The sequence below is a fragment of the Nakamurella sp. GG22 genome (assembly GCF_052976845.2).
In genome coordinates this window covers 57,672-114,080 of record NZ_JBRIIO020000016.1, presented here as the reverse complement: position 1 = coordinate 114,080, position 56,409 = coordinate 57,672, and the positions used below count along the sequence as shown (strand labels likewise).

51 protein-coding genes and 2 tRNA genes (1 of these 53 cut by a window edge) are annotated in these 56,409 nt (G+C 69.9%); 37 read left to right on the top strand and 16 right to left on the bottom strand.

The annotated features are described in order from the left end of the window. On the bottom strand, positions 1-280 hold the 5' portion of the coding sequence (locus ACVBEQ_RS16890) for a VOC family protein (protein ID WP_447154464.1). It extends 92 nt beyond the left edge of the window; the window shows 280 of its 372 coding nt (coding positions 1-280); it begins with the start codon at positions 278-280; its stop codon lies beyond the left edge, outside the window. Positions 281-305: 25 nt separating this feature from the next. Continuing rightward, entirely contained in the window at positions 306-713 is a 408-nt protein-coding gene (locus ACVBEQ_RS16885; RefSeq protein WP_447154463.1) for a VOC family protein, read from the bottom strand. Between the two features lie 221 nt (positions 714-934). Here ACVBEQ_RS16885 and cobA point away from each other — a divergent pair, with 221 nt between their 5' ends. Beyond that, complete coding sequence (gene cobA, locus ACVBEQ_RS16880; RefSeq protein WP_447154462.1) at positions 935-2,062, top strand: uroporphyrinogen-III C-methyltransferase; 1,128 nt, start codon at positions 935-937, stop codon at positions 2,060-2,062. A 22-nt stretch (positions 2,063-2,084) separates the two neighbouring features. Here the strand turns inward: cobA and ACVBEQ_RS16875 are convergent, their stop codons facing one another. Continuing rightward, positions 2,085-2,774, bottom strand: a complete 690-nt coding sequence (locus ACVBEQ_RS16875; RefSeq protein ID WP_447154498.1) for an ACT domain-containing protein — start codon at positions 2,772-2,774, stop codon at positions 2,085-2,087. A gap of 432 nt (positions 2,775-3,206) precedes the next feature. Between ACVBEQ_RS16875 and gatC the strand changes: the two genes are divergently transcribed. From gatC to ACVBEQ_RS16855, 4 genes are read left to right on the top strand one after another with little or no spacing between them, the layout of a single operon-like run. Then, a complete protein-coding gene (gene gatC, locus ACVBEQ_RS16870; protein ID WP_447154497.1) occupies positions 3,207-3,554 on the top strand; it encodes an Asp-tRNA(Asn)/Glu-tRNA(Gln) amidotransferase subunit GatC in 348 nt (115 codons plus the stop codon). Beyond that, positions 3,551-5,080 carry an Asp-tRNA(Asn)/Glu-tRNA(Gln) amidotransferase subunit GatA gene (gene gatA, locus ACVBEQ_RS16865; RefSeq protein ID WP_447154461.1) on the top strand — a complete coding sequence of 510 codons (1,530 nt, stop codon included), beginning with the start codon at positions 3,551-3,553 and terminating at the stop codon, positions 5,078-5,080. Before gatC ends, gatA begins: the two co-directional genes overlap by 4 nt. After that, positions 5,077-6,624 carry an Asp-tRNA(Asn)/Glu-tRNA(Gln) amidotransferase subunit GatB gene (gatB, locus tag ACVBEQ_RS16860; protein WP_447154460.1) on the top strand — a complete coding sequence of 516 codons (1,548 nt, stop codon included), beginning with the start codon at positions 5,077-5,079 and terminating at the stop codon, positions 6,622-6,624. The genes gatA and gatB overlap by 4 nt, the downstream gene beginning before the upstream one ends. Positions 6,625-6,673: 49 nt before the next feature. Next, positions 6,674-7,465, top strand: coding sequence for a carbon-nitrogen hydrolase family protein (locus tag ACVBEQ_RS16855; protein ID WP_447154459.1), 792 nt, complete (start codon positions 6,674-6,676; stop codon positions 7,463-7,465). 83 nt (positions 7,466-7,548) lie between these two features. Here ACVBEQ_RS16855 and ACVBEQ_RS16850 read toward each other — a convergent pair whose 3' ends face one another. The 4 genes from ACVBEQ_RS16850 to ACVBEQ_RS16835 form a co-directional block, all read right to left on the bottom strand. Further along, positions 7,549-8,760 (bottom strand): PQQ-dependent sugar dehydrogenase, encoded by a 1,212-nt coding sequence (locus ACVBEQ_RS16850; RefSeq protein WP_447154458.1) that lies wholly within the window; start codon positions 8,758-8,760, stop codon positions 7,549-7,551. A 5-nt stretch (positions 8,761-8,765) separates the two neighbouring features. Then, positions 8,766-10,352 (bottom strand): PH domain-containing protein, encoded by a 1,587-nt coding sequence (locus tag ACVBEQ_RS16845; RefSeq protein ID WP_447154457.1) that lies wholly within the window; start codon positions 10,350-10,352, stop codon positions 8,766-8,768. A 104-nt stretch (positions 10,353-10,456) separates the two neighbouring features. Next, positions 10,457-11,167, bottom strand: coding sequence for a PH domain-containing protein (locus ACVBEQ_RS16840; protein ID WP_447154456.1), 711 nt, complete (start codon positions 11,165-11,167; stop codon positions 10,457-10,459). Between the two features lie 85 nt (positions 11,168-11,252). Then, positions 11,253-11,966, bottom strand: coding sequence for a PH domain-containing protein (locus tag ACVBEQ_RS16835; protein ID WP_447154455.1), 714 nt, complete (start codon positions 11,964-11,966; stop codon positions 11,253-11,255). Positions 11,967-12,404: 438 nt separating this feature from the next. Between ACVBEQ_RS16835 and ACVBEQ_RS16830 the strand changes: the two genes are divergently transcribed. The 3 genes from ACVBEQ_RS16830 (at position 12,405) to ilvC (ending at position 16,122) form a co-directional block, all read left to right on the top strand. Then, complete coding sequence (locus ACVBEQ_RS16830) at positions 12,405-14,237, top strand: acetolactate synthase large subunit (protein WP_447154454.1); 1,833 nt, start codon at positions 12,405-12,407, stop codon at positions 14,235-14,237. Between the two features lie 202 nt (positions 14,238-14,439). Further along, complete coding sequence (ilvN, locus tag ACVBEQ_RS16825) at positions 14,440-14,952, top strand: acetolactate synthase small subunit (RefSeq protein WP_447154496.1); 513 nt, start codon at positions 14,440-14,442, stop codon at positions 14,950-14,952. A 141-nt stretch (positions 14,953-15,093) separates the two neighbouring features. Then, entirely contained in the window at positions 15,094-16,122 is a 1,029-nt protein-coding gene (ilvC, locus tag ACVBEQ_RS16820) for a ketol-acid reductoisomerase (RefSeq protein WP_447154453.1), read from the top strand. 90 nt (positions 16,123-16,212) lie between these two features. On the opposite strand, the gene ACVBEQ_RS16815 is transcribed toward ilvC, so the two are convergent. After that, a complete protein-coding gene (locus ACVBEQ_RS16815; RefSeq protein ID WP_447154452.1) occupies positions 16,213-16,914 on the bottom strand; it encodes a hypothetical protein in 702 nt (233 codons plus the stop codon). 289 nt (positions 16,915-17,203) lie between these two features. Between ACVBEQ_RS16815 and serA the strand changes: the two genes are divergently transcribed. The 8 genes from serA (at position 17,204) to ACVBEQ_RS16775 (ending at position 25,294) form a co-directional block, all read left to right on the top strand. Further along, positions 17,204-18,805: a phosphoglycerate dehydrogenase gene (serA, locus tag ACVBEQ_RS16810; RefSeq protein WP_447154451.1), complete on the top strand. Its 1,602-nt coding sequence runs from the start codon at positions 17,204-17,206 to the stop codon at positions 18,803-18,805. A 160-nt stretch (positions 18,806-18,965) separates the two neighbouring features. Beyond that, complete coding sequence (locus ACVBEQ_RS16805) at positions 18,966-19,988, top strand: 3-isopropylmalate dehydrogenase (RefSeq protein ID WP_447154450.1); 1,023 nt, start codon at positions 18,966-18,968, stop codon at positions 19,986-19,988. 41 nt (positions 19,989-20,029) lie between these two features. After that, positions 20,030-21,763, top strand: coding sequence for a citramalate synthase (cimA, locus tag ACVBEQ_RS16800; protein WP_447154449.1), 1,734 nt, complete (start codon positions 20,030-20,032; stop codon positions 21,761-21,763). A gap of 73 nt (positions 21,764-21,836) precedes the next feature. Then, on the top strand, positions 21,837-22,610 hold the full coding sequence (locus tag ACVBEQ_RS16795) for a fumarylacetoacetate hydrolase family protein (RefSeq protein ID WP_447154448.1): 774 nt from the start codon (positions 21,837-21,839) through the stop codon (positions 22,608-22,610). Positions 22,611-22,622: 12 nt separating this feature from the next. Beyond that, complete coding sequence (gene gltX, locus ACVBEQ_RS16790; protein ID WP_447154447.1) at positions 22,623-24,152, top strand: glutamate--tRNA ligase; 1,530 nt, start codon at positions 22,623-22,625, stop codon at positions 24,150-24,152. A 118-nt stretch (positions 24,153-24,270) separates the two neighbouring features. Then, positions 24,271-24,342 (top strand) — tRNA-Gln (locus tag ACVBEQ_RS16785). Positions 24,343-24,473: 131 nt separating this feature from the next. Next, positions 24,474-24,549, top strand: a tRNA-Glu gene (locus ACVBEQ_RS16780). Between the two features lie 187 nt (positions 24,550-24,736). After that, on the top strand, positions 24,737-25,294 hold the full coding sequence (locus ACVBEQ_RS16775; RefSeq protein WP_447154446.1) for a hypothetical protein: 558 nt from the start codon (positions 24,737-24,739) through the stop codon (positions 25,292-25,294). A 50-nt stretch (positions 25,295-25,344) separates the two neighbouring features. Here ACVBEQ_RS16775 and ACVBEQ_RS16770 read toward each other — a convergent pair whose 3' ends face one another. Further along, positions 25,345-26,049, bottom strand: coding sequence for an IclR family transcriptional regulator (locus tag ACVBEQ_RS16770; protein ID WP_447154445.1), 705 nt, complete (start codon positions 26,047-26,049; stop codon positions 25,345-25,347). A gap of 71 nt (positions 26,050-26,120) precedes the next feature. Here ACVBEQ_RS16770 and leuC point away from each other — a divergent pair, with 71 nt between their 5' ends. The 3 genes from leuC (at position 26,121) to ACVBEQ_RS16755 (ending at position 29,185) form a co-directional block, all read left to right on the top strand. Then, positions 26,121-27,581, top strand: coding sequence for a 3-isopropylmalate dehydratase large subunit (gene leuC, locus ACVBEQ_RS16765; protein ID WP_447154444.1), 1,461 nt, complete (start codon positions 26,121-26,123; stop codon positions 27,579-27,581). 66 nt (positions 27,582-27,647) lie between these two features. Continuing rightward, positions 27,648-28,235: a 3-isopropylmalate dehydratase small subunit gene (gene leuD, locus ACVBEQ_RS16760; protein ID WP_447154443.1), complete on the top strand. Its 588-nt coding sequence runs from the start codon at positions 27,648-27,650 to the stop codon at positions 28,233-28,235. A gap of 269 nt (positions 28,236-28,504) precedes the next feature. Further along, a complete protein-coding gene (locus ACVBEQ_RS16755) occupies positions 28,505-29,185 on the top strand; it encodes an HU family DNA-binding protein (protein WP_447154442.1) in 681 nt (226 codons plus the stop codon). Between the two features lie 98 nt (positions 29,186-29,283). On the opposite strand, the gene ACVBEQ_RS16750 is transcribed toward ACVBEQ_RS16755, so the two are convergent. Further along, entirely contained in the window at positions 29,284-30,192 is a 909-nt protein-coding gene (locus ACVBEQ_RS16750; RefSeq protein ID WP_447154441.1) for an NUDIX hydrolase, read from the bottom strand. After that, positions 30,182-32,359, bottom strand: coding sequence for an RNA degradosome polyphosphate kinase (locus tag ACVBEQ_RS16745; protein WP_447154495.1), 2,178 nt, complete (start codon positions 32,357-32,359; stop codon positions 30,182-30,184). Before ACVBEQ_RS16745 ends, ACVBEQ_RS16750 begins: the two co-directional genes overlap by 11 nt. A 486-nt stretch (positions 32,360-32,845) precedes the next feature. Here ACVBEQ_RS16745 and ACVBEQ_RS16740 point away from each other — a divergent pair, with 486 nt between their 5' ends. The 3 genes from ACVBEQ_RS16740 (at position 32,846) to ACVBEQ_RS16730 (ending at position 36,095) form a co-directional block, all read left to right on the top strand. Next, a complete protein-coding gene (locus ACVBEQ_RS16740; RefSeq protein WP_447154440.1) occupies positions 32,846-33,850 on the top strand; it encodes a lysophospholipid acyltransferase family protein in 1,005 nt (334 codons plus the stop codon). Continuing rightward, positions 33,847-34,866: an NAD(P)H-dependent glycerol-3-phosphate dehydrogenase gene (locus tag ACVBEQ_RS16735; protein ID WP_447154439.1), complete on the top strand. Its 1,020-nt coding sequence runs from the start codon at positions 33,847-33,849 to the stop codon at positions 34,864-34,866. The genes ACVBEQ_RS16740 and ACVBEQ_RS16735 overlap by 4 nt, the downstream gene beginning before the upstream one ends. A 143-nt stretch (positions 34,867-35,009) precedes the next feature. After that, positions 35,010-36,095: a D-alanine--D-alanine ligase family protein gene (locus ACVBEQ_RS16730; RefSeq protein WP_447154438.1), complete on the top strand. Its 1,086-nt coding sequence runs from the start codon at positions 35,010-35,012 to the stop codon at positions 36,093-36,095. Positions 36,096-36,119: 24 nt separating this feature from the next. Here the strand turns inward: ACVBEQ_RS16730 and ACVBEQ_RS16725 are convergent, their stop codons facing one another. Together ACVBEQ_RS16725 and ACVBEQ_RS16720 are read right to left on the bottom strand one after the other, a co-directional pair. Then, the gene (locus ACVBEQ_RS16725; RefSeq protein ID WP_447154437.1) at positions 36,120-36,692 is read right to left on the bottom strand and encodes a DUF3515 domain-containing protein; all 573 of its coding nucleotides are present in this window, start codon (positions 36,690-36,692) and stop codon (positions 36,120-36,122) included. Positions 36,693-36,729: 37 nt separating this feature from the next. After that, positions 36,730-36,963, bottom strand: a complete 234-nt coding sequence (locus tag ACVBEQ_RS16720) for an Lrp/AsnC ligand binding domain-containing protein (RefSeq protein ID WP_447154436.1) — start codon at positions 36,961-36,963, stop codon at positions 36,730-36,732. 425 nt (positions 36,964-37,388) lie between these two features. Between ACVBEQ_RS16720 and ACVBEQ_RS16715 the strand changes: the two genes are divergently transcribed. From ACVBEQ_RS16715 to ACVBEQ_RS16700, 4 genes are all read left to right on the top strand, one after another. Beyond that, positions 37,389-38,321, top strand: coding sequence for a thiamine-phosphate kinase (locus tag ACVBEQ_RS16715; RefSeq protein WP_447154494.1), 933 nt, complete (start codon positions 37,389-37,391; stop codon positions 38,319-38,321). An 882-nt stretch (positions 38,322-39,203) separates the two neighbouring features. Then, positions 39,204-39,875, top strand: a complete 672-nt coding sequence (locus ACVBEQ_RS16710; protein ID WP_447154435.1) for a uracil-DNA glycosylase — start codon at positions 39,204-39,206, stop codon at positions 39,873-39,875. A 12-nt stretch (positions 39,876-39,887) separates the two neighbouring features. After that, positions 39,888-41,087: an MFS transporter gene (locus tag ACVBEQ_RS16705; RefSeq protein WP_447154434.1), complete on the top strand. Its 1,200-nt coding sequence runs from the start codon at positions 39,888-39,890 to the stop codon at positions 41,085-41,087. Between the two features lie 19 nt (positions 41,088-41,106). Then, a complete protein-coding gene (locus ACVBEQ_RS16700) occupies positions 41,107-41,823 on the top strand; it encodes a potassium channel family protein (RefSeq protein ID WP_473163184.1) in 717 nt (238 codons plus the stop codon). Between the two features lie 11 nt (positions 41,824-41,834). Here ACVBEQ_RS16700 and ACVBEQ_RS16695 read toward each other — a convergent pair whose 3' ends face one another. Both ACVBEQ_RS16695 and ACVBEQ_RS16690 read right to left on the bottom strand, forming a co-directional pair. Beyond that, complete coding sequence (locus ACVBEQ_RS16695) at positions 41,835-43,280, bottom strand: chloride channel protein (protein ID WP_447154432.1); 1,446 nt, start codon at positions 43,278-43,280, stop codon at positions 41,835-41,837. Positions 43,281-43,558: 278 nt separating this feature from the next. Continuing rightward, entirely contained in the window at positions 43,559-44,629 is a 1,071-nt protein-coding gene (locus ACVBEQ_RS16690) for a nicotinate-nucleotide--dimethylbenzimidazole phosphoribosyltransferase (RefSeq protein WP_447154431.1), read from the bottom strand. Between the two features lie 222 nt (positions 44,630-44,851). Between ACVBEQ_RS16690 and ACVBEQ_RS16685 the strand changes: the two genes are divergently transcribed. The 8 genes from ACVBEQ_RS16685 to ACVBEQ_RS16650 all read left to right on the top strand — a co-directional run bounded on the left by ACVBEQ_RS16685 (position 44,852) and on the right by ACVBEQ_RS16650 (position 52,892). Next, a complete protein-coding gene (locus ACVBEQ_RS16685) occupies positions 44,852-45,046 on the top strand; it encodes a hypothetical protein (protein WP_447154430.1) in 195 nt (64 codons plus the stop codon). A gap of 101 nt (positions 45,047-45,147) precedes the next feature. Continuing rightward, complete coding sequence (locus ACVBEQ_RS16680) at positions 45,148-46,305, top strand: acyl-CoA dehydrogenase family protein (RefSeq protein WP_447154429.1); 1,158 nt, start codon at positions 45,148-45,150, stop codon at positions 46,303-46,305. 71 nt (positions 46,306-46,376) lie between these two features. Continuing rightward, positions 46,377-49,070 carry a valine--tRNA ligase gene (locus tag ACVBEQ_RS16675; RefSeq protein WP_447154428.1) on the top strand — a complete coding sequence of 898 codons (2,694 nt, stop codon included), beginning with the start codon at positions 46,377-46,379 and terminating at the stop codon, positions 49,068-49,070. Then, complete coding sequence (locus tag ACVBEQ_RS16670; protein WP_447154427.1) at positions 49,067-50,629, top strand: bifunctional folylpolyglutamate synthase/dihydrofolate synthase; 1,563 nt, start codon at positions 49,067-49,069, stop codon at positions 50,627-50,629. The genes ACVBEQ_RS16675 and ACVBEQ_RS16670 overlap by 4 nt, the downstream gene beginning before the upstream one ends. Further along, positions 50,626-51,072, top strand: a complete 447-nt coding sequence (locus ACVBEQ_RS16665; RefSeq protein ID WP_447154426.1) for a DUF4233 domain-containing protein — start codon at positions 50,626-50,628, stop codon at positions 51,070-51,072. Before ACVBEQ_RS16670 ends, ACVBEQ_RS16665 begins: the two co-directional genes overlap by 4 nt. A gap of 91 nt (positions 51,073-51,163) precedes the next feature. Further along, positions 51,164-51,589: a nucleoside-diphosphate kinase gene (ndk, locus tag ACVBEQ_RS16660; protein WP_447154425.1), complete on the top strand. Its 426-nt coding sequence runs from the start codon at positions 51,164-51,166 to the stop codon at positions 51,587-51,589. A gap of 44 nt (positions 51,590-51,633) precedes the next feature. Beyond that, a complete protein-coding gene (locus tag ACVBEQ_RS16655) occupies positions 51,634-52,188 on the top strand; it encodes a GNAT family N-acetyltransferase (protein ID WP_447154424.1) in 555 nt (184 codons plus the stop codon). Beyond that, positions 52,188-52,892 carry a cyclase family protein gene (locus ACVBEQ_RS16650; protein ID WP_447154423.1) on the top strand — a complete coding sequence of 235 codons (705 nt, stop codon included), beginning with the start codon at positions 52,188-52,190 and terminating at the stop codon, positions 52,890-52,892. Before ACVBEQ_RS16655 ends, ACVBEQ_RS16650 begins: the two co-directional genes overlap by 1 nt. Before the next feature lie 3 nt (positions 52,893-52,895). Here ACVBEQ_RS16650 and ACVBEQ_RS16645 read toward each other — a convergent pair whose 3' ends face one another. Further along, the gene (locus ACVBEQ_RS16645; RefSeq protein WP_447154422.1) at positions 52,896-53,192 is read right to left on the bottom strand and encodes a hypothetical protein; all 297 of its coding nucleotides are present in this window, start codon (positions 53,190-53,192) and stop codon (positions 52,896-52,898) included. Positions 53,193-53,468: 276 nt separating this feature from the next. On the opposite strand from ACVBEQ_RS16645, the gene ACVBEQ_RS16640 reads away from it, so the two are divergent. The 3 genes from ACVBEQ_RS16640 to ACVBEQ_RS16630 are packed head-to-tail and all read left to right on the top strand — an operon-like array spanning position 53,469 to position 56,106. Next, positions 53,469-54,398 carry an ABC transporter ATP-binding protein gene (locus ACVBEQ_RS16640; RefSeq protein ID WP_447154493.1) on the top strand — a complete coding sequence of 310 codons (930 nt, stop codon included), beginning with the start codon at positions 53,469-53,471 and terminating at the stop codon, positions 54,396-54,398. Continuing rightward, a complete protein-coding gene (locus ACVBEQ_RS16635) occupies positions 54,395-55,267 on the top strand; it encodes an ABC transporter permease (RefSeq protein WP_447154421.1) in 873 nt (290 codons plus the stop codon). The genes ACVBEQ_RS16640 and ACVBEQ_RS16635 overlap by 4 nt, the downstream gene beginning before the upstream one ends. After that, a complete protein-coding gene (locus ACVBEQ_RS16630) occupies positions 55,264-56,106 on the top strand; it encodes an ABC transporter permease (protein WP_447154420.1) in 843 nt (280 codons plus the stop codon). The genes ACVBEQ_RS16635 and ACVBEQ_RS16630 overlap by 4 nt, the downstream gene beginning before the upstream one ends. The last annotated feature ends 303 nt before the right edge of the window (positions 56,107-56,409 follow it).

The following is a 56,409-nucleotide window of genomic DNA, read 5'->3' as shown; positions in this document are numbered from 1 at the left end:
CCTCGATCGGCCAGCCGGCGAGCCGTATCCGGTCCCGTTCGGCGTGCAGGTAGTCGACCTCCAGCACGATCTCGACGCCGGTCGGCGGCCGCCGGTGGCCGGGGTTTCCACCGGGCACCACGGCAGCGCCGATCCGGACATCATCCCGCTGCAGAGCCAGATAGGGCAGTGCGTCGGCCCGCCTGTCCGTCGCCAGCGAGAAACCCAGCAGATCGACGTAGAAACGCACTGTCGCGTTCAGGTCGGCGGGGAAAATCTCGAGGCGGAGACTGGTCGGCACCCTCCGACCCTCTCACGAGCGGGGCTCAGGTATTCGCCGAAGTGCCTCCGCCGGCAGATCCGATGTGCACTTCGGTGCCGTCGGGATCGCTCACCCGGGCCACCCGCTCGCCCCACGGCTGATCCTCGGGCTGGGCCAGCACGCGGACGCCGGCGTCGGCCAGCCGGCGCACCGCCTCGTCGCAATCGTCGGCGTACACCCAGATCGAGAACGGTCGGCCGAGGTCCGGTCGGGCCGCCGCCGGCTCCGTCACACCGTCCGCGGAGGACGGGGGTGCCGCCTGGCCGATGCCGATCGCGCTTTCGCCGATGCGCAGGGCGACGTAGACCGGCGGGCCGCTGTCCGGGAACCGGTAGGTCTCTGTTGCCCCCAGCAGATCGCGGTAGAAGTGCAGCGATCGGTCCAGGTCGGTCGTCGTCAGGATGGGGAACATCGACGTGAACATGGCCGCCTCTCGTCATCGGGCCGAACGGTGTCGTCCGTCACCATGCTGACGGACGAGTGCGGCGGAGATCGACCCGCCGGCTGGATGTTTCCCGGTCCTCATGGTCCTGGTGGTTCCGCGCCAGGGTGGGTACGGGATCATCGACCGATCACGCCGTCGGCACGGAACACCGGACCGCGGCACCGTCACGGCGTTTCGGGGGACAACAGATGCAGCGCCAACCGGGACTGCCGGTCGACCTGCCGATCGATGGTCGGGCGGTGCTGGTGGCCGGCGGCGGCCCGCGTGCGCTCGGCAAGGTTGCGCTGCTCCGCGACCACGGCGCGGTCGTGACGGTCGTGGCGCCGGCGGTCGACGCGTCGATCGCCGACCTGGCCGATCGGGCGCTGATCACCTGGCACCCGCGTGAGCCGGCCGCGGCCGACCTCGACGGGGTATGGCTGGTGGTCGCGGCGACCGGGGACCCGGCGGACGACGCGCGGATCTCCGAGCTGGCGGCGACGCGGCAGCTGTTCTGCCTGCCGGGATCGGCGGGCGAGTCCGTGGGCGCGCCTTCGGCGGACCCGGGTGTGCCGGGCACCGGGGCAGCGGCCCCTCCGGATCCGGGCACGGTGATCCTCGTCGGCGGCGGCCCCGGGGATCCCGGCCTGCTGACGGTGGCCGGACTGGCCGCGGTACGCGCGGCCGACGTCATCGTGCACGACCGCCTCGCGCCGCTCGCGGTCCTGGACCAGGTGCGGCCGGGGGCAACGATCATCGACGTCGCCAAGGTCCCCGGCGGCCGGACGACCCCGCAGCACGAGATCAACCGGCTGCTCGTCGAGCACGCCACCGCCGGGCACACAGTCGTCCGGCTCAAGGGCGGCGACAACTTCGTCTTCGGGCGCGGCGGGGAGGAGTGGCAGGCGTGCGCGGAGGCAGGCATCGAGGTCCGGGTGATCCCCGGGGTCAGTTCCGCACTGGCCGTGCCGGCCCTGGCCGGGATCCCGCTGACCCACCGCACCGCCAACCAGGGATTCACCGTGATCACCGGGCATGTCCCGCCCGGTGATCCCAGGTCCACCCTCGACTACGCCGCGCTGGCCAGGTCACGAACGGCGCTGGTGATCATGATGGGCGTCGCGAATCTCGGCGCGATCGCAGCGGCGCTGATCGCGGCGGGCATGGATCCGCGGACACCCGCCGCCACCGTGGCCGACGGCAGCCTTCCGGGGCAGCGGCTGGTGAAGGCGCCGTTGGACCGGATCGCCGCCGCCACCGCCGACGCCGGGATCCGCGCCCCGGCGATCAGCGTCATCGGCTCGGTCGCCGCCTTCGACCCCTCGATCGCGAGCTGAGCACCCGCCGGAACTGTCGGGATCAGTCGGCGACGATGGCCAGCGGCGTCCGGCCGGCCACCACGGAGGTCAGGCCGGCGAGATGCGCGAGCCGGGCCACCTCCGAGTCCCGCATCGCCGGCCCACCGGGGCGGCCGACGATCACCGCGGTGTCCGGGTCCCACAGCGGCGCGGCCGCCATCTCGGTGCCGATCGCCTTCCAGTCCTCGGGCACCCAGGCCGCGTCCGGATCGAGCACCTTCGCCTTGTCCACCGGTGCCCACCCCGGGATGACGCCGGTCAGGTTCGGGATGCCGCCACCGCCGGCGAGCAACCGGATGGTGCGGCCGTCACCGTTGGTCTGGACGCGGACGACGATGGCCCAGCCGGCGCGCAGCACCTGCGGGAGCATCCGGGCCAGGATGGCGACGGCGTCTTTCGGGTCTGCGGCGATCGCCTCGACCAGCTCCCACTCCCGGTGCCGCGCCGCAACACCCGGGTCCGGTCGGACCGATTCCACCCGCACTCCCGGCACCGTCTCGGCGGCCGTGATCAGCACGTCCGGCTGACGTCCGGCCGGCAACGCGACGACGATGTCGTCCACCGCCTGGTCGGGGGAGCGCTCGACGATGTCCATGGCGAGGATGTCCGCGTCGACCAGCCCCAGCGCGGTGGCCACCGCACCGAGGGTGCCTGGCCGATCCGGTAGCAACAGGCGGAGTACGTATGACATGGCGGTTCGCTCGCCTCCCAGAATGGCGGCCCGGTACTGCTCGCTGTACCCCCTCATGCCTGCTCACGCAAGGCCACGACCGGGTACCTGTCGGACGTCATTGTCGCCGAAACGCGTTTCCGTGAGATCACCACGGTGGTCACGCCCGATTACCACCGGAGTGACGGATCAGCCCCGACGGATCGACGCTGACCGATCGACGCTGACGGATCGACGCTGACCGATCGACGCTGATCGATCGACGCGGCGACGGCCCGATTCTGCCGCACGTCGTGTTGTGCCGGACGGCAGCGCGCGCGGCGGGATCGGCCGGGTGCGGCACGCCCTAGGATCGAATCGGTCCGGCGTCATCCGACCACCGGACAGCGGAGCCCGTCGACGTGACGGAGATTCCGATCAGCCTCGCCGAGATCCAGGAGACCCGTGTCCAGCGTGCCGCCCACCACCGACGAACCCACCGGGGACGGTGCCGCGCCGCCCGTGCTGACCCGCGATGACGTGGCCCACCTGGCCCACCTCGCGAGGTTGGAACTGACCGACGCGGAGCTGGACCTGTATGTCGGGCAGCTGTCGGTGATCCTCGACTCCGTCGCGACGGTGAGTGCGGTCGCCGCCGCCGATTCCGACATCGAGCCGACGACGCACGCGGTGCCGCTGACGAACGTGTACCGCGATGACGTCGTCCGGCCCGTGCTGAGCCACCAGGCGGCGCTCTCCGGGGCACCGGCCGCCGAGCAGGGCCGGTTCCGGGTCCCGCAGATCCTGGGAGAAGAACAGTGAGCGCGCCGAGCGACCTGACCCACGCGACAGCCGAGTGGCTGGCCGGCGCCATCGCCGGCGGTGAGGTGAGCGCCGAGGAGGTGACCAGGGCACACCTGGACCGGATCGCGGACGTCGACGAGGCCGTGCACGCCTTCCTGCATGTCTCGACCGAGTCCGCGCTGGACCAGGCGAAGGCGGTCGACCGCGCCCGCGCCGACGGCGCCGCGCCGTCCTCGCCGCTGGCCGGTGTCCCGCTCGCGCTCAAGGACATCGTCGTGCAGGCAGGCATCCCGGCGACCGCCGGATCGAAGATCCTGGAGGGCTGGATCCCGCCGTATGACGCCACGGTGACCCGCAAGCTGCTCGAGGCTGGCGTCGTCATCCTCGGCAAGACGAACCTGGACGAGTTCGCGATGGGGTCATCCACCGAGAACTCCGCCTACGGGCCGAGCCGGAACCCGTGGGATCTGTCGAAGATCCCCGGCGGCTCCGGCGGCGGCTCGGCGGCCGCACTGGCCGCGTTCGAGGCCCCACTGGCCATCGGCACCGATACCGGCGGTTCCATCCGGCAGCCGGCCGCCGTCACCGGCACCGTCGGCGCCAAGCCGACCTACGGCGGCGTCTCGCGGTACGGCGTCATCGCGCTCGCGTCCTCGCTCGACCAGGTCGGGCCCTGCGCCCGGACCGTCACCGACACGGCGCTGCTGCACGAGATCATCGCCGGTCACGACCCTCTCGACTCCACCTCCATCGACCAACCCGTTCCGCGGGTGGTGGACGCGGTGCGCCGCGGACAGCTCGAGGGTGTCGCCGGCATGCGGATCGGCGTGGTCAAGCAACTCGGCGGCAAGGGTTATCAGGCGGGCGTCATCGCCTCCTTCGAGGAAGCGGTGGCCACCTTGAGCGCTGCCGGCGCCGACATCGTCGAGGTGGACTGCCCGCACTTCCAGTACGCGCTCGCCGCGTACTACCTGATCCTGCCGAGCGAATGCTCCTCGAACCTGGCCAGGTTCGACGCCATGCGGTACGGCCTGCGGGTGGGTGACGACGGTGTCGCGTCCGCCGAGGAGGTCATGTCACTGACCCGCGGCAAGGGCTTCGGGCCCGAGGTGAAGCGACGGATCATCCTGGGCACCTACGCTCTGTCCGCCGGGTACTACGACGCCTATTACGGCTCGGCGCAGAAGGTCCGCACGTTGATCAAGCAGGACTTCGACCGTGCCTTCGAGACCGCCGACGTGCTGATCTCGCCGGCGTCGCCCGTGACGGCCTTCGGAATCGGCGAGAAGGTGGACGACCCGATGGCGATGTACCTCAACGACCTCGCGACGATTCCCGGATCGCTCGCCGGGATCCCCGCGCTGAGTGTCCCGAGCGGCATCGCCTCGGATACCGGACTGCCCGTCGGACTGCAGATCATGGGCCGGGCGCTCGGCGAGGAAGACATCTACCGGACGGCCGCGGCATTCGAGAGTGCCTACCTGGCCGCCCATTCGCGGCTCGTGCCGGACCAGGCACCGGAGCTGGAAGGAAGCGTGCGATGACCGCCACACCGACGACGGCGACAACGACGGCGACACTGCGTGCCCCGGACGGGCTGATGGACTACGACGAGGCGATCGCCCGCTTCGATCCCGTGCTGGGTCTGGAGGTGCACGTCGAACTGGGCACCGTCACCAAGATGTTCTGCGGCTGTCCGACGGACTTCGGCGCGCCGCCGAACACCCAGGTCTGCCCGACCTGCCTGGCGCTTCCGGGGGCGATGCCGACGATCAACCGGACGGCGGTGGAGTACGCGATCCTGATCGGCCTGGCGTTGAACTGCACGATCGCGCCATGGTGCCGGTTCGCCCGGAAGAATTATTTCTACCCGGACATGCCGAAGAACTTTCAAACCTCGCAGTACGACGAACCGATCGCCTACGACGGCTACCTCGACGTCGAGGTCGAGGGCGAGACGGTGCGCATCGAGATCGAGCGGGCACACATGGAGGAGGACACCGGCAAGTCCACCCATGTCGGTGGTTCGACCGGCCGGATCTCCGGCGCGGAATACTCGCTGCTCGACTACAACCGGGCCGGCGTGCCGCTGGTCGAAATCGTCACCAAACCGGTCACCGGCACCAAGGCGCTGGCGCCGGTGGTGGCCAAGGCCTACGTCGCCGCGCTCCGCGACCTGCTCAAGACCCTCGGGGTCTCCGACGTCCGGATGGATCAGGGGTCGCTGCGCTGTGACGCCAACCTGTCGCTGACGCCCGCCGGGAACCCGGTGTTCGGGACCAGGACCGAGACCAAGAACGTGAACTCGCTGCGCTCGGTCGAGCGGGCCGTCCGTTACGAGATCACCCGCCAGGCCGCGATTCTCGCCGCCGGCGGCCGGATCAAGCAGGAGACCAGGCACTTCGACGAGTCCACCGGGACCACCGCCCCTGGCCGCTCGAAGGAGACCGCCGAGGACTACCGCTACTTCCCCGAGCCGGACCTGGTGCCGCTCGCACCGGAGCCGGAGTGGGTGGAGCAGCTGCGGGCGAGCCTGCCGGAGTTCCCCTGGCTGCGCCGGAACCGGCTGCAACAGGCCTGGGGACTGACCGATCCGGAGATGCGTGACCTGGTCGCAGCCGACGCCGTCGAACTCGTCGCGGCAACGGTGGATGCCGGCGCGTCACCGTCCGAGGCACGTTCCTGGTGGGCGTCCTACCTGGGTCAGCAGGCGAACAGCCGCGGCGTGGCATTGGCCGACCTGCCGATCAGCCCCGCTCAGCTTGCCGACGTCATCGGCAAGGTCTCGTCCGGCGCGCTGACCACGAAGATGGCCCGGCAGGTCGTCGACGCTGTGCTGGCCGGCGAGGGCAGCCCGGACGAGGTGATCGCCGCCCGCGGCCTGTCCGTCGTCTCGGACGACTCCGCCCTGCAGAAGGCGGTCGACGAGGCGTTGGCGGCGCAGCCGGCGGTGGCGGACAAGATCCGGTCGGGCAAGGTGCAGGCTGTCGGCGCGATCGTCGGCGCAGTGATGAAGGCCACCCGCGGGCAGGCCGATGCCGGTCGGGTCAGGGAACTCGTGCTGTCCACGCTGGGCGTACAGGGCTGACCTCCACGCGCGACCAGCTGATCAGCCGGACACGGGAAGAAGGCTGCACATGAGGATCGCACTGGCCCAGATCGTCAGCACCACCGATCCCGGGCGCAATCTCGAGCTGGTGGATGACGCCGCCGCCCGGGCCTCCGAGGCGGCCGCCCGGATCGTCGTTCTCCCGGAGGCCACGATGTGCGCCTTCGGCGTGTCGCTCGCGCCGGTCGCAGAGCCGCTGCTCGGGCCGTGGGCGACCGCCGTACGGGCGATCGCGGCCGACCGCGACATCACCATCGTGGCCGGGATGTTCACCCCCGGCACCGGCGGCCGGGTACGCAACACGCTGCTCGCCACCGGCCGCGGCGTGGAGGCGTCGTACGACAAGATCCACCTGTTCGACGCCTACGGGTTCCGGGAATCGACCACGGTCGCGCCCGGCACCGACCCGGTGACGATCGACGTCGACGATGTCACGATCGGCCTCACCACCTGCTACGACGTCCGCTTCCCGGGTCTCTACCAGGCACTGGCCGACCGGGGCGCGGACATCATCCTGCTCGCGGCGTCCTGGGGGAGTGGGCCCGGAAAACGTGAACAGTGGGACCTGCTGACCAGGGCGCGGGCGCTGGACAGCACGTCGTTCGTGCTGGCCGCCGCGCAGGCCGACCCGGAGTCCGTGGGCCTGCCGGTGCGGGGGGCGGCACCGACCGGGATCGGCGGGAGTGTGGCGGTGTCACCGACCGGTTCCGTGCTGGCGCAGCTCGAGGACAAGCCGGACCTGCTGGTGGTCGACGTCGACCCGCAGGAGGCCGCCGACGTCCGCAGTGCGCTCCCGGTGCTGGCCAACCGGCGGTTCTGACGCCCGGCGTTTTCGGGATCACTGCGGGACAAGCACCGATCGCACCAGCATCGACCGCACCAGCATCGACCGCACCAGTCGACTCAGTCCGGGCCGCCCTCGCCGCCGGCACTGCCCGAGGGAACGACCACCACCCGGTCATCGCTGGGCACCGGCTTGCCCTTGCCGTCCTTATTCGACGTGGTCAGCCAGAGCAGGCCCTGCTGGTCCGCGGCCACCGTCAACAGCCGCCCGTACCGGTCGTCCAGCAGCACCGTCGGCGTGCCGGTGAAGGTGCCGTTCGGGCCGAGCTGAACGGCCGTCAACTGTTGCTTGTCCAGCGAGGTGTTGGCCAGCAGTCCGTTGCTGATGGAGCAGTCCTCCGCGCCTCCGTCAGCCGCCGTCCAGGTCCACAGGGCGCTGCCGTCCTTGACTTTCGCGTAGTTGCGACCCGCGGCGAGCGGCAGCAGCACATCCTCGCCGGGCCGTTGGTCCAGGGCCGCCATCGCCCCGTCCTGGGTGGGGCACATGCCGGTGACCTGGGTGAACCCCGACGCGTAGATGGGCGAGCCCTTTCGCGGGTTGGACTTCGCCGGCTTGCCGAACTCGTCCAGACGCAGCACCTTGCCGGCGAGCGATGTCGGATCGGCGGCGGCCTTCGGGTTCCCCGTGTCGCCGGTGCCGACATACAGCGACCGGTCGGCCGCGAAGGCGATGCGGCCCCCGTTGTGCTTGCTGCCCTTCGGTATTCCGGTGAAGATCGGCTTCGCGACGTCCCCGCTGGCGATCCGGACGATGCGGTTGTCGGTCTTGGTGGTCACGTAGGCGTAGATGAGGCCGTCCTCGTCGTACGAGGGTGACAGCGCGATCCCGAGCAGGCCGCCGTCCCCAGAACCGTCAACGCCCTCGAAGCGTGCGACCTCCACCGGTTCGGTGCCCTTGGCCACCTGCAGCAGGCGCCCGCTGGTGCGTTCGCCGACCAGCGCGGAACTGCCGTCGGCCATCGGCACCAGCCCCCACGGTGCGTCCAGGCAGGTGGCGATCACCGCCTCGTCGGTCGGCGCGCACGGATCGGGCGGTGCTGCGGAACCGCTCGGCGGAGGCGACGCGGGCGTTCCCGAAGGGCTGCTCGGCGCCGACGACGATTCGCGTGGCGACGTCGGGTCGGGGAGCGCGGCGCGTGCCGTGAGCGACGGCTGGACGGTGAAAGTCGATGCCTCGCTGGAGAAGTCGGCGCAGCCGGCGACCAGGCTGAGCAGCACCGCGCCCAACAACGCAGGTGCCGCCCGCCGGGAGAAGGCGCTGGATACAGACATCGCTGTCAACGGTACTGGCCGACCGGATCGGGCTCGGCGGGCGCGATCGGCTGCCGACCGACGACGTGCAACAGCAGGAGCGCGTCCTCGTCGATCATGTAACGGATCCTGGCCCGGCGCCCGGAGGAGAAGTGCATCTCGAAACCCGCCACACCCGCCCTGGCCTTCCACGGCGAACTCGACCACTCCGTGCGCTGTGCACCCGTGCGGTGGGCGATCACGGTGTTGCGACTGAGCACCCGCCGCCAGCGCAGCAGCACCGCCCGCTCATCGAGTTGCCATCGTGCCTCGCGGGCCCTCAGGACACCCAGCAGGTAGGCGGCCGGCAAGGGGACCGCGGCCAGTAGACGCCACCATCCCGGGAGCAGCAGCAACAGCAGGGTGAAGCCGGCGCCGTATTCGAGTGGGACGGTCAGGTAGCGGCGGTGCACCCGGACGGGCAGCGGGCGTGGCTCGCCGACCGGCCATCCGAGCTCGGGGAGCGCCCGGCGGATCATCGCCTCGGCCCGGTGCGTTCGCAGTAGCGGGAACAGCATGCGCTGGCTGGTGTTCGCCCTGCCGATGCCGGCGACCTCTACCTGAAGGCTGCACAGGCCGAACGGTGCGCGCCAGAATCCCTCGACGATGCGAACCGCCTGGATGCGGCGCACCGGGATGGTCGCGGACTGCTTGCTGAGCAATCCACGGGAGTTGCGCAGGACGTCGCCGTCGCGGACCAGCGTGAACCGGTTGAGCCGGAGGGCGCCGAACACCACGCCACCCACGATGGCGATGACGGTCAAGGCGATCAGCACGGCGATGGGCCCGCGCGGCTCGACGGTTTCGTGCATGAACTCCGCTGCCCGGCTCGGGACGTATTCCGAGAAGCGGTACCAGATCACCAGGGCCGCTGCGAGGATCAGCAGGATCGAATTGTTGGTGATCGCCGCCATCAGCATCCCCGGCGTGCCGAGCACCGCGATGACGTCCGGCCCCTTCCTGGGGGTGGCGGCCGAGGTGCTGCGGCGCCACGCGAGATAACGCTGCAGCGGCGACGGCGGATCCGGTGCCGCCGAGTGTGCCGGCTGGTCCTGATCGGGTCGGTCCACCGGCCGCGATCGGTGCCCCGCCTCCAGCGCAAGGCGCAACTGGTCCAGCCGCCGGCCGGACAGGCTGCCCAGAACGACGGCCGACCCGTTCCGATCGCCGGGTGATTGGACCTTGAGTCCCCAGACACCGATCAGCCGCTGGGTGAACGACCGGTAGGCGTCGAGCGCCGTGATCCGGGTGATCGGTACGACCCGCACCGTCCGGTTCCAGATGCCGGCGCGCAGCCTGAGCACCCCGCTGATCACCGAGTACTTCTTGACGTGCCACTGCGCGACGGCGACCACCATGACAATGCCGAACAGGATGGCGTTCACCCACCATGCCGCTCCGCCCAGAATCGTCACGACGAGGAAGGGGATGGCCTGTCGGAGGGTCTTGGCCGTCTCGATGACCAGGTAGATCGGGTGCAGACGGGTGTCCGGCACCGTGACACCCAGCCGGACGCCGGCGTCGACGGAGTGCGCGACACCGTCCGTTCGGAGCGCGGCGGCCTGTTCAGCCATCGCCCCGCCTGCCCACAAAAGGCCTGCCCACGGACCGCGTGCCCAGGAAGCGCCTGCGCACGAATCGCCTGCTCGCGAGTCGGCCGCTCACCCGTCGTCGCCCGTCAGACATCGTCGGCGACGTCGGCCAGCCGGCTGATCCGGTCGCACAGTTCGTCGGCCTCGGCCCGGTCGAGGCCGCTGAGGTTGACCGACCCGGCCGCGGTCTTGATCTTCAGGTTGGTCATCCAGTAGTGATCGGCCAGTGGGCCGCGTTCGGTGCGCAGGTTCTGCACGCGGTGGACGGGCACGACGGTCCGCTTGACGAACACGATGCCGTGCTGGATGTCGATCTCGGTGGAGGAGATCGCGTACCAGAACACCCGGTAGCGGATCGGCGGGAGCACCACCATCGCGATCACCACCGCGACGACATAGCCGACCACGATCGCCCACCGGATCCACCACGGACCCCAGGCGAGGACGATCGCCATGCTGATCAACAGCAGCAGGAACGGGACGGCCGAGAAAACTGCCCGCCAGCGCCAGTAACTGACGACCCGCGCGGAGAGCCGGTGACGCTCGACCGGGTCGTCGCCCGCAAGCGGCGGTGCGGTCGGCGTGTTCGCCGGCGCCGGCGCGGCGGCCCCCGGCTGGGGCTGTGCCTGCTGGGCCTCCGCCTGCTGGGCGTCCGCCGGCCGGGATTGCGCCAGCTGGGCGTCCGCCTGCTGGGCATCCGCCTGCTGGGGTTCCGCTCGCTCGGAGTCCTCCGGCTGGGGTCCGGCCGGCACAGGTGGCCCGCCCGGCGGCGCGCCGGTGGCAGGTCGGCTCGTCACGGGGGTCAGCCTACGGCGCGAATTGTCCGGTGAGGTGCTCCCAAAGGTCCCGGAACCGTTCCGGGAGGACGGTGACGAAGGAGGATCAGGACGCGGTCCGGGCGGCGGGGTCTCCGCTCTCCGCCGGATGCGGCTGGAGCGGCTCATCAGGAACCGCAGGCAGGTCGGATGCGACCGTGCCAGGTGTTCCGTTCAGGGGTTCCTGCTGGCTCGCACGTTTCCGATGATCAGCAGCCTCTGATTGGACGGCACCTTCCTGCTGGACCGCATTTTCCTGCTGGACCGCATCTTGCTGCTGGACCACACCCTCCTGCTGGACAACACCTTCCTGCTCGACCGCACCGGCGTCCTGGTTGTGTGCACCGCCCTCGACCGATGCGCCGTCCTCGACCGATGCAAGGTCCTCGACCGGCCCGCCCAGGCTCAGGCTGCCGCCGGACACGGCGGCAAGCCGCGGCAGGTCCCGGGGGCGCACCATCGGCAACCGGACCCGCTGGCCGTCGAGACCGACCGCGGTCGCCCAGCGGGCGTCCTTGAGTTCGAGCCCGGCCATGTCCGTCCACGCCATTCGCTTTGCGCCCAACAGGCCGTAGGCGGTGACCTCGGTCGGTGTCGCCCTCGTTCGCGTCACGATCACCCATGCCAGCGCGGCGACCGGAACCACGAAGAGCACGCCCCAGGCTCCGCCGACGGTGGCCAGCGGCATGACGCAGAACAGCAGCAGCACGGGGAACAGCAGCGCCGGGAAGGGCAGCCTGAAGGTGACCCGCTCGGGTCGGGTCGTGGCGGGTCGGGGCATGGGTCCATGGTGACACTGACTCTGGTGACACTGACCTTGGTGACACTGCGGCCCCTGGTGACACTGCGGCGCTGCGCTCCGCGGGACCGCGGCCGGCGCTCGACAGATCTGTCGCCGGCAAGTCCGGGGAGTGACCGCCCTGTCCACATGGTGAGACGGATGTCCCGTCCTGTTGACACCGTGACGGCACCGGTCCTAGTCTGCGGGCATGGCTTTCCTCCTCGTAATCAGCTAGCGCGTCCTCGCCGAAAGGCGGAGGCGCGCAACCCCTTGGTCACCCCGGTGACAAGGGGTTTTTTCTTGCCCCGACCCGGTCTGCACCGCCAGAACGGGGCCGGGACGCCGTACCAGCCGGGTCCGCCCGGTGCCGACACAGCAGTCCCAACAGCAGTCTCCAGGCAGCACGTTCGCAGCAGCACTCTCGAAGAAGAGGATCCGATGACGCAGGGTCGCATCGCCGAAGTCCGCCCGCCGGCCGTCCATCCGCCGGCCCCGGTTGTCCCCAGTAGCGCGGCCGTGTCCCGACCGGTGGAGCGACTCAGCGGCGCGGCATCGGTCGTCCGCTCGCTCGAGGAGGCCGGGGCCGAGATCGTCTTCGGCATCCCCGGCGGCGCCGTCCTGCCCGTTTACGACCCACTGCTGGACTCCACCAAGGTGCGGCACGTGCTGGTCCGGCACGAGCAGGGCGCCGGTCACGCGGCGACCGGCTACGCGCAGGCCACCGGAAAGGTCGGCGTCTGCATCGCCACCTCCGGCCCGGGCGCCACCAACCTGGTCACCCCGCTCGCCGACGCCCAGATGGACTCCGTTCCGCTGGTCGCGATCACCGGCCAGGTCGGCCGGTCGATGATCGGCACCGACGGCTTCCAGGAAGCCGACATCTGTGGCATCACGATGCCGATCACCAAGCACAACTTCCTCGTCACCGATCCGGCCGAGATCCCACAAACGATCGCGGCCGCTTTCCACCTGGCATCAACGGGCCGACCCGGCGCCGTGCTGGTGGACATCCCCAAGGACGTGCTGCAGTCGGAGACCACCTTCGTCTGGCCGCAGGACGTCCACCTCCCCGGGTACCGGCCGACCATGCGGCCGCACTCGGGGCAGATCACCGCCGCCGCCAAGCTGATCGCTGCCGCGCGACGTCCGGTGCTCTATGTGGGCGGCGGTGTGCTGAAGGCCCGGGCAACCGAGGTCCTTCGACAGCTGGCCGAGCTGACCGGGATCCCGGTCGTCACCACTCTCATGGCTCGCGGCGCCTTCCCGGACTCCCATGTCCAGCACCTGGGCATGCCCGGGATGCACGGCACCGTGACGGCAGTGGCGGGGATGCAGCGCGCGGATCTGATCATCGCGCTGGGTGCCCGGTTCGACGACAGGGTCACCGGCCAGCTCTCGACCTTCGCGCCGGGCGCGACCGTGATCCATGCGGACATCGACCCGGCCGAGATCGGCAAGAACAGGGTCGCCGACGTGCCGATCGTCGGTGACGCCCGCGAGGTGATCACCGAGCTGATCGCCGCCGTGACCGCCGAGCAGCGGTCCGGCGTGGTCGCGGACCTGACCGCATGGTGGGCCGAACTGGACGGGCTGCGCAGCACGTTCCCGCTCGGCTACGACTGGCCGGCCGACGGGTCGCTCGCGCCCCAGTACGTCATCGAAAGGCTCGGCGCCATCGCCGGTCCGGACGCGATCTACGTGGCAGGCGTTGGGCAGCACCAGATGTGGGCGGCGCAGTTCGTGTCCTACGAGAAGCCCGGAACCTGGCTCAACTCAGGCGGTCTCGGAACGATGGGATACGCGGTGCCGGCCGCGATGGGCGCCAAGATGGGCCGCCCGGACACCACCGTGTGGGCCATAGACGGTGACGGCTGCTTCCAGATGACCAACCAGGAGCTGGCCACCTGTGCGATCGAGGGCATTCCGATCAAGGTCGCGGTGATCAACAACGGCAACCTGGGCATGGTCCGGCAGTGGCAGACGCTCTTCTACGGCGAGCGGTACTCGCAGACCGATCTCGGTACACACAAGCACCGCATCCCCGACTTCAAACTGCTCGCCGAGGCCTACGGCTGCGTCGGGCTGCGGTGTGAGTCTCGGGAGGACGTGGACCGCACGATCGAGGCCGCGATGGCTATCAACGACCGCCCGGTGGTCGTCGACTTCGTGGTCGGCGCCGACGCGCAGGTCTGGCCGATGGTGGCCGCCGGCACCGGCAACGACCAGATCATGGCCGCCCGCGGCATCCGGCCCCTCTTCGACGAGGAGTGAGTCGATGACGCAATTCGGCTACGCGCCATGGCCGCGGGCATTTACCTCGCTCGCCGCGCCCGACGTCCACACCAAGCCGGTGCCCGCGCTTTCCCCGGGTGCCGTTCCGACCACCGCGCCCGGCGCCGGCGCCCGCCCGTCCGCCCACCAACCCGCCGGTCGCGATCAGCGGCCCGGCCCCGTTCAAGGAGCCCATGCCGCTGTGACCCGCCATACGTTGTCCGTGCTGGTGGAGAACAAACCCGGTGTGCTGGCGAGGGTCTCGTCGCTGTTCTCGCGGCGGGGATTCAACATCCACTCGCTCGCTGTGGGGCCGACGGAGAACCCGGACGTGTCCAGGATGACGATCGTCGTGGCGGTCGAGGGACTGCCGCTCGAGCAGGTCACCAAGCAGCTGAACAAGCTCATCAACGTCCTCAAGATCGTCGAGCTCGCACCGGCCCAGGCCGTGCAGCGCGAGCTGCTGCTGATCAAGCTGCGGTCGGACGCCAGCACCCGGCCGCAGATCGTGTCCATCGTCGAGATGTTCCGGGCGCGGGTCATCGACATCACCCCGGACGCGGTGACCGTCGAGGCGACCGGTACCAGCGACAAGCTCGAGGCGCTGATCAAGATGCTCGAACCCTTCGGCGTGCGCGAGCTGGTCCAGTCCGGGATGGTCGCCCTCGGGCGCGGACCGCGCTCGATCACCTCGGGCAGCAGCAGGGCAGACTGAGCCCGCGTCAGCGCCATACCGTCACAGCGCCATACCGTCACAGGGCCACACCGTCACGGGACCGGCACCGAACCGAACGACCCGATTCACCAGCCCCCGATCACCAGCGACTCGACCCACAAGGAAGCAGGCACACCAGCAATGGCAGCGGAGATTTTCTACGACGACGACGCCGATCTGTCGATCATCCAGGGGCGCAAGGTCGCCGTCATCGGGTACGGCTCCCAGGGCCATGCCCACGCGCTGAGCCTGCGTGATTCCGGCGTCGACGTACGGGTCGGCCTTCCCGAGGGGTCGAAGTCCCGGGTCAAGGCCACCGATCAGGGGCTTCGCGTGGTCACTCCGGCGGAGGCCGCGGCCGAGGCCGACGTGATCATGATCCTGACGCCGGACCACGTGCAGCGGCACGTGTACGCGGAGGCCATCGAGCCCAACCTGAAGCCGGGCAACGCCCTTGCCTTCGGACACGGCTTCAACATCCGGTTCGGCTACATCAAGCCGCCGAAGGACGTCGACGTCATCATGATCGCGCCCAAGGGGCCCGGTCACCTGGTGCGCCGCGAGTTCGTCGACGGCAAGGGCGTGCCCTGCCTGATCGCCGTGGAGCAGGACTTCACCGGTGGCGCGCAGGCGCTGGCGCTGTCCTACGCGCGGGGCATCGGCGGTGCCCGCGCCGGCGTCATCAAGACGACCTTCCCGGAGGAGACCGAGACCGACCTGTTCGGCGAGCAGGCCGTGCTCTGCGGCGGCATGTCCCGACTCGTGCAGCTCGGCTTCGAGACCCTGGTCAACGCCGGCTACCAGCCGGAGATCGCCTACTTCGAGTGCCTGCACGAGCTGAAGCTGATCGTCGACCTGATGTACGAGGGTGGCATCGCCAAGCAGCGCTGGTCGGTCTCGGACACCGCCGAGTACGGCGACTACGTCTCGGGCCCGCGGGTGATCGACGACCACGTCGCCGAGAACATGCAGGGCGTGCTGGCCGACATCAAGGACGGCACGTTCGCGGCCCGCTTCATCGCCGATCAGGACGCGGGTGCGCCGGAGTTCAAGAAGTTCCGCGCCGAGCAGGAGAAGCACCCGATCGAGGAGACCGGCCGGCACCTGCGCGGGCTGATGAGCTGGGTGGCCAAGGAAGACGACTACACCGGCACCGCAGACCGCGGCTGATCGCCCGCACCGACGTCATGCCGAAGGCCCCGGGGAGAAGATCCCCGGGGCCTTCGGGCGTTCAGGTGCACGCGACCGCGCGCCGGGCGCTCAGAACGTCTTGCCGCCCTTGGCCTTGAACCACGCCCTGGACTGACCGTTCAGCATGAACACCACGATCAACACCGGGATGACGAAGCCCAGCAGCGAGGTGAAGCCGAAGCTGGATGCGATGGCCGAGATGATCGCCAGCAGCGCGTACACGCCGCACGCGATGACCAGGATCTGGCCGTTCTTGCCGTTCAGGGCCACCACCCCACCCCAGATCATCAAGCCGGCGACGACGATCGTGCCCAGCGTCACAATGATCAGGAAGGTGCCGATCCCACTGACCGAGTCGCAGGCGGCGGCGGTGTCGAAGTCGAGCGACGTGTCGTTGCAGACGGCGCTGCTGGCGGTGCTCAGCACACTGCCGGCGAACAGCAGGATCAGGCCGAACAGGATCCCCAGGCCGCCCCAGATGAAGGCGAGCACCGCGGCCGCGGTGACCATCCCGGGCCGCGCGCTGCCGGCCGGGGCACCGTAGGCGCCGGAGGGATAGCCACCCTGGCCGTAGGCGGGCTGAGCGTATTGGGGCTGCTGATACTGCGGCTGGCCGTACTGGGGCTGGTATTGAGACTGCTCATACGGCTGTTGGTACTGGGGCTGCTGATATTGCGGCTGGGAGTACGGCTGCTGGTACTGGCCGGGAGGCTGCTGACCCGCGGACCCGTAGGGATCGTTGCTGGCCGGGTAGCCGGTGGGTGTGGTCATGGCGGGTCCGTTTCTTTGCCGCTCTGGTCGGCACCATGCCGACCCAGCCACCAAACCGGCCTGTGCCGGCCTGGATTGTCGACAGGGAGGTCGACGTGAGTCAGGAGGACGATAACGCCCGAATCGCCTTCAGGAGCAGGTTCAGGACAGCGTGATACCACCGTGCATGCGAATCACCCGAAGAGGCACGGATAGCATGGGCCGCCGGGCCGCCTGAGCCGGCCGACGCACTGCCTTCGCCGGGACCCCCGGCCCGCGGCCAGACCGCCGCCCCGCCCACGTAACGGAGATGACTGCTGTGCCCAAGCCCGTCGTGCTGATCGCCGAGCAGCTTGCCCAGTCCGCGATGGACGTCCTCGGGACCGAATTCGAGATCCGGCATGTCGACGGCGCCGACCGGTCGGCGCTGCTGCCGGCCCTGGCCGACGCCGATGCGGTGCTGATCCGGTCCGCCACCACCATGGACGCCGAGGCACTCGCCGCCGCACCGGTGCTGAAGGTGGTCGCCCGGGCGGGCATCGGTCTGGACAACGTGGACGTCCCCGCGGCCACCGCCCGCGGTGTGCTGGTCGTCAACGCCCCGCAATCGAACATCATCACCGCCGCCGAGCACGCCATCGCGCTGCTGCTCGCGATCGCCAGGAGGATCCCGGCGGCGGACGCCTCGTTGCGGGCCGGCGAGTGGAAGCGCAGTGCGTTCACCGGTGTCGAACTCGCCGACAAGACCGTCGGTGTGGTCGGTCTCGGCCGCATCGGGCAACTGTTCGCGGCCCGGGTCGCCGGCTTCGGAACCACCGTCATCGCCTACGACCCGTACCTGCAGCCGGCGCGGGCCGCCGCGCTCGGCGTCCGGTTGGTCGACCTGCCGACGCTGGTGTCGACAGCGGACGTCATCTCCATCCACCTGCCGCGGACCCCGGAGACGCTGGGTCTGATCGGCGCCGCCGAGCTCTCCACCGTCAAGCCGGGGGTGCTGATCGTCAACGCCGCCCGCGGTGGCCTGATCGACGAGCAGGCGCTCGCCGACGCGCTGGTCTCCGGCCGGGTCGGCGCGGCCGGTATCGACGTGTATGTCAAGGAGCCGCTGCCGGCGGACAGCCCGCTGCGGACCGCGCCGAACACCGTGCTCACCCCGCACCTCGGGGCGAGCACCGCTGAAGCGCAGGACAAGGCGGGAACCGCCGTGGCCCGGTCGGTCAGGCTTGCGCTGCGTGGCGACTTCGTCCCCGATGCGGTGAACGTGCAGGCCGCCGGTCCGGTCCCGGACGAGCTGCAGCCGTGGATTCCGCTGGTGTCCAGGCTGGGCACCATCCTGACGTCGGTCGCCGGCGGCGTGCCGAGTCAGGTGGTCGTCGAGGTGCGCGGCGACCTCGCCTCCCAGGACACGTCGATCCTGCAGTTGGCCGCGGTGCGCGGCATCTTCGGCGGCGTGATCACCGAGGCGGTCACCTTCGTCAACGCGCCGGCGCTGGCCGCAGAGCACGGGCTGACGCTGACCGGCACCGTCACCGAGGAGATCGGTGACTACCGCTCGTCGGTGACGCTCCGTGGCGCGATGGCCGACGGCGAGTTCCGCACCGTCTCCGGGACGCTGTCCGGCGAGACCCAGGTCGCCAAGCTGATCGAGATCAACAACCGGCACTTCGATCTGCGCGCGGCGGGCAACCTGCTGGTGGTTGCCTACGCGGACCGGCCCGGTGTGATGGGCACGGTCGGCGCGCTGCTCGGCCGCGACGACATCAACATCGAGGCGGCGCAGATCTCCCAGGAACTGGACGGCCGGGCATCGATCATGGTGCTCCGGGTCGACCGGGTGCCCAGTCAGGAGCTCCTCGAGACCATCGGGGACGCGGTCGAGGCAAGCGCCATCCGGGGGATAGCTGCAGGCTAGGGGCCTACCCTGCGTCCGGATCGTCCCTCGTACGGATACCCTGACGCGTGCTCGGGTCGGTTTCGGCCGTCCCGGGTGGCCAACAGCGACGACCCGTGAACAGACAGAAAGGCCGCCCCGTGCGGGAGCGGTCCCGCGACAGCGCGGCAGAGAGGCAGCCATGAAGCTCGCGGTCATCCCAGGTGACGGCATCGGTCCAGAGGTGGTGGCCGAGGGCCTCAAGGTCCTGCGGGGTGTTGTGCCCGGGGTCGAGACCACCGAGTACGACCTCGGTGCGGCCCGGTGGCACCGGACGGGGGAGTTGCTGCCCGACTCGGTGCTCCGGGAGATCCGGGAGCAGGACGCGATCCTGCTCGGCGCCGTCGGTGACCCCACGGTCCCGTCCGGCATCCTCGAGCGGGGGCTGCTGCTGCGGATCCGGTTCGAGCTCGACCATCACGTCAATCTCCGCCCCGCCCGGCTGTACCCGGGGGTGCCGGGGCCGCTGGCCGGGGACAAGGCGATCGATCTTGTCGTCCTGCGGGAGGGGACCGAAGGGCCGTATGTCGGCAACGGCGGCCTGCTGCGCAAGGACACCCCGCACGAGATCGCCACCGAGGTTTCGCTGAACACCTACTTCGGCGTGGAGCGGGTGGTGCGGAACGCCTTCGAGCGCGCGGCCCGCCGACCGCGCAAGCACCTGACGCTGATCCACAAGACGAACGTCCTGGTGCATTCCGGTCAGTTGTGGAGCCGGGTCGTCGAAGAGGTCTCGATGGAGTACCCGGATGTCTCGGTGGCGTACTCGCACATCGATGCGGCGATGATCTATCTGGTCACCGATCCGGGCCGGTTCGACGTGGTGGTCACCGACAACCTGTTCGGCGACATCTTCACCGACCTGGCGGCCGCGGTCTCCGGCGGCATCGGACTGGCGGCATCCGGCAACCTCGACGTCTCCCGGACCAACCCCAGCATGTTCGAACCCGTGCACGGGTCCGCGCCGGATATCGCCGGCACCGGCACCGCCGATCCCACCGCAACCGTGCTGTCGATCGCCCTGCTGCTGGACCACCTCGGTCTGCCCGAGGCGGCCCGCAGGGTGGAGGCTGCCGTCGCCTTCGACCTGGCGACCCGGCAGAGCGGATCCGTCGGCCGGACCACCGCCATCGGCGACCGGCTGGCCGCGCTGGCATCCAGCTGACCTCCACACCGAGCCGACCCGAAACCGAGTTGAATCGAGCAATGACCGCTCCTGTGAGCCGCCCGTCCACGCTGGGTGACGCGTTCCACGTCTTCGACACGACCCTGCGGGACGGCGCGCAGCGCGAGGGCATCAGTTATTCGGTGGCCGACAAGATCGCCGTCGCCACCCTGCTCGACGAACTCGGCGTCGGCTTCATCGAGGGCGGCTGGCCAGGGGCAATGCCCAAGGACACCGAGTTCTTCGCCCGTGCCACCTCCGGCGAGCTGCCGCTGCGCACCGCACAGCTGGTCGCGTTCGGCGCCACCCGGAAGGCGGGCATCAAGGCCGCGGACGACCCGCAGGTCCGGGCGCTGCTGGCGTCCAACGCGCCGGTGATCACCCTGGTGGCCAAGTCCGACGTCCGGCACGTCGAACGGGCCCTTCGCACCACCCAGGAGGAGAACCTGGCGATGGTCGCGGACACCGTCGCGCTGCTGGTCGGCGAGGGCCGACGGGTGTTCCTGGACTGCGAGCACTTCTTCGACGGGTACGCGGCAGACCGGGACTACGGACTGCGGGTCGGCGAGGCCGCGATGTCGGCCGGCGCCGACGTCATGGTGCTGTGCGACACCAACGGCGGGATGTTGCCGATGTCGATCGAACGTGTCGTGCGAGAAGTGTTGGACCGCACCGGGTTCCGCCTCGGGATCCACTGCCAGGACGACACCGGTTGCGCCGTCGCGAATTCCGTCGCCGCTGTGCACGCCGGCGCCACCCACGTGCAGTGCACCGCCAACGGCTACGGCGAGCGGGCAGGCAACGCCGATCTGTTCGCGGTCGTCGGCAACCTGATGACGAAGATGAACCTGCCGGTGCTGCCCGAAGGTGGGCTCGCGGACATGATGCGGGTCTCGCATGCCCTGGCGGAGCTGGCCAACATCGCCCCGAACACCCACCAGGCCTACGTCGGATCGTCGGCGTTCTCGCACAAGGCGGGTCTGCACGCCTCCGCGATCAAGGTCGATCCCGACCTCTACAACCATCTCGATCCGACGTTGGTCGGCAACGACATGCACATTCTGATCACCGAGATGGCCGGCCGCGCGTCCGTCGAGCTGAAGGCCCGTGAGCTCGGCGTCGATCTGACCGGCAGGCACGACGCGGTCGGCCGGATCGTCGACGCCGTCAAGTCACGGGAGGCGGGTGGCTGGTCGTACGAAGCGGCCGACGCCTCGTTCGAACTGCTGATGCGCGAGGAACTCGCCAAGGATTCCGATCCCGGTGGGGCGGAAGTGGTGTCGCCACGGGCGTTCCGGCTCGAGTCGTACCGGGTGATCGTCGAGAAGACCGAATTCCCGGTGCCTGTCGTCAGTTCCGAGGCAACCGTGAAGGTGCATGTCGGGGGGCGGCGGATCATCGCCACCGCCGAGGGGAACGGCCCGGTGAACGCGCTGGACTCTGCGCTGCGCTCGGCGGTCGCCGAGGAGTTCCCCGAGTTCAGTGATGTGGAACTCGTCGATTACAAGGTCCGGATCCTCGCGGGATCGGCCGGGACCGACTCCATCACCAGGGTGCTGGTGTCCTCAGCGCGCGGCACCGAGGAATGGACCACCGTCGGTGTGCACGCCAACGTGGTCGAGGCGTCGTGGCAGGCGCTGGTGGACGCGCTGGTCTACGCATTGCAGCCGGACGGCACGAACTCGGGGCACCAGGAAACCGCCCAGGTAACTGCCGGGGAGAATGCCAAGGAAACCGCTCGGGAGACCGCCGCCGGGGTCCCGCTGTCCGTCTGAGCGCCGCCTCCCGATGGCGGCAACCCGGGCCGGTGTTCCGGGTCGGGACCGACGTGGTTGAAAGGATCAGCGAATGCGTCTGGCCAGGATCGCTCACCCGGACGGGGTGGCGTTTGTCACCGTCGACGGCCGGGAGGGCGCGGAACGGGCTCGCGAGATCGCTGACCACCCCTTCGGCACGCCGACGTACACGGGGCGCTCGTGGCCGCTGGCCGATACCCGGCTGCTGGCGCCGATCCTGCCGTCCAAGGTGGTCGCGATCGGCCGCAATTACGCCGACCACGCCGCCGAGCTCGGCAACGAGGTGCCGGCGTCGCCGATCATCTTCATGAAGCCGTCGACGTCGGTGATCGGTCCCAGGGTCGCCATCCAGTTGCCGCCGTCATCCCAGCGGGTGGACTTCGAGGGCGAGCTGGCCGTCGTCATCGGCCGGCCGTGCCGGGACGTCAAGGCGGAGAACGCCTCGTCGGTCATCCTCGGGTACACCGTCGCCAATGACGTCACCGCCCGCGACCAGCAGCGCGCGGACGTCCAGTTCACCCGCGGCAAGGGCTATGACACGTTCTGCCCGCTGGGGCCGTGGATCGAGACAGAACTCGACCCGTCGGACCTGTCCGTGCGGACCGAGCTCGATGACGAGGTGCCCCAGGACGGCCGGACCAGCGACATGGTCTTCACCGTCGGTGAGATCGTCGAGTTCGTCTCGGCGATCATGACGCTGCTGCCCGGTGACGTGCTGCTGACCGGCACGCCCGCCGGGGTTGGCCCGATGGTCGCAGGGCAGACCGTGTCGGTCACCGTGGAGGGCATCGGCACGCTGACCAACCCGGTCGAGCCGCGCCGCTAGGGTTGGTCTGCCATGACACAGACCCCCTCATCCCCGTCGCCTGCTGTTCCGCCGGTCCCTGGAAAGCGCCCGGTGCGCGCCCGCTTCTGTCCATCGCCCACCGGAACCCCGCACGTCGGGCTCGCCCGGACGGCGCTGTTCAACTGGGCCTTCGCCCGTCACCACGGCGGCACCCTGGTGTTCCGGATCGAGGACACCGACGCCGCCCGGGACTCCGAGGAGTCCTACGCGGCGCTGCTGGACGCGATGACATGGCTCGGGCTGGACTGGGACGAGGGACCGGGGGTCGGCGGGCCGCACGCCCCGTACCGGCAGAGCCAACGCGGCGGCATCTACCGCGAGGTGGCCGCCGAACTGCTGGCCGCCGGCCATCTCTACGAGTCTTACTCCACCAATGACGACGTCACCGCGCGGTCTCTGGCCTCCGGCCGCAACCCGCAGCTGGGCTACGACAACTACGACCGGACACCCGATCCGGTGCTGATCGAGTCCGCCATCGCCGCCGGTCGCAAGCCAGTGCTGCGGCTGCGGGTGCCGGACCGGGACATCACCTTCGATGACCTGGTCCGCGGGCCGATCACCTTCCCAACGGGCTCGGTGCCGGACCCGGTGCTGGTCCGGGGGACCGGCGAGCCGCTGTACACACTGGTCAACCCGGTCGACGACGCGCTGATGGGGATCACCCACGTGCTGCGCGGAGAGGACCTGCTGCCCTCGACCCCGCGGCAGATCGCGCTGTACGAGGCGCTGATCGCCATCGGCCGGGCCGAGGTGGTGCCGGAGTTCGGGCACCTGCCGTTCGTCACCGGAGAGGGCAACCGGAAGCTCTCCAAGCGCGACCCGCAGTCCAACCTGTTCCAGTACCGCGACGACGGCTTCATCACCGAGGGGATGGTCAACTACCTCGCGCTGCTGGGCTGGTCGATCGCCGAGGACCGGGACATCTTCACCCCCGCCGAACTCGTCGCCGCATTCGACGGCCGGCGGATCTCCGGCAACCCGGCCCGCTTCGACCGGAAGAAGGCCGAGTCGATCAACGGCGTCCACCTGCGGATGCTGACGCCGGAGGACTTCGCGCAGCGGCTGGAGTCGTATCTCGTCGCGCGGAGCCTGCTGCCGCCGGAGCCTGATGCGGAGCAGCGGGGGCTCGTCCGGGCGGCAGCGCCGCTGGTGCAGGAACGGTCCGCGCTGCTGTCCGAGGCGGCCGCGATGGTCCGGTTCCTGTTCACCGCGGAGGACGACTTCGTGGTGGATCCGGCCGCCGCCGGCAAGGTGTTGACCCCCGCGTCGAGGCCGGTGCTGGAGGCCGCCATCGCCGCCGTCGAGGGCCTTGCCGCGTTCGATGCGGCGTCCCTGGAGGCCGCGCTCAAGGGCGCGCTGATCGAGGACCTCGGGCTGAAGCCCAAGGTCGCCTTCGGACCGGTGCGGGTGGCCGTCACCGGCCGGACCATCTCGCCGCCGTTGTACGAGTCGCTGGAGCTGCTGGGGCGTGAGGTGACGGTACGCAGGCTCAGGTCGGCGCTGAGTTCGCTCGCCGGCTGACCGTGGGATCGGCCTGTGTGGCGGGCGGTCCGGTCGCTGCGGATTTTTGGGTTGGGCTGCGCGGCAGGTAGTATCGTTCCTCGGCGCCCGCCCTGGTCAAGTCAGTGGGGGCGGCCTTTGGGGTATGGTGTAATTGGCAACACTAGGGATTCTGATTCCCTCATTCTAGGTTCGAGTCCTAGTACCCCAGCGGTTCGGCAGTGAGTCGCCGACAACGACCGTTGTCCTGCGAGGCGGGGCGAGTCGTGTAGCATTTCCCATCGGATCGGGCACGTCAGAGCTGCTGCGCGGTCCGATGAACAGCAGTCAAGAAGTTTCTAGGGCCCCGTCGTCTAGCGGCCTAGGACGCCGCCCTCTCACGGCGGTAGCGAGGGTTCGAATCCCTTCGGGGCTACCAGCACCGGATCCCGGAGCGCATCACGCGCTCCGGGATTTTCCGTTTCCGTCCGCGGTAGGCGTAGCGGTGCACGATTCGAGCCGCCAAGGTCGGACGTCAGCCCGCCGCGAAGGGTCCGACATCGGCGAATCAGCAACGACGCGGCTCCAGCGGAGACCGCTCGACTCCCGTCGCCTATGGTCCGGTCATGAAGTTCAGGCGATATGTCGTGATCTGCCTCATGACCGCGGTCCCGCTGCTTGCCGCGTGCGGTGGAAGTGATCCGGCAGCCGAGCCCAGCAGTGCGCCAGCACCGGACGGAACCGCCGCGGTGGACGGCCCGGCAACGCCCGCAGGGACGGCCAATTCGGTCTCCGCGGTGGACGTCTGCGCCCTGCTCACCTCGCAGGATGCCGCTGCTGTGGCGCAGGAGCGGGGGTTGAGCGGGGGCTCCGGAAATCCCACGTACACCTTGACCTCGACGAAGCAGGACTACCCCAACTTGGCCGTCCCGACCTCAGGCTGCAAGTTCACGATCGCAGGCGGCGGCGCGTCCGGCACCGTGGTCATCGAGGTTGTGTCCGCAGAGAACTTCGCGCTGTACTCCGGTGGAGAGGTAGTCCCCGGTCTTGGTGATGAGGCAGTCAGCCAGGGCGGCACGACCGTTGTCCGGGTAGGCGATCTCATGCTGCAGACGTCGGAGAACTCCTTCACCGAAGCATTCGTCGTCGCTCTCTACCGGAAGATGATCCCGAACCTGTCATGACCTCCGCGGGCACCCGCCGCCGTCAGAGCCGCGCCGTCAGAGCCGCGCCGTCAGAGCCGCGCCGTCAGCGCGTCCGCCGCTTCCACCAGGTCCCCGGCCCACCGCGCCCCCGGCCGCCGGCCGATCCGCTCCACCGGCCCGGACACCGACACCGCGGCGATGACGGCGCCTTTCGGGTCGCGCACCGGCGCCGAGACCGACGCCACACCCGTCTCCCGTTCGGCCACCGACTGCGCCCAGCCGCGTCGTCGGACCTCGGCCAGGGTGCGCTCGGTGAACGTGGCGTCGGATGCCAGCACCGCACGTTGGACGGACGAGTCGGCCCAGGCAGTCAGCACCTTGGCGCCCGACCCAGCGCTCATCGGCAGCCGGGATCCCAGCGGGACGGTGTCCCGCAGTCCGGAGGTCGGTTCCGCCACCGCGATGCAGATCCGGGACAGCCCGTCGGGGCGGTAGACCTGCACGCTCTCGCCGGTGCGGTCGCGCAGTCGCGGCAGCACATCGGCCGACGCGGTCACCAGCGGATCGGGAGCGCCGGCCGCGAGGACCGCCAACAGCGGCCCCGGGCACCAGCGGCCGTTCGCGTCGCGGGTGAGCAGTCCGTGCACCTCGAGCCCGACCGCCAGTCGGTGTGCCGTTGCCCTGGGAAGCCCGGTGGCCGCGCAGAGGTCCGCGAGACCGGTCGGCCCGTCCGCACTGACCTGCAGCACCTGCACCGCTTTGTCGAGCACCCCGATGCCGCTAGACTTTCCCATGCAGCGATACTAGATTCCCGCATGTTGAGATGTCCAACAGCTCGTGGGACCAGCAGTCAGAAGGAGTCGCAATGGGGCGCACACTCGCCGAGAAGGTCTGGGACGCACACATCGTGCACGCCGCTCCGGGTGAGCCCGACCTGTTGTTCGTCGACCTGCACCTGGTCCACGAGGTGACCAGCCCGCAGGCGTTCGACGGCCTGCGGCTCACCGGCCGCCCGGTCCGCCGGCCCGATCTGACGCTCGCCACCGAGGACCACAACGTCCCGACCGAGTTCGGCGGCGGGTCAATGCCCCGCGGCCCCTTCGTCGGCAGCAATCTGTTGATCAAGGACGCGGTTTCCCGGCTGCAGGTCGACACGTTGCGCGCCAACTGCGAAGAGTTCGGCGTCCGGCTCTACCCGATGGGCGACGCCGAGCAGGGCATCGTGCACGTTGTCGGCCCGCAGCTCGGGCTCACCCAGCCGGGGATGACGATCGTCTGCGGCGACTCGCACACGTCCACCCACGGCGCGTTCGGCGCGTTGGCCTTCGGTATCGGCACCAGCGAGGTCGAACACGTCCTGGCGACCCAGACGCTGCCGCTCAAGCCGTTCAAGACGATGGCGATCACCGTCGACGGCGCGCTCGCCCCGGGCGTCACTGCCAAGGACATCGTTCTGGCCGTCATCGCGAAGATCGGTACCGGCGGCGGCCAGGGCTATGTGCTCGAGTACCGCGGCGAGGCGATCCGGGCGCTGTCGATGGAGGGCCGGATGACGGTCTGCAACATGTCCATCGAAGCCGGTGCACGAGCCGGGATGATCGCGCCTGACGAGACGACCTTCGCCTACGTGAAGGGCCGCGACCACGCGCCGAGCGGCGAGCTGTGGAACGAGGCGGTCGCCTACTGGTCCACTCTGGTCACCGACGACGATGCCGTCTTCGACGCCGAGGTCGTCCTGCACGCCGACGAACTGGCGCCGTTCGTCACCTGGGGCACGAATCCCGGTCAGGGACTGCCGTTGTCGGCCAGCGTCCCCGACCCGGAACTCATCGTGGACGACAACGAGCGGGGCGCGGCCGAGCGGGCGCTGGAGTACATGGGCCTGACCGCCGGCACGCCGCTGCGTGAGATCCATGTCGACACGGTGTTTCTCGGCTCGTGCACCAACGGCAGGATCGAGGACCTGCGTGCCGCGGCCGATGTGCTGCGCGGCAGGCACATCGATCCGACGCTGCGGATGCTGGTGGTACCGGGATCCATGCGGGTCAAGGCGCAGGCCGAGGCGGAGGGTCTGGACGCCGTTTTCAGTGCCGCCGGTGCCGAGTGGCGCAGCGCCGGATGCTCGATGTGCCTGGGGATGAACCCCGATCAGCTGTCCCCGGGCGAGCGCAGTGCGTCGACGTCGAACCGGAACTTCGAGGGCCGGCAGGGCAAAGGTGGCCGCACACATCTCGTGTCGCCGCTCGTCGCCGCAGCGACCGCCGTGCGCGGAACGCTCTCCTCGCCGGCCGATCTGGAGCCGGTCGACGCACTTGCGGCCCGCTGACCTTCGCCCCCGGCATCGCCCCACCCGGCCCCACATCCCGCCCAGCAGAAGAACCAGGACACCGCAATGGACGCCTTCACCACGCACACCGGCATCGGGATCCCGCTGCGGCGCAGCAACGTCGACACCGATCAGATCATCCCGGCCGTCTATCTCAAGCGGATCAGCCGGACCGGTTTCGAGGACGGGCTGTTCGCCGCGTGGCGTGCCGACCCCACCTTCGTGCTGAACCATGCCGCCTACGCCGGCGGGTCGGTGCTGGTCGCCGGTTCCGACTTCGGCACGGGATCCTCACGCGAGCACGCGGTCTGGGCCCTGATGGATTACGGGATCAGGGTGGTCATCTCGCCGCGGTTCGCCGACATCTTCCGAGGCAACGCGGGCAAGGGCGGACTGCTGGCGGCCGAGGTGTCGCAGGACGACGTCGAATTGCTGTGGAAGCTGCTGGAGAATCAGCCGGGAACCGCGGTGACGGTGAACCTAGAGCAGCAAACGATCTCGGCCGGCTCCTTGGTGATCCCCTTCTCCGTCGATTCCTACACCCGCTGGCGGCTGATCGAAGGCTGGGACGACATCTCTCTGACACTGCGGCACGCCGATGAAATCAGTGAGTTCGAGACCCATCGTCCGAAATTTCTTCCGACCACCGGGTGACCGTCGGCGGGCGTCCCGATCCCGGCTGGTCAGCCCGGTGGCGCCCGTGAAATCTGTTGTTGCACAGTCTGTTTCACTTCCAGATCCGGTTACTCAGTGCGACATTCCGCAGCCCGATCCAGCCTTGTCGAGGGCTCCGAATAGTGTGAGAACCGTTAGAACACACTGACTCCTGGGCGTGGTGCACTAGCGCTTCGGCGATTTTGCGCCTACCGTGAGCGACCAATCGGCCCCCATTTGTCGTGGGCCGGAGAGTCCTGGGAGGGACAGTGAACAAGACCGATCTGATTAACCAGCTCGCCGAGCGGTTGGACGGGGACAAGAAGGCCGCGCAGGTCGCCGTCGAAGGCTTCATTGATCTGGTCCAGCGCGAAGTGCAAAAGGGCCGCAACGTCTCGATCTCCGGCTTCGGCGTCTTCGAGAAGCGCCTGCGCGCAGCGCGTACCGCGCGGAATCCGCGGACCGGCGAGGCCGTCAAGGTGAAGAAGACGACGGTGCCTGCCTTCCGGCCCGGCAAGTACTTCAAGGACGTCATCGCCGGGACGGTGAAGTTGCCCAAGCCGACCGGTAAGCCCACCAGCGCGCGGGCAGCCGCCGCCGCCGCGAAGGCAGGCACCGCTCCGGCGGCTGCCGCCAAGACGACAGCCACCAGGGCACCTCGGGCGACTGCCGCGTCGAAGACGGCTGCCACCACCACGACTCGGACGCGAGCGGCCGCCAAGCCGGCCGCGGCCAAGCCCGCTGCGGCTGCACCCGCGACCCGGACCCGCGCTGCCGCCGCCAAGACCACGTCAGCGGCCGCCGCACCGAAGACCACCGCCGCCAAGACCACCACCACCCGCACCCCGAGGGCGACCGCCGCCAAGACGGCGCCCGCCACCAAGGCCGCGGCCGCCCCGAAGGCTGCCGCCAAGCCGGCAGCGCGCCGGACGACGGCGAAGGCGAAGTAGCAGCAGCGTCAACAGATTCGGCGGGCGACGGCACCAGCCGTCGCCCGCCGAACGCTGCGTCTCACGAGTCTGTACGGCCCGGCGCGGGGCGGAGTAACTCAGACAACCGGCGACGGGTACGAATCCGCCTGCACCATCCGGCGGTCGTCGAACGACAGGAACCAGTACGCCGCCTTCGGTGTGCTGACCTCACCGATCGGCACGTCGGACCGGCCGGCCAATGACTTCACCACCCCGGGGATGACGCCGCCCTGGCTGCACACCAGCACTGTCCCGCCGTCCTGCTGTTCCGCCGCCAGTTCGACGAGCCGGCGCCGGGCGCCCGCCGGATCGTCCCGGTAGGCGTCCTCGGCGAGTACCGGCTCGAAGAACACCTCCTTGCCGAGGGTCTCGGCCAGCGGCGCGACGGTGGCCCGGCACCGTTCGAGCGGTGCGCTGTGCACCGCGTCCGGCGCGAAGGCGGCCAGTTCCCCGATCAGAGCCTGAGCCTGCTTGCGTCCCTTGGCGTCCAGCGGGCGCAGTGCGTCGTCGCCGTTGTACTCCTCGCGGTGACCCGCCCTGGCATGACGCAACAGGACCACGCCGGTCAGCGCCGGCGGCTCGAGCGAGAAGGTACTCAGCACGGACTGGTCGAACTCGTAGGTCATCATCTCCGCAGCCTTTGCGGGGGGTAGCCACTCGAGCTGATCGACTTCCTTGTTCGGCGTGAACGTGCCGCCGATGCGTTTCGCCGCGAAGTAGTGCACCGTCTTCGGGCCGCCGTTGGCCTTGTACGAAACGGTTGTCAGCGACCGGCCGATCGCGGCGCGGCAGCCGGTCTCCTCCTGCACCTCCCGGGCAGCGGTGACGATCGGCACCTCGCCGGGCTCAGCCTTCCCCTTCGGCAGTGACCAGTCGTCGTACCGCGGCCGGTGCACGAGGGCAACCCGGACTCCGTACCGTCGCGAGGGGCGCCACAGTACGGCGCCCGCTGCGTGGATGACGGCGCTCGAGGCGTCATTCGCCACGGGCGACGCCCCGGCGGAGCAGCTCTTCCTGCATGTCCCTGCCCGGGCCGTCGGCCGGCGACTTGAACCATCCGTCTGGACCCAGCACCCAGCAACGTGTCTCGGGAGCGGCGGCCATCTTGAACAGTCCCGCCATCACGTTGGTCGCATCCGGATCCTTGACCTGCACGAGCGCCTCGACCCTGCGGTCGAGGTTGCGGTGCATCATGTCCGCGCTGCCGATCCAGTACTCCTCGTTCTCGCCCCCATCGTTCGAAGCACCGTTGCGGAAGTAGAAGATCCGCGAGTGCTCGAGGAACCGGCCGACGATCGAGCGGACGGTGATGTTCTCGCTGAGTCCGGGAACGCCGGCCCGCAGCGCGCAGATACCCCGGACCGTCACGTCGACCTGGACACCCGCCCGGGAGGCCCGGTAGAGCGCGTCGATCACCTTCTCGTCCACGATCGAGTTCATCTTGAGCCGCACCAGACCGCCCCGACCGTTGCGCTGGTGGTCGATCTCGCGTTCGATGCGGGCGACGATGCCGCTGCGGATCGAGTGCGGGGCGACCAGCAGGTTGCGGTACTCGGTCTGCCGCGAGTACCCGGTCAGCACGTTGAACAGGTCGGTCAGGTCGGCGCCGATGTCGGGATCGGCGGTGAGCAGGCCGAGATCCTCGTAGATGCGGGCGGTCTTGGGGTTGTAGTTGCCGGTCGCGATGTGGCAGTACCGGCGCAGGGTCTTGCCCTCCTGCCGGATCACCAGCGCGGTCTTGCAGTGCGTCTTGAGGCCGACGAGCCCGTAGACCACGTGCACGCCGGCCCGTTCCAGTGCCTTCGCCCAGGAGATGTTGGCCTGCTCGTCGAAGCGCGCCTTGATCTCGACCAGCGCGACGACCTGCTTGCCGGCGGCGGCGGCGGAGATCAGCGCATCGACGATGGGGGAGTCACCGGAGGTGCGGTAGAGGGTCTGCTTGATCGCCAGCACCTGCGGGTCGGCTGCCGCCTGCTCGATGAACCGCTGCACCGTGGTGGCGAACGACTCATAGGGATGGTGCAGCAACACATCTCCGTCCCGCAGGGTGGCGAACACGCTCTTCGGCGTCTCACCCTCGGCGAACGCGGGGTTCGTCCGCGGCACGAACGGCGCGTCCTTCAGTGCCGGCTTGTCCAGCCCGTACAGCTGCCACAGGCTCGAGAGATCCAGCAGGCCGGGGACTTCCACGGCGTCCGACGGGTCGACGTCGAGTTCTCCGAGTAGCAGCGCCAGTACTCGTTCGCTGGTGGTGTCGGTGATCTCGAGCCGCACCGGCGGGCCGAAACGGCGGCGGGCGAGCTCCCGTTCCAGCGCCTGCAGCAGGTCCTCGTCGCGGTCCTCCTCGACCTCGAGATCCGCGTTGCGGGTGACCCGGAAGACCTGGTGCTCGACCACATCCATGCCGGGGAACAGCTCGGCCAGATGAGCGGCGATCAGGTCTTCCAACGGCAGGAAGTCGTTGACGCCGCGGCGAACCCGCACGAACCGGTCGACGTTGTTGGGCACCTTCACCCTGGCGAACCGCTCGGCGCGGGTCTCGGGGTCGCGGACGATGATCGCCATGTTCAGGCTCAGCCCGGAGATGTACGGGAACGGGTGCGCGGGGTCGACCGCGAGCGGGGTGAGGACGGGGAAGATCTGCGACGTGAAGTAGTCGGCCAGCCGTTCCCGGTCCTCGGGATCGATCGACTGCCAGTGCACGATCCGGATGCCCGCCTCGGCCATCGCGGGCAGGACGTTGTCGGTGAAGCAGCGGCCCTGCCTGTCGACCAGTTCCTGGGTGCGCGCGGAGATCAGTGCGAGCTGTTCGGACGCCGTCAACCCGTCGGCGCTGGTGACCGACAGACCCATGTCCCGACGGCGTTTCAGGCCGGCCACCCGGACCATGTAGAACTCGTCGAGGTTCGAGGCGAAGATCGCGAGGAACTTCGCCCGCTCGAGCAGTCGTTGTTCCGGATCCTCGGCGAGAGCCAGAACCCGGGCGTTGAAGTCGAGCCAGCTCAGTTCCCGGTTGGAGAACCGGTCCTCCGGCAGGGGTTCGTCATCGACGACGGTCTTGCCGACGGCTTCCGACGCCCCGCCGTGGAACGGCTCGACGGCCGTTTCCTCGACGATCAATCTGCCGGTGAATGTGCCGATGCCGTCGTTCAGGACGGGGAAACGCGCGGCCGCCGGGGGCTGCCCGTTCGAATCCTGTGCCTTCGGATCCTGCCTGTTCGGTTCCTGCCCGGTCGAAGTCGGTGCGGCCGAACCCTGCTCGGGAACGCTGCGCTCCTCGACCGCCGGCTCGCCCGCGGGGTTCGCGCCGCCCGCCGAGTTCTGCGCCGGCCTCGGAGCCCGCTGAGCCGTCCCCTGGGACCGGCCCGACCGGGGCGCGGGGCGCGGAGCCGGGGTCGAGCTGGAGTTGTTCCGGGAACCTCTGCTGGCAGTCACCGGGACATTCTCCCGTGTCGATCGCTTTCCATGCCACACCACCGGTGATTCGGCCCGCCGACGGCCGGGATCGGCGCGAGTGCGCGCCCCCGGGCGGGAGGCGCCCGCGTCGACCCGCAAGGCCTTAGGGTGATCGGCACACATGCCGGCGCGGCGCTGACCTCTGCAGACGCCGGCGTTCGGAGTGGGAGAAGGAGCCAAACGGTGGCGCGGAGTCCGGTGCACGAGAAGGGCAATGCCTGGCTGACGTTCTGCCAGATCGTGATGTATCCGCTGTCATTCCTGCTCGGGCGCAAGCGGATCGCCGGGACGAAGAACATCCAGATCGAGGGCGGCTACCTGCTGGTGGCCAACCACGTCTCGCACCTGGACCCGCTCTACGACTCGGTGGCCGTCCGGAAGTCCGGCCGGATTCCGCGTTTCCTCGCCAAGGCCTCGCTCTGGAAGGTTCCGGTGCTCGGCCAGGCGCTGGCGAATTCGGAGCAGATCCCGGTGGAGCGCGGCGGTGCGGGCGCCGGCCAGGCGAGCCTCGAGCTGGCCACCGAGTCACTGCGCAAGGGCAAGGTGGTGCTGATCTACCCGGAGGGCACCGTCACCCGCGATCCCGGGCACTGGCCGATGAAGCCGCGGCCGGGAGCCGGCGCGCTGGCCCTGGCGGGCGATTTCCCCGTCATCCCCGTCGCGCACTGGGGGACGAACCTGGTCTACGACTCCTACGTCGAGGGCCGCAAGTTCCACCCGTTCCCGCGCAAGGACATCCACATCGTGTTCGGCGAGCCGATCGACCTCACCGAACTGCGGGCACGGCCCGTCGACGCCAGATCTATCCGGGACGCGTCACTGCTGATCATGACCAAGGTCCGCGACATGGTGGCGGAGATCCGTGGCGAGACACCGCCTGTCGAGTTCTTCGACCTGAAGAAGGCCGAGCGCATCGCGAAGCGCGAGGCCGAAGCGGCGAAGGCCGATCCGGCCGTCGGCCAGGAAGAGACGGAGAAGGCGGTGGCCGCCGCCGAGTCGGCGGCGGCCGCGGTGGCGGACGCCGGGTCGGCCGTCCCAGCACCGGCTGTCAAGGCACCGCCGGCCGGGGCACCGCCGGCCGGGGCACCGCCGGCCGGGGCACCGCCGGCCGGGGCACCGCCGGTCGAGGCGAGCGGGGACCCCGCGCGGTCCGGTGGGCGGACGCCCACAGACGGGTCGATCAGTTGACCGCAGCAGGGCGACCGATCGAGCGGGTCGCTGTCCTCGGCGCCGGATCGTGGGGAACCACCTACGCCAAGGTGCTGGCCGATGCCGGGCGCTCGGTGACTCTGTGGGCCAGGCGGGACTCCGTCGCCGTCGCGGTTCGTGAGACCCATCACAACGTGGACTACCTCCCCGGGATTCGGCTCCCGGACTCCGTCGGCGCGACCTCCGACTTCGATGAGGCGCTCGACGGTGTGGACGCCGTCGTGCTCGGCGTACCCAGTCAGGCGCTGCGCGAGAACCTCCGGGTGTTCCGCGATTCGATGCCGCCGGCCGTGCCGATCGTGTCGCTCGCCAAGGGCGTCGAGATCGGCACCGGCCTGCGGATGAGCGAGGTCATCGAGCGGGTGGGGCAGGTCGATCCCGAGCGGATCGTCGTGCTGACCGGGCCCAACCTGGCCGTCGAGATCGCCCTCGGCCGGCCCACCGCGACGGTGCTGGCGTGCACCGACCACGAGCGGGCGATGGCGGTTCAGGTGGCGAGCGCCAATCCCTACTTCCGGCCGTACACGATCACGGACGTCATCGGTGCGGAGATCGCCGGCACCGGCAAGAACATCGTCGCGCTGGCCTGTGGCATCGCGGACGGGCTCGGGCTGGGGCTCAACACCTCGGCGTCGCTGATCACCAGAGGCCTGAACGAGGTCACCCGCCTCGGCGTCGAGCTCGGTGCGTCACCGGCCACCTTCGCCGGCCTGGCCGGGCTCGGCGACCTGGTGGCGACGTGCTCGTCACCGCTGTCCCGCAATCGCACGCTCGGCAGCCGACTGGCGGCCGGTGTCGGCCTGGACGCGGCGCTGGAAGCCACCGGCGGGCAGGTGGCCGAGGGTGTGGTCAGTTGCCGTTCCGTGCGTGACCTCGCGCTCCGGCACAAGATCGACATGCCGATCACCGAATCCGTGTACCAGGTCTGCTACCGCCACCTGCCGCCCGGCCAGATGATCCGCTACCTGATGGACCGGCCGCACAGCCCCGAGTAGCCGCTGCCCCGAGTAGCCGCACAGCCCCTGGTAGCCGCTGCCCTGAGCAGCAGGCCCACGGACCAGCCCCGAGCAACCGGGCACGGGACGCATTCTGCGCGTCGGGTCGGCGACCGACCGGGCCGGCCCTAGGGTATGTGCTCATGAGTTCCGAGCGCATTCGGGTGGCCGTCGTCTTCGGGGGACGCAGCGGTGAGCATCCCGTTTCGTGCATCTCGGCGGCCGGCGTGTTGGCCAACATCGACACCGACCTGTTCGACGTGACGGCGGTGGGCATTACCCCCGAAGGCAGCTGGCTGCTGATGGACGCCGGCGAGATCCCGGCGGCGGTCGGGCGCGAACTGCCGACCGTCACCACCGGGACAGCGGTGGCCCTCACCGCCGACCCGACCGCATCGGCAATGGTGTCGCTCGACCCCGGGGCGGCGCGCGCCGTCACCGACGTCGACGTGGTGTTCCCGGTGCTGCACGGGCCGTACGGCGAGGACGGCACCATCCAGGGACTGCTGGAGCTGGCCGGGGTGCCCTACGTCGGCGCAGGTGTGCTGGCCTCCGCCGCGGCGATGGACAAGGAGTTCACCAAGAAGCTGCTGGCCGCCGAGGGCCTGCCGGTCGGTAGCTGGGCTGTGCTGCGGCCGGGGGTGAAGGCCCTCGACGAGGCGGATCGAAACCGGCTGGGGCTACCGGTGTTCGTCAAACCGGCGCGGGCCGGCTCCTCGCTCGGGGTGAGCAGGGTCGACTCCTGGGCCGATCTCGAGGCCGCGATCGATCACGCCCGGAGAACCGACCCGAAGGTCCTGGTGGAGGCCGCCGTTCTCGGCCGGGAGGTCGAGTGCGGGGTGCTCGAATACCCGGACGGCCGGATCGAGGCGTCACCGACGGCCCAGATCCACGTCGGCGGCGATCACGACTTCTACGACTTCGACGCCAAGTACCTCGACGACGTCGCCACCTTCGACATCCCGGCAGACCTCCCCGAGGATGTCACCGCGCGGATCCACGACCTTTCCCGCCGGGCGTTCGCGGCGCTGGACGCCCAGGGCCTCGCGCGGGTGGACTTCTTCGTCCGGCCGGACGGCGACGTGGTGATCAACGAGGTGAACACGCTGCCCGGCTTCACGCCGATCTCCATGTATCCGCGGATGTGGGCGGCCGGCGGCGTGACCTACCGGAACCTCATCACGGTGCTGATCCGCACCGCACTGGCCAGGGGAACCGGCCTGCGCTGACCTCGGCGCGGCACGCCGCAGCGGTCAGTCGCCGGTGACCGGCACCGGGACACCACCCGAACAGATCGGCCGTTCGGGCAGTGTCGCGCCGACGATCTTCGACATGTCCTGCCACGGGCCGGTGTTCGTTACGGCGTCCGGGATGGTCAACGCCACTCGCACCGACCGGTCGACCGCGAGGTAGGTCGTCACGCCGTTGCCGACCAGCGGCAGCCAGGCGACACCGTCCACCTCCTGGATGACGGCGGTGCAGGTCAGCTCCTGCGGTGTCGGGACCCCGCAGCGCAGGATCACCGCCGGCTCGCCCCACGCGGCCACCCCGGCGAGCTGCGGTTCATCGCCCTGCTGCAGCTGCCGTCGGGGCAGGTCGGCGAGCGGGTCGGGCAGGGCAGCCATCAGCTGGGCGCAGGCCGGACTCGACGCGCCCGGCGCATCGACGGCGGACACGGGCAGCGGATCGCTCACCGACGTCAGGGGCCGGGAGTTGACCACCTGCGCGAGCACGATCACGACCACGATCGTCAGGACGGGCAGCACGATGGCAGCGACGAGGCGCCAGGTCGGCAGCCGATCGCCAGCGGGGGAGCGCTCGGTCACGCCTCGTTGCGCCGCCCGGCCGTTCGGGTCGCGATCGTCAGAGATGGACGACGGGGCAGGTCAACGTGCGGGTGATCCCGGAAACGCCCTGCACGCGGGCCACCACCAGCTTGCCGAGCTCGTCGACGCTGTTCGCCTCCGCGCGGACGATCACGTCATAGGGACCCGTCACGTCCTCGGCGCTGGTGACCCCCGGCAGCTCGGCGATCGCCTGGGCCACCGCAGCGGCCTGGCCGACCTCGGTCTGGATGAGGATGAACGCCTGCACCACGGTGTGCCCCTTTCAGAGGACTCGCGTCAGAGGACTCGCGACGACTTCGCCGCCCGAGCCTAGCCGTCCCACGCGCGGCGCCGCGATCAGAGGTGCCCGGCGGCCCGCCGACCCGCGAACCGCCGGTCGGATGCCCGCACGGGTGGTCGTGCGGACCCCGCGGGTCGGGCACGATAGCCACGTCGACACACCACCGCCCGACACCACCACCCGACAAACACCACTGGGCAGACAACCGCCCGGCAACAGCCGCCGGGCAAGCAACCGCCAGGCAAACGACCACCCTGCGCCGATCGACCACGTCGTCGAACCGCCGCCGCCCGTCCGCTCCTTCTGTGAGGTGCCCCATCATCACGCCGCAACCACCGACCGAACGCACGGCGCGAACCGTCCCGCCCGCCGCCGGGCAGGCAGCAACGGGCACGTTGGGATCCGCGGGGGAGTTCTCCGTCATCGACACGGTCACCGCGGGAATGGGCCAGCCTGCCGGCACGCTGCTGGGCCCGGGGGACGATGCCGCGATCGTTGCGGCGCCGGACGGCCGGGTGGTGGCAAGCATCGACGTGCTGGTCGACGGCGTGCACTTCCGGACCGACTGGGCGACCGGTGAGCAGATCGGCCGGCGCGCGGCGCTGGCCGCGATGGCCGACATCGCGGCGATGGGGGCGGTGCCCACCGCCCTGCTGGTCGGGATCAGCGCTCCGCCGCACACGCCGACCGAGTTGCTCGCCGCGATCGGCCGCGGGCTGGACGAGGAGGCCGTCAAGGCGGGCGCCGGCGTGGTCGGCGGCGACCTGACCCGATCCGAGGTGCTGACCATCGCGGTGACGGTTCTCGGCGACCTGCGCGGTTCTGCGGCTGTTTTGCGGTCGGGGGCAGCGGAGGGTGACGTCGTCGCTGTCACCGGCCGGCTTGGCTGGGCAGCGGCCGGACTTGCCGTGCTCTCCAGGGGTTTTCGCTCACCGGCCGCCGCCGTCGGTGCCTACCGGGTGCCCGAGCCGCCGCTCCCGGCCGGGCCTGCCGCGGCCGCCGCCGGGGCGACAGCGATGATCGATGTGTCGGACGGCCTGCTGGCCGATCTCGGACACATCGCCGCGGCCTCGGGGGTCGCGATCAACGTGCGGGCGGCCGCCGTCCCGGTGAATCCGCGGCTGGTCGAGGTGGCGTCGGCGCTCGGCAAGGACCACCTCGAGTGGGCGCTCACCGGCGGCGACGACCATGCGCTCGCGGCGACGTTCCGGCGCGGAACCGCGCTGCCCGAGGGGTGGACGGTGATCGGGGCGGTGGGTCCCGGCACGGGTGTGTCCGTCGACGGTCAGCTGTTTACCGCAGCGGGCGGCTGGGACCATTTCGGCTGAGCCGTTCAGGCTCCGCCCCGCGGCCGGCAGGCTCCGCCCCGCGGCCGGCAGGCTCCGCCCCGCGGCCGGCGGGCCCCGCCCCACGGTCGACCCAGCAACCGCGTCGGCCGGTCCGGCGGCAACGCGCACTGGGTCCGGTGGGTCGAGTGACGTTTCAGCAGGGAAAACGGCTGCCTAGGAGCGGAATCTCCCTGCGGAGGCGTCGTTGGACGCGCAGCACCCCGCCGTGCCCATCCCGCCCCCACAGTCGTCCGGGACCGCCCCGAGCCACGGGGTCGAGTGTCGTTTCAGCAGGGAAAACGGCTGCCTGGGAGCGGAATCTCCCTGCAGAGACGTCACTGGACGCGCAGCACCTCGCCGTGCCCATCCCGCCCCCACAGTCGTCCGGGACCGCCCCGAGCCACGGGGTCGAGTGTCGTTTCAGCAGGGAAAACGGCTGCCTGGGAGCGGAATCTCCCTGCAGAGACGTCACTGGACGCGCAGCACCTCGCCGTGCCCATCCCGCCCCCACAGTCGTCCGGGACCGCCCCGAGCCACGGGGTCGAGTGTCGTTTCAGCAGGGAAAACGGCTGCCTGGGAGCGGAATCTCCCTGCAGAGACGTCACTGGACGCGCAGCACCTCGCCGTGCCCATCCCGCCCCCACAGTCGTCCGGGACCGCCCCGAGCCACGGGGTCGAGTGTCGTTTCAGCAGGGAAAACGGCTGCCTGGGAGCGGAATCTCCCTGCAGAGACGTCACTGGACGCGCAGCACCCCGCCGTGCCCATCCCGCCCCCACGGCCGTCCGGTACCGCCCCGCGGCCGGACGCTGAACAGGCGGCGGTAGCGTGCGCCCCGACCCGAAGCGCCCCGACCCGAAGCGCCCGACCCGAAGAGGAGATCGATGCCCGAGCCGCTGCGTTCGATCGTCGATGACGACTGGGCCGCCGCCCTGGAGCCGGTGTCGGACCAGATCGGCGTCATGGGCGCCTTCCTGCGCGCCGAACTGGCGGCCGGCCGGACCTACCTGCCGGCCGGGCCGTTGGTGCTGCGCGCCTTCGAGCGGCCCATGCGGGACGTCAAGGTGCTGGTCGTCGGGCAGGACCCGTACCCGACTCCGGGGCACCCGATCGGCCTGTCGTTCGCCGTCGACCGGCATGTCCGCCCGGTGCCGAGGTCGCTGGGCAACATCTATCGCGAACTGCGTGACGACACCGGAGTCACACCTCCCGCGCACGGCGACCTGTCCGCGTGGGCCGACCAGGGGGTGCTGCTGCTGAACAGAGTGCTGACCGTCGAGCCGGGCCGGCCCGCTTCGCATCGGGGCAAGGGCTGGGAACCGGTGACCGAGACCGCGATCAGGGCGCTGGTCGCGCGCGGTGGACCGTTGGTCGCCGTGTTGTGGGGCAAGGACGCGCAGACGTTGCGTCCGCTGCTGGACGGCACCCCGGTGATCGCCTCCGCCCACCCGTCACCGATGTCGGCGGACCGCGGATTCTTCGGCTCCCGACCGTTCTCCCGGGCGAACACGATGCTGATCGAGCAGGGCGGTACGCCGGTCGACTGGGCCCTGTGAGCCCATGACCCTGTGACCCGTCCGGGGCCGGCACCGGCCGGGCAATCCCGATTGTCGGCGGCGCTATTCGCCGGTGGCATCGCCACCTTCGCCGAGCTGTACGCGGTGCAGGCGGTGCTGCCCGCGCTGGCGAATGAGTGGGATCTGACGGAGTCGACTGCGTCGCTCGCGGTGTCCGTCGCCACCGGCGCACTGGCGGTGTCGGTGCTGCCCTGGGCGGCGGTCGCCGACCGGATCGGCCGGGCGAGAGCGATGACGCTGTCCGCCGTAGTTGCGGCGGTGACCGGTGCGCTGCTGCCCTTTTCGCCGTCCTTCGAGGTCCTGTTGATCCTGCGCGGGGTGTCCGGGCTGGCGCTCGGTGCCCTCCCCGCCCTCGCGATGGCACACCTGGTGTCGAAGGCGCCGCCAGGGCGGGCCGCCGCCATCGGTGGGCTCTACATCGCCGGAACCACCATCGGCGGACTGAGCGGTCGGGTGCTGACCGGTGCGGTGGCGTCGATCGCCGGGTGGCAATGGGGGGTGGCCACCACAGCCGTGCTGGTCGCCGCCGCGGTTGTCGTGTTCGTGGTGCTGCTGCCGCGTGACTCCGCAGGACCGCCGGGCGGTCGCATCGGTCGCCGTACCGGCAGCCAGGCCGGACGCATCCGGTTGGCGCTGGCCGACCGGACCGTTCGGGTCTTCTACGCGCAGGCCTTCCTGCTGATGGGCGCCTTCGTCACCGTCTACAACCTGCTCGGTTTCCGGTTGCTCGACGATCCCTACCGGCTGCCGGCATCGGTGGTCAGTCTGCTGTTCCTGACCTATCTGGTCGGCACCGTCGGGTCGTCGGGGGTGGGCCGGCTGGTCGGGAGGTTCGGCCGCCGCCGCATCCTGGCCGGCGCCGGCCTTGGCATGGCCGCGGGTGCCGCGCTGATGCTGGGTCGCCCGTTGTGGCTCGTGCTGACCGGCCTGGTGGTCATCACGTTCTGCTTCTTCGTCGGGCATGCGATCGCCGCCACCTGGGCGGGCGAGCGGGTACCGGCGGCAAGGTCCCAGGCCTCGGCGTTGTACTCGCTGTCCTACTACGCGGGCTCGAGCGTTGTGGGTTTCCTGGGCGCCCTGGTGTATGCCAGGGCGGGTTGGACCGGTGCGATGCTGATGGTCATCGGCTGCGTGCTGACCGCCGCGACGATCGCGATCGTCGGCGCGCCCCGCTTGGCGCAGAAAGCGTGAACCGTGGAAGCTTTCCGATATGACCCGAATGGTCCCGATGACCTCGATGCCGCCCCGGCGAACCGCCTGGAAAATCGTCCTCGGAATGGCAGTGCGGATCACGCTGTCGCTGGTCGTGCTGTTCTCGGTGTACTTCTTCATCCCGACCAAGCAGGTCGGTAGTGAGCAATCGGATGTGCCGTACGTCCTGCTCGAACTCCTCATTTTCGGTGCGGTGGTGGCGTTCCAGGTGCCGGCCATCGTCAAGGCGAAGTATCCGATCCTGCGGGCGGTCGAGGCGCTGACGCTGGTCATCGCGTTCTATCTGCTGATCTTCGCCCGGATCTACCTGTCGAATTCGCTCAGCGATCCCGGCGTTTTCAACCATCCGCTCAACCACACCACCGCCCTGTATTTCACGGTCACCGTTTTCGCGACGGTCGGATTCGGTGACATCGTCGCCGCCACCGACGGTATGCGGGGCTTGGTGACTGTCCAGATGCTGCTCAACCTGGTAGTTCTCGGATTGATCATCAGGCTGTTGTCATCCGCCGCGCAGCGCGGCGTGGCAAGGCACCGCAGCGCGCTACCTGCGTCGGCAGCTGACGGCCCTGCCGTCCCCCCGATCGTCACGCCGCCCGCCGAACCGCCCGCCGCACTGTCCGCCGAGCCGCCCGCCGAACCGCCCGCCGCACTGTCCGCCGAGCCGCCCGCCGAACCGCCCGCCGCATCCCGGGAGGATGCCCCCCGGCAGTGAGCCTGGCGCCGTCAGGCAGTCGTGGGCGTGCCCGCTGCCGGACCTTGTCCGGCCGGCCGGCCGGCGGCAGGGTGACCGGGCAACAGGTCCTTCTCCTTCGGCCCCGGCTGCGGCAGCACACTGGACACCACGAACGCCACCACGACCGCGACGATCACCTGCGGCGTGACGGACACCCCGTCGGCCCCGAGCAGCAGGGTGGCCAGCAGGGTCGAGGTCAGTGGCAATCGGAGCATCGTCGCGCACATCGCGCCGATGCCCATTCCGATGGCCGGCGCCAGACTCATGCCCGGCAGCCCGCTGACAGCGATCCCCAACGCGGCGCCGATGAACATGGCGGGGAACACGGGGCCGCCGCGGAACGCGCTGAGCGACAGCCCGTACGCCAGTCCCTTGCAGGCGACCAGCAGGATCAGCGCGCCGACAGAGTATTCCGCCGCATCGGCCACCAGTTCCGGGAGCGCGTCCTGGCCGGAGAACAACACCTGGGTGAAGCTGTTCCCGCTGATGAGTTGGTACGTCATGGCCAGCAGCCCGATCAGCAGGCCGAGTCCGGTGGTGACCAGCACCCGGTTGACGTGCACCAGCGGCCGCAGGGAGAGCCCGATCCACCGGATGATCCAGCCCAAACCCGCGCCAAGCACGCCCATCAGCAGCGCATAGCCCATCGTGGCCAGAGTGGGGTCGACCGCGGGTGGCACCGTGGTGAGCCCGAGCGAGAAGCTGCCGAAGCCGGTCCACGAATCTAGCCCCAGGAAGATCAGCGCGCCGATCCCAGAGGCCAGCAGTCCCGGGAGGGCTACCAGCGTCAACGTCGCACCGCCGATTCCGGCCGCTTCCATGATGAGGAAGGCACCGAGCAGCGGTGAACCGAGCAACGTGCTGACTGCGGCGAAGCTGCCCGCCGAGGCCATGATGGTGGCCGCCATCGGCGGTGCGTCCTTCTTCGCCAGTCGTACTGCCAGGGCTCCGAGTCCGCCGCCGATCGCGATCAACGGGGCCTCCGGCCCGAGGACGGCGCCGAGGCTGAGTGTGGTCAGGGCCGCCAGGAACACCGAGATCAGCTCGGGTCCACTCGGCGGGCCGCCACCGGTCTTGAAGCCGAAAGCCGGTGAGTGCCCGGCGTTTCCGGGCAGGTAGCTGATCGTCAGAGCCGTCAGCAAACCGGACAGCGCCACCCATGGAACCGGCCACCAGGCCGGCGCCGGGCCGTCGAGCACCATGGTGGGCAAGTCGACGAAGACGTACGTCTGGATCTTGCTGACCAACGCCAGGAAGCCATACGCGACCGCCGAGATGGGAATGCCGAGAATCGCGGCCAGCAGCAGCGCCGACAGGTACGGCTTGGATCGCACCACCGCCGCCGGGTCGAGGTCGGCTCCCGCCATCGGCGGCTGTTGCGATGGTGCGCCCGGTGCGGGAGGTCCGGCGTCGGACGGGCCCTTCGGCTGAGTCATGAACGCGACCTTCCTGACGAGGTACCGATGACGCGCAGTGCCCGATGCCGTGGCGGGAGTCGGTACGCGGGCGGCACACCGACGGATCGGCGAACCGACGGATCGGCAACCCGACGGATCGGCAACCCGACAACTCAGCAAACCGACAGCGACCGGAGCAACACGACAGATCGGACAGTGCGCGGCCACCATAACGCCGGGGCGGTCCCGATCGGCCGGCCGTCCGCCCAATTCATCCGGACCAGACGATCTTTCGGACGCGCGGACCGTGCTGGCGGTCAGAGCAGGTTGGCGTCCCAGGAGTCGATGGCCGCGGCGGAGCGCTCCGGCGCCGGCCGGCTGCGGTCGATGTCGTCGAAGGCCTGGGCCGCGGCGGCCAGTGCGGGCACGACGAGCAACGCGGCGACACCGGAATGACCCGTCACCGACCAGTCGCTCAGCGGCTCCCGGCCGATCAGGTCGAGCAGCCGTCGGTGACCCCGGTCGGGGGCGAGAGCGGCGGCCAGCAGATAACTGTCGGACCCGGGAGCCAGCCGGTGGGCGAGGACGGCCGCGACCGTGCTCGGCATGTCGTGGATCAGGACGACCGTGCGCCGGATGGCTGCCTGGGCGATCAGGCCGGTCAGTGCCGCCAGGTCCGGGCCGCCCGCGGTCGCCAGCATGGCGAGCGCGTCGGAGTCCCCCTGCCGGACGCGGAACAATCCGTCCCGCACTGCTGCCGCCTTCCGGATCCAGGCTCCGTCGTCCACCCCGGAGCCACGGGAGGTCGCATCGACCGGCTCCATACCGGTCAGCGCGGCGGTCAGCACCGCGACCGGGGTGCTGACCCCGACGCCGCAGACGGCGCCGATCAGCAGGTCGGTCCCGGCGTCGATCTCGGCGTCCGCGACCCGGCGTCCGGTCTCGAACGCGGCCTGCGCCTGCTCCGGCGTCATCGCGTCGCCGGTGTCGATGCGGCCGGCCGGCCGGGCGTCCTCGGAGCGGCCGGGCACCTCCGGCAGCGGCTCGTTCAGCCCGACGTCGACGACGGTGATGCCGACCCCGGACGCACCAGCCAGCGCCGCCGACAGTCCCCGTCCGGTCGCGAGATCACTTGCGCGCCGGGCACTCTCGCCGCGGGGTGCGGCGGAGATGTCGAGCTCGGCGATGCCGTGATCCGCCGCCAGGACCACCAGCTGGGGGCGCCGCGGGGCCAGTGGGCGGTCGGCGGTGCCGGCTGCCGCCGCCAACAGGTCGATCACGGATCCCCAGACCCCGAGCGCGCCGACCGGCAGCGCCTGCCGGAGCTCCGCCGCACTGGCCGCCGCGTCGGTATCGAGGGCGGGAACGGCCGGAAGGTCCAGCGGCATGTGCACTCCCTGATGGTCGACTCTGATCACGCTGCTGCCGGGCGCTGATCGGGCGATCAGCTCCTGCGGTGCGGCCCGGTGGATGCAGTGTGACCGCTGCTCGTGAGGAGAACGGTAAACGTCGGTGAAAACGGCCAACCTCCTGCCATCGATCCTGTGCCTGGCTTACCGTCGAAGGCGGCGGTCCGACGGTGACCGCCGACCCATGGACAGGAGTTCGAGATGGTGTACCTGTGGCGCTATGCCGATGAGGCCGGCGTGGTGGCCGATGGCCCGGCAGTGTCCTTCGAGTCGCAGGACGCTGCCGAGGCGTGGCTCAGCGAGACGTATCCGGATCTGATCGACGACGGGATCGCCGCGGTGTCGTTGTTCAACGACGAGCAAGCGCTCTACGGCCCGATGGCACTGGCGGAATAGGTCGGTCACCGGGTCCCGCTGGAGCACCCGGTAACCATTCGGGTGAAAGCGCCCGCCAGCTGTTGTTAACCGTCGTTCACATCTGTCACTCTCGGTGAACCATGACGGACTTCACCGAACCTGCCGAGTACGCCGATCTCCGCGCCGCGATCCGGGAGATCACCCTCACCCACGGCCCTGCCGAGTACGCCGAGCACGGCCGCACCAGCACCCCGATGACGGGGCTGTGGACCGACCTGGGCAAGGCCGGCTTCATCGGCATCAACGTGCCCGTCGAGTTCGGCGGCGGTGGTGCCGGGATGGCCGAACTGGCCATGGTCGCCGAGGAATCAGCGGCCGCCGGGTGCCCCCTGCTGCTCCTGCTGGTATCGAGCGCGATCAGCGTCGAGGTGCTCCGCCGGCACGGATCGGATGCGCAGCAACAGGAATGGCTCAGCAGGCTCGCCGACGGCGGGACGAAGGTGATCTTCGCGATCACCGAACCCGACGCCGGTTCGAACTCCCACCACATCACCACCACCGCCCGGCGGGACGGCGACGACTTCGTCATCAGCGGCCAGAAGTACTACATCTCCGGGGTGGAAGAGTCCGCGGCCATCATCACCGTCGCCCGGACGGGCACCGATCCGCAGACCGGCAAGGCCGAGATCTCGCTGTTCATCGTGCCGACCGGTACCGCCGGGCTGAGTTGGAACCGGCTCGAGGTCGCGGCGCAGATCCCCGACCGGCAGTACACGGTCTTCTTCGACGAGGTCCGGGTGCCGGCGTCGGCCCTGATCGGCGAGGAGGGCAAGGGTTGGCTGCCGCTGTTCGACGGGCTCAATCCGGAGCGGATCACAGCCGCCGCGCTGGGCGTCGGGATCGGCCGTTACGCGGTCGACACGGCGGCCGCCTACGCGCGCACCCGGTCGGTCTGGAACACGCCGATCGGTGCCCACCAGGGAGTGTCGCACCCGCTGGCGAAGGCGAAAATCAACGTCGAGCTCGCGGCCCTGATGACGGCGAAGGCGGCTTGGCTGCACGACAACGGACTGCCGGCCGGTGAGGCGTCCAACATGGCCAAGTACGCGGCGGCCGAAGCGGCCACCGAGGCCGTCGACGCGGCCATCCAGGTGCACGGCGGCAACGGGCTCTCCGTCGAGTACGGGCTGCTGCCGTTGTGGGGGATGGCCCGGTTGCTCCGGATCGCCCCGGTGAACAGCGAAATGGTGCTGAACTACGTCGCCCAGCACACGCTGAAGCTGCCGCGGTCGTACTGACCGGTCGGTTCTCGCCGCCCGCCAGCTCCGGCGGTGCGGAACCGGGTGGTCAGCGCACCTAAACTGGCCGGGTGACTACCACCGCCGATCGCAACGGATTGCCGAGCAGGGAACTGGCGAAACAGTACGACCCGACGTCGGTAGAGGTCCCGCTGTACCAGCGGTGGATGGCGGCCGGGTACTTCCGCGCCGACGAGCAGAAGGTGCTCAGCGGCGAGAAGCGGCCGTTCTCGATCGTGCTGCCGCCGCCGAACGTCACCGGCACCCTGCACGTCGGCCATGCTCTCGATCACACCCTGATGGACATCCTCGCCCGCTGGCACCGCATGTCGGGGGACGAGGTGCTCTGGCTTCCCGGGATGGACCATGCCGGCATCGCCACCCAGAACGTGGTGGAGCGGCAGCTGGCGGTGGACGGCAAGACCCGGCACGACTTCGGCCGTGAGCTGTTCGTGCAGAAGGTCTGGGACTGGAAGGCCGAATCCGGCGGAGCCATCCTCGGGCAGATGAAGCGGCTGGGCGATTCCGTCGACTGGGACCGCGAGCGGTTCACCCTCGACGAGGGATTGTCGTCCGCGGTGCAGACGATCTTCAAGCGGCTCTTCGACGACGGGCTGATCTACCGCGCCAAGCGGATCATCAACTGGTGCCCCGGATGTCACACCGCGCTCTCGGACATCGAGGTCGAGCACTCCGAGGATGCCGGCGAGCTGGTGTCGATCCGCTACGGCTCACTCGACGACCCGTCGCAGTCGGTCGTCGTCGCCACCACCCGGGTCGAGACGATGCTGGGCGATACCGCCGTGGCCGTGCACCCCGACGACGAGCGTTACCGGCACCTCGTGGGCCGCACCGTGCTGCTGCCCATCCTCGACCGGGAGATCCCGGTGGTCGCCGACACCCACGTCGATCCCAGGTTCGGCACCGGCGCGGTCAAGGTGACCCCCGCACACGACCCCAACGACTTCGAGATCGGTCTGCGGCACGGGCTCGATGCGCCGACCATCCTCGACGAATCGGCCGCGATCATCGGCACCGGAACGCGTTTCGACGGCATGGACCGGCTCGAGGCGCGGGCTGCCGTCAAGGAGGAGCTCCGCGCACAGGGCCGCATCGTCGCGGAGAAGATCCCGTATCTGCACTCGGTCGGGCACTGCTCGCGGTCCGACGACGTCATCGAACCCCGGCTGTCCACCCAGTGGTTCGTCAAGGTGGCGCCGCTGGCGAAGGCCGCCGGTGACGCGGTCCGGGAGGGCCGCACGGTGATCCACCCGCAGGACCTTGCGGCCAGGTACTTCGACTGGGTCGACAACATGCACGACTGGACCATCTCCCGTCAGCTGTGGTGGGGGCACCGGATCCCGGTCTGGTACGGGCCGGACGGCGAAACCCGTTGCGTCGGACCGGATGAGGAGCCGCCCGGCGAGGGCTGGACGCAGGATCCGGACGTGCTGGACACCTGGTTCTCCTCCGGCCTCTGGCCGTTCTCGACGATGGGCTGGCCGAAGGAAACCGACACGCTGCGGGCCTTCTACCCGACCTCTGTCCTGGTCACCGGCTACGACATCCTGTTCTTCTGGGTCGTCAGGATGATGATGTTCGGCCTCTACGCCACCCGGGACGAGCACGGCTCACCGCAGATCCCGTTCCGGACGGTCGCGCTGCACGGCCTGGTGCGTGACCAGTACGGCAAGAAGATGTCGAAGTCCAAAGGCAACACGGTGGACCCGCTGCAGTGGATCGAGGATTACGGAGCGGACGCCGTGCGGTTCACCCTCGCCCGGGGCTCCAATCCGGGTGCGGACCAGGCGATCGCCACCGAGTGGGTCGCCGGGTCGGGCCGGTTCTGCTCGAAGTTGTTCAATGCCACCAATCTCGCGCTCTCCAAGGGTGCCGTCGTGCCCACCGAGCCGCTGGACGAGGCGGCGCTGACGCCGGCGGACCGGTGGATCCTCGACCGGCTCGACGAGGTGATCGTGCAGACCACCGAGCTGCTGGAGGACTTCCAGTTCGGCAAGGCCGCCGAGGGCCTGTACCACTTCGCCTGGGACGAGCTCTGCGACTGGTACCTGGAGCTCGCCAAGGTGCAGATCCCCGCGACCGGCGGCGACCCGTCCCGGATCGCGACCACCCAGCAGGTGCTGGGAACGGTGCTGGACAACCTGTTCCGGCTGCTGCACCCGTTCGTGCCGTTCGTCACCGAGACGCTGTGGACCTCGCTGACCGGCGGGCAGAGTCTGGTCATCGCGAACTGGCCGGTGCCGTCCGGGCGGCAGCGTGATGCCACCGCGGCGAGCTGGGTCGACGACGCGATCACCGCCACCAGCGAGGTCCGCCGGGTGCGGGCGGACCAGAAGATCCCGCCGACCAGACCCGTCCCGTCGCGCCGCTTCGCGACGAACGGCCATCCCGGGCTTGACGAACTGCAATCCGCGGTCCGGTCCCTGACCCGCCTCACCGACCCCGGCGACGGGTACTCCGCGACCATCGACATCCCGGTGAGTCTGTCGACGGGTGTGGTGCAGATCGAGCTCGACACCAGCGGAGTGGTGGACACCGCCGCAGAGATCGCCCGGGTGGGCAAGGATCTCGCCGCGGCGGAGAAGGAGATCGCGGACACCGCCAAGAAGCTGGGCAACCAGCAGTTCGTCGAGAAGGCCAAGCCGGAGGCAGTCACCAAGATCCGGGAACGTGCGGCCAGGGCAGCGGCCGACGTGACAAGGCTGACCGAGCGGCTCGCCGCGCTCCGCGGGCAGGCGATGTGAACGCCGGACCCGGCGATCCGTCCGACGACCGCGACGATCGCGAACAGCCCGCCGACGACGTTCCCGGCGAGATCGGCTGGGACGCAGGCAATCTGGGCCTTCCCGCTGACGACGTCGCAGAACCGGATCCCACCGGTGAGATCGCCGCGGCGACCGCCGATCTCGACGACGACGTCCCGCCCGGCATCAGCACCGTCGTACCGAACTCACCACCGCTGAGCCTGCAGGTGGTGGAGTCACTCCTGGACCGGCGTCGCTCCGAGGTGCAGATCTCGCCCACCCTCGACCGGATCACCGCGCTGCTCGATCTGCTGGGCAACCCGCAGACGTCGTACCCGGTGATCCAGATCGCCGGCACCAACGGCAAGACCTCGACCGCGCGGATGATCGACGGGGTGCTGGAGCGGCTGGGGTTGCGGCCCGGCAGGTTCACCTCGCCGCACCTGCAGTTGGTCACCGAACGGATCGCCATCGACGGCGCGCCGATCAGCGCCGACCGGTACGTCGACTTCTACACCGACATCGCGCCGTACATCGACCTCGTCGACGCCGCTTCCGAACGGGAGGGCGGCCTGCCGTTGTCCAAGTTCGAGATCCTCACCGCGATGGCGTACGCCGCCTTCGGGGACATCCCGGTGGACGCCGCGGTCGTCGAGGTGGGCCTGGGCGGCACCTGGGATTCCACCAACGTCGCAGACGCCAAGGTGGCCGTGATCACCCCGATCGGGATCGATCACACCGAGTACCTGGGCAGCACGCTGACCGAGATCGCCGGCAACAAGGCGGGCATCATCAAGGCGGACTCGGTGGCGGTGGTCGGTCCCCAGGAGCAGGAGGCAATGAACGCCATCCTGCGCCGGACCATCGAGGTGGACGCGTTCGTCGCGCGGTTCGGCAGCGAGTTCGACGTGCTGGAGAGGTCTTTCGCGGTCGGCGGGCAACGGCTGACGCTGCAGGGACTCGGCGGCGTGTACGAGGACATCTTCCTGCCGCTGGCCGGCGCCCACCAGGCGACCAATGCCGCCGTCGCGCTGGCCGCCGTGGAAGCATTTCTCGGCGCCGGGGCGAACCGGCAGCTCGACACCGCCGCCGTGCAGGACGGTTTCGCCGCGGTCGCGTCACCGGGAAGGCTGGAACGGGTCCGCACGTCGCCGACGATCATGGTCGACGCCGCGCACAACCCGCACGGGGCCGCCGCGCTGGCGGCGGCGCTGACCGACGAGTTCTCCTTCTCGCGGCTGGTCGGGGTGCTGGCCGTGATGGCCGACAAGGACGCCAGGGGCATCCTCGAAGCGCTCTCCGGTTCCTTTGACGAGGTGGTCGTCACCCGCAACTCCTCGCCCCGCTCCATGCCGGTGGCCGAGCTGGCCGAACTGGCTGTCGACGTCTTCGGTGAGGAGAAGGTGCATGTCGCCGGCCGGATGGACGAGGCGATCGCCCTGGCCGTCGACCTCGTCGAGGCCGACTCGCTCGACGTCACCGGCACCGGGGTGATCATCACCGGCTCGGTCGTGTCCGCCGGTGACGGCCGCTCGCTCACCGGTCTGGCCCCGGCATGACCGCTGCCGAGGCACCCGGCGACCCGGAACCGTCGGGGACCGGCCCACCAGGGACGGGTGCTCCCCGCCCGTACGACCCGGAACGGGGTCTGCGCGGCATCATGTCGGCAACCCTGATCCTGGAGGCGATCTCGGTACTGCTGTCGATCCCGGTCGCCGCCAACACCGACGGTGGCGTCGGGGCGCTGGGCATCTCGCTGATCTGTCTGCTGGCCCTGGTGCTGGTGCTGGCCTGCGGGGTCGTTTCCAGGCCGTATGCCATCCAGGTGATCCTGGGGCTGCAGGTCCTGGCGATCGCCGGTTGGTTCATCACGCCGTCACTGGGTGGCATCGGCATCGTCTTCAGCATCGCGTGGGCCGTCATCCTCTGGTTCCGCGCGGAATTCCGGCGCCGGCTCGCGGCCGGTACGCTGCCGGGGCCGCCGCAGCCGAGCGGGCCCTGACCGGTTCGGTTGCCGACGTGTTCCGTCGGCGGAGCGGCATCACGTCAGTGCGGGCCGTCATACCCGCCGCGAACAAGGAGTGTCCTGACACATGTCTTCCGGTACCGCTGTCGAACGAACCCTCGTCCTGATCAAGCCGGACGGCGTGCAGCGCGGACTCGTCGGCGAGGTGATCACCCGGATCGAGCGCAAGGGTCTGCGGCTGGCTGCGCTGGAACTGCGCAACGTCGAGTTGACGGTCGCCGAGCAGCACTACGCCGAGCACGAGGGCAAGGGCTTCTACACGAGCCTGCTGGACTTCATCACCGGCGGACCGCTGGTGGCGCTGGTGGTCGAGGGCCCGCGCGCGGTGACGGCGTTCCGTCAGCTGGCCGGCGGCACCGATCCCGTCGAGAAGGCGGCCACCGGCAGCATCCGCGGCGACTTCGGCCTGGAGACCCAGTACAACCTGGTGCACGGCTCGGATTCGCCCGAGTCCGCGGCGCGCGAGATCGGGCTCTGGTTCCCGAACCTGTGATGCCCCCCGAGGACGCCCGGACCGAAGCCCCGACGGACGGTGCGGTGGACGAGCCAGAACCGGCGGTGACCCTGGACCGGGTCGGCCCCGGTGGCACCGTGGCGTCGGACAGTGCGTTCGGGGTGGCACTGGTGAGCCTGTGGCAGCAGCTGGCCGAGAACGGTGCACCGGTCGGCTTCCCGCCGCCGGTGTCCCGCATCGACGTCGCCGGTCGCGCCGCCGCGCTCGTCGAGGATCTGCGCAAGGGCCGGGTCGTCGGGGTGGCGGCGAACCGCAGCCGCCGGTTGATCGGCGTCGGCCTGCTCCGTCCCGGTCGCGGCAGCCGGGAGCACACCGGCCGGATCGAACTGCTGCTGGTCGACGCGGATCGTTCGAGGGCCGGACTGGGGACGCGACTAATGGACGGACTGCTGACGATGGCCGCAGCCCGAGGGCTGGAACGGGTGGACCTGGAGATCCAGGACGACCCGGGTCTGTCCGGGTTCTTCGGCCGCTTCGGCTTCGTCGAATGGGGCCGCCGACCTGGCTGGCTCCGGCTCGGTCCCGGTGACGAACGGGACGAGGTCCTGTTGGGCGCTGTTCTGGGGAGGGCATCCTGATGGCCGCCGGCACCGCGCCGTCCCCGCGTCGGATCGTCGACCTCTCGCATCCCATCACCGACGGCATGGTCACCTATCCGGGCATCCCGGCTCCGGTGCTCGGGACCCACCTGACGTTCGACGAATCGGCCTCGCACTACGCCGCTGGTACCGAGTTCTCCATCGGCACCATCACGATGGCGGCCAATACCGGTACCTACCTGGACACTCCCGCGCACCGCTACCGCGACGGTGAGGACCTGTCGCAAATGGCTCTGGAGCGGATGGTGTACCTCGACGGCGCGCTGGCCAGGCTCGGCGACCGGTCCGCGCCGGACCTCAGGGCCGTCGACGAAGCGGACCTGGCACGAGCACTGGACGGGGTCGACCCGACGGGCCGGGCCGTGCTGATCGAGACCGGCCACAGCAGCCGGTGGGGCACAGCCGGGTACTTCACCGACCATCCCTACCTGACGGACGGTGCCGTCGAGTTCCTGCTCTCCGTGCGCCCGGCGCTGGTCGGCATCGATTCGTTGAACATCGACAGCACGCACACCGGGCGCCGGCCTGCGCACAGCTGGCTGCTGGCCGCCAGGATCCCGATCGTCGAGCACCTGACGGCGCTGGCGCAGCTGCCGGTGACGGGATTCCGGTTCACCGCCGCACCGCCGGCCGTGCAGGGGATGGGGACGTTTCCGGTGCGGGCCTTCGCGCTGGTGGAGTGATCGCTACTGCTGCTGGTGCCGACCTCGGCGGCCGGTGGCCAGGAACGCCCAGCCGACCATCAGGGTGCCGAGGGCCAGGACGCTGAGCCCGATGATGATCGGAACGGTGATGTCCAGGCCGGTGCTGGCCAGCATCATCGGCTGGGTGGGTGTCGGAGTGGGCGAGCCCGAGGGGCCGGTTGCGACGATCTCCTGCTCGCCCGCGGTCGCGGCCGGCGATCCGATGACCGACAGCACCGCGCCGAGGGCGATCAGCAGCGCGGTGGTGAGCCATCGTCGATGAGCGCGGAGCGTTCTCATCGGCCGGTCACCTGCTTCCGTGTCGTCATCACCATTCTGCGATCTTCCGCGAGCGCGCCCCTGTTGCCCCGCCGGTGTCGGCCGGCAGAACAACAGGCGCGTCCCGCCACCACCATGACGTTCCGGTCGCGGTCCGGGTTGCATGGCGGTTGCGCGCCAACCGGGCGGGTTGTCCGGATGACCTCGGGAGGGTCCGGGGCGGCGCCCGCCGGACCGGCTGCGGGGTGTCGTTGCCCGGGCGTACCGTTCGTCCGCGTGACGTCCCATCCGCAGCCGATGATCGTCGCCAGCGACCTGCGCAAGAGTTTCCCGGTGAAGAACGGTGCCGACGTCGAGGCGGTGGCCGGCATCGACATCGAGGTGGCCAGGGGCGAGTCCTTCGGTTTCCTCGGGCCGAACGGGGCCGGCAAGTCCTCCACCATGCGGATGATCGCCTGCGTGTCGCCCCGGACCGGCGGCCGGTTGTCCATCCTCGGCCTCGACCCGGAACTCGATGGTGTGCAGATCCGCGGCCGGCTCGGGGTGGTGCCGCAGCAGGACAATCTCGACGAGGAACTCACCGTGCGGGAGAACCTGATCGTCTACGGGCGGTACTTCGGGATCGGGAAGGCGGAGTGCCGGCGCCGGGCGATCGAACTGTTGGACTTCGCGCAACTGGTCGAGAAGGCCGACGCCAAGGTCGAGACGCTGTCCGGGGGGATGAAGCGGCGGCTGACCATCGCCCGCTCGCTGATCAACGAACCCGAACTGTTGCTGCTGGACGAACCGACCACCGGCCTCGATCCGCAGGCCCGGCATGTGTTGTGGGACAGGCTGTTCCGGCTGAAGCACGACGGCGTCACGCTCGTCGTCACCACCCATTACATGGACGAGGCGGAGCAATTGTGTGGCCGCCTGGTCGTCATGGACGGTGGCCGGATCGTCGCCCACGGCAGCCCGCAGGAGCTCATCGCCGCGCACAGTTCACGCGAGGTGGTCGAACTGCGCTTCCGTCCCGGCAGTCAGGACGCCGCGGAAGAGAAGGTCAACGCGTTGGTGGAGCGGGTGGAGGTCCTGCCGGACCGCCTGTTGCTGTACACCGCCGACGGTGACGCGACGTTGGCGGACGTGCACGCCCGGGGGGTGCGTCCGGTCACCGCGCTGGTCCGCCGATCCACCCTGGAGGACGTGTTCCTCCGGTTGACCGGACGGAGCCTGATCGATTGACTCCCGACGCAACGCCTCCGGCCGGATCGGCCCGGGGTGGCAGTGACCTCGAGCGGACGGCGGCACGGCCCGCGGCGAGGCCCGCCCCGGGGTGGTTCCTGGTGTGGGAGTACCTCGTCAGGTGCTGGCGGGGCTATCTGGTGTCGAGCCTGGCGGAGGCGGTCGGCGTTCCGCTGCTGTACCTGCTGGCGCTCGGCGTCGGGCTCGGGTCACTCGTCGACGCGGGCCCGGGCGCCGAACCCGGGAGCTCGCTCGACGGCGTCCCGTACCTCGATTTCATCGCGCCGGCGTTGCTGGTGGCGGCCGCGGTCCAGGTCGGGATGGGGGAGGCGTCCTACCCGGCCTACGGCAGGTTCAAGTGGAGCCGGGTGTTCTGGGGGATCACCGCGACACCGGTCACCCCGTCGCAGGTCTGTGCCGGCCAGATCCTGTTCATCGCCACCAGGATGGTGGCCGGGTCGACGCTGTACTACCTGGTGCTGCTGGCCTTCGGCGCGGCCGGCGGGGCAGCCGGGGTGCTGATGATCCCGGTCGGTGTGCTGACCGGAATCTCCTGCACGGTGTGGATTCTCGCGCTCGGGGCCTGGATGCGGTCCGAGGGCGGCGCGTTCAACGTGCTGTTCCGGTTCGTGCTGGTCCCGATGACGCTGTTCTCCGGCTCCTTCTTTCCCATCACCGAGATCCCGTTGGCGCTGCGCTGGTTGGCGTGGTTCTCGCCGCTCTGGCACGGCAACGAGCTGGCTCGGGGAGCGGCGCTCGGCGGCCTCGGTCTCTGGCCCGCGCTGGGTCACCTCGCGTACCTGTCCGCCGTGCTGTTCGCCGGGCTGCTGGTCGCCCGCCGCCGCTACCGGATGAGGCTGATCGTGTGAGCGGCACAGTCCGATCCGATCAGGAAGTGCGCGGCCACCGCCGGCCACTACTGCTGCGCATCATCCCGTTCGAGTTGTACGCCGGGCGGGCCGGCGTCGTTCTCGAACGGAACCTGCGGGTGTACCGGCGGGCCTGGATGCTCATCCTGTCCGGGTTCTTCGAGCCGGTGTTCTACCTGCTGGCGCTCGGCCAGGGCTTGGGCGCGCTGGTGGGGACCGTCGACGCCGGCGCCGGGACGGTCAGCTACGCCGCCTACATCGCGCCCGGACTGCTGGCGACGTCGGCGATGAACGGCGCGATCTACGACTCGACGGTGAACGTCTTCGCCAAGATGCGCCACGCGAAGCTGTACGACGCCATGCTGGCGACCTCGCTCGGACCGGTGGATGTCGCACTCGGCGAGATTGCCTGGTCGTTGCTGCGGGGCGGGATCTACTCGACCGGGTTCGTCGTCATCATGCTGGCGTTGGGGCTGATCGGGTCGTGGTGGGCGGTGTTGGCGGTGCCGGCCGCGCTGCTCATCGCTCTGGGCTTCGCGGCGATCGGAATGGCGATCACCTCGTTCATGCGGAGCTGGCAGCAGCTGCAGTGGATCAACACCGCCATCCTGCCGATGTTCCTGTTCTCGACCACGTTCTACCCGCTGAGCGTCTACCCGCCCGCGGTGGCCGCTGTGGTGAAGTGCCTGCCGCTGTATCAGGGGATCGAGTTGATGCGCGGGCTGTGCCTGGGGATCGTGTCCTGGGGGCTGCTCTGGCACGTGCTGTATTTCCTGGTGATGGCGGCTGTCGGAATCCTCATCACCTCGCGCCGGCTGGTCCGGCTGCTGCTGCGCTGATCGCCCGGAACCGCAGGTCATCGCCGCGCCTGGGCTGCCCGCCGCATCGGTGTGGGATACTGCCAGTGGCCCGACACCGCAACCTGCGGCGGCGGGTCCGGGCATGGTGGGTGCGGCGGCCTGTTGCCGGCCCCGGTGGGTGAGACATCGGGCGCGGGCGTACAGCAGCTGCGGACCGATCGGCCCGACAACCACCAGACTTCCCGCGGTCGGCGCCACCGGCGAGGGCCGCGGGCACGAAATGTACGAGATTCCCTGTGCGGACGCGTCCAGTACGCGCCCGGGGAACTCGGAGAGGAACTG

What these genes read in the sequence shown, in the direction of transcription:
- ACVBEQ_RS16665 (WP_447154426.1), top strand. Translation starts at nt 50,626, where the DNA reads ATGACCGCTGCCGAGGCACCCGGCGACCCGGAACCGTCGGGGACCGGC.
- cimA (WP_447154449.1), top strand. Translation starts at nt 20,030, where the DNA reads ATGACCGCTCCTGTGAGCCGCCCGTCCACGCTGGGTGACGCGTTCCAC.
- ACVBEQ_RS16775 (WP_447154446.1), top strand. Translation starts at nt 24,737, where the DNA reads ATGAAGTTCAGGCGATATGTCGTGATCTGCCTCATGACCGCGGTCCCG.
- cobA (WP_447154462.1), top strand. Translation starts at nt 935, where the DNA reads ATGCAGCGCCAACCGGGACTGCCGGTCGACCTGCCGATCGATGGTCGG.
- ACVBEQ_RS16640 (WP_447154493.1), top strand. Translation starts at nt 53,469, where the DNA reads ATGATCGTCGCCAGCGACCTGCGCAAGAGTTTCCCGGTGAAGAACGGT.
- ACVBEQ_RS16830 (WP_447154454.1), top strand. Translation starts at nt 12,405, where the DNA reads ATGACGCAGGGTCGCATCGCCGAAGTCCGCCCGCCGGCCGTCCATCCG.
- ndk (WP_447154425.1), top strand. Translation starts at nt 51,164, where the DNA reads ATGTCTTCCGGTACCGCTGTCGAACGAACCCTCGTCCTGATCAAGCCG.
- ACVBEQ_RS16875 (WP_447154498.1), bottom strand. Translation starts at nt 2,774, where the DNA reads ATGTCATACGTACTCCGCCTGTTGCTACCGGATCGGCCAGGCACCCTC.
- ACVBEQ_RS16885 (WP_447154463.1), bottom strand. Translation starts at nt 713, where the DNA reads ATGTTCCCCATCCTGACGACGACCGACCTGGACCGATCGCTGCACTTC.
- ACVBEQ_RS16835 (WP_447154455.1), bottom strand. Translation starts at nt 11,966, where the DNA reads ATGCCCCGACCCGCCACGACCCGACCCGAGCGGGTCACCTTCAGGCTG.
- ACVBEQ_RS16815 (WP_447154452.1), bottom strand. Translation starts at nt 16,914, where the DNA reads ATGACCACACCCACCGGCTACCCGGCCAGCAACGATCCCTACGGGTCC.
- ACVBEQ_RS16645 (WP_447154422.1), bottom strand. Translation starts at nt 53,192, where the DNA reads ATGAGAACGCTCCGCGCTCATCGACGATGGCTCACCACCGCGCTGCTG.
- gatB (WP_447154460.1), top strand. Translation starts at nt 5,077, where the DNA reads ATGACCGCCACACCGACGACGGCGACAACGACGGCGACACTGCGTGCC.
- ACVBEQ_RS16700 (WP_473163184.1), top strand. Translation starts at nt 41,107, where the DNA reads ATGACCCGAATGGTCCCGATGACCTCGATGCCGCCCCGGCGAACCGCC.
- ACVBEQ_RS16695 (WP_447154432.1), bottom strand. Translation starts at nt 43,280, where the DNA reads ATGACTCAGCCGAAGGGCCCGTCCGACGCCGGACCTCCCGCACCGGGC.
- ACVBEQ_RS16845 (WP_447154457.1), bottom strand. Translation starts at nt 10,352, where the DNA reads ATGGCTGAACAGGCCGCCGCGCTCCGAACGGACGGTGTCGCGCACTCC.
- ACVBEQ_RS16650 (WP_447154423.1), top strand. Translation starts at nt 52,188, where the DNA reads ATGGCCGCCGGCACCGCGCCGTCCCCGCGTCGGATCGTCGACCTCTCG.
- ACVBEQ_RS16855 (WP_447154459.1), top strand. Translation starts at nt 6,674, where the DNA reads ATGAGGATCGCACTGGCCCAGATCGTCAGCACCACCGATCCCGGGCGC.
- ACVBEQ_RS16730 (WP_447154438.1), top strand. Translation starts at nt 35,010, where the DNA reads ATGAGTTCCGAGCGCATTCGGGTGGCCGTCGTCTTCGGGGGACGCAGC.
- ilvC (WP_447154453.1), top strand. Translation starts at nt 15,094, where the DNA reads ATGGCAGCGGAGATTTTCTACGACGACGACGCCGATCTGTCGATCATC.
- ACVBEQ_RS16690 (WP_447154431.1), bottom strand. Translation starts at nt 44,629, where the DNA reads ATGCCGCTGGACCTTCCGGCCGTTCCCGCCCTCGATACCGACGCGGCG.
- ACVBEQ_RS16795 (WP_447154448.1), top strand. Translation starts at nt 21,837, where the DNA reads ATGCGTCTGGCCAGGATCGCTCACCCGGACGGGGTGGCGTTTGTCACC.
- leuD (WP_447154443.1), top strand. Translation starts at nt 27,648, where the DNA reads ATGGACGCCTTCACCACGCACACCGGCATCGGGATCCCGCTGCGGCGC.
- ACVBEQ_RS16710 (WP_447154435.1), top strand. Translation starts at nt 39,204, where the DNA reads ATGCCCGAGCCGCTGCGTTCGATCGTCGATGACGACTGGGCCGCCGCC.
- ACVBEQ_RS16685 (WP_447154430.1), top strand. Translation starts at nt 44,852, where the DNA reads ATGGTGTACCTGTGGCGCTATGCCGATGAGGCCGGCGTGGTGGCCGAT.
- ACVBEQ_RS16680 (WP_447154429.1), top strand. Translation starts at nt 45,148, where the DNA reads ATGACGGACTTCACCGAACCTGCCGAGTACGCCGATCTCCGCGCCGCG.
- ACVBEQ_RS16770 (WP_447154445.1), bottom strand. Translation starts at nt 26,049, where the DNA reads ATGGGAAAGTCTAGCGGCATCGGGGTGCTCGACAAAGCGGTGCAGGTG.
- gltX (WP_447154447.1), top strand. Translation starts at nt 22,623, where the DNA reads ATGACACAGACCCCCTCATCCCCGTCGCCTGCTGTTCCGCCGGTCCCT.
- ACVBEQ_RS16805 (WP_447154450.1), top strand. Translation starts at nt 18,966, where the DNA reads ATGAAGCTCGCGGTCATCCCAGGTGACGGCATCGGTCCAGAGGTGGTG.
- leuC (WP_447154444.1), top strand. Translation starts at nt 26,121, where the DNA reads ATGGGGCGCACACTCGCCGAGAAGGTCTGGGACGCACACATCGTGCAC.
- serA (WP_447154451.1), top strand. Translation starts at nt 17,204, where the DNA reads ATGACTGCTGTGCCCAAGCCCGTCGTGCTGATCGCCGAGCAGCTTGCC.
- ACVBEQ_RS16850 (WP_447154458.1), bottom strand. Translation starts at nt 8,760, where the DNA reads ATGTCTGTATCCAGCGCCTTCTCCCGGCGGGCGGCACCTGCGTTGTTG.